Genomic DNA, 56,484 nt, shown 5'->3' on the forward strand with positions numbered 1-56,484 from the left:
GCGCCCAGGCCGATGTTGATGACCGAGGTATGGACGGTGTTGACCAGCGGCCCCGGATGGGCGGTCTTCATCACGCGGGCGATGATGGCGGGATTCATCGACATGCCGACCAGGCCCGTGACGACCAGCAGGGCAACGCTGATGGTCTTGTCGTGCGCGAAGACGGCGAACAGCGCCAGGCTGATGCCCAGGATGACCATGCCCCAGACCATGATGACAGTGGTGTAGCGGTCCGCATAACGGCCGACCACGCCATTGCCCACTACATTGGCGATGCCGTAGACGCCCAGCAGCCAGGGGATAGCGGACGCCGGAAAGCCGGTAACTTCCGTCAGGATGGCCGCGAAGTAGCTGAATGCCGCGAAAATCGCGCCGATGATGAGGCCGCTGCTGGCATACGCCGCCCACAGGTGGCGGTTGCGGAACTCTGCCAGTTCATTGCCGAGGCTGACGACTTCGGATGGCTTGGTGCGCGGCACCAGCACGGTGATGAGTGCCAGGCACATCAGCGCGAGCAGCACCACCAGCCAGAAGCTGGCGCGCCATCCCAGGTGCTGGTCGATGAGCGCGGCGACCGGCACGCCCACCACTGAAGCGAGCATGAGGCCGCCGATCACGACGGCGGCGGCGCGTCCGCGCGCGTTGGGGCTGACGATATCGGCGCAGATCGCCAGGGACAGGCCAAAGCAGGTGGCGGCGGCCACGCCCGTGACCACCCGCGCGACGGCCAGGATGTCATAGCTGGTGGCGGAAGCGGCGACGGATTGGGCCAGGACATAAAACCCCAGCAGCCACAGCAGCCCCTGCTTGTTCGGCACGCGCAGCTTGAGCAGGACGATGGTGCTCAGCGGCCCGCCGATGACCATGCCCATGGCGTAGAGGGAGATCAGATAGCCGATCCGTGTCACCGGTTCGTCCATGGCCAGGGCCAGTGACGGCATCATGCCCGCCACCATGAATTCGGATGTGGTTAACGAAAAGATCGTCAACCCCAGAATGTAAACAACCAGCGGCATAGCAATATCCTTCGAGAGTAATAACAAAAACACTAGCCAGGGATGGCGCGCGCCCCGGCCGCATGCGGCCCTGGCGCGCGCCATACCCTGGTCAGGTGTTGCAAGACGTAAAGATGCTGTCCGGAATGTCGCCGACAGACAGATTGGGAAAGTCGCGTACCGAACGGTGCTGCGGGTCGTTGCCGGTGACCATGCGCAGCAGACGGTTGCCATCGGCCTCCAGGTAAAACACCGATGGCGGCTTGCCCGCTGGCTTGACTACCCAGGCATCCGTTTCCCGGCCCAGCACGCTATGGCGGCCATCGTGACGGGCGCCGCCGTCCAGCAGCACCGCTTGCGGCAGGAACAGCGCCTGAAACGGCGTCACCTCGTCGGCCAGCGCCGTTCCCTGCAGCTGTGCGCCAGTTGCCTGCGCCTGCCGTGCATAAGCCACTTTCTGCTTGCGGCTTTGTTCACGCCGGGCGTCGCCGATTTCCGACATCCACAGCAGGTGCCCATGTTCCTTTTCCGGCCAGGGGTTGAACAGGCCATCGATGCGGCAGATGTTGCGCGCATAGTCGAACCAGCAATAGCCGGACGTGATCTGGTCGTCCTCCTGCATCGGCGTCCAGTAGGAAACATAGGCGCTGCTCCATTGCATCGGCAGCAGCGGCGGGGAGACGTGTGTCGGCATGGTATCTCCCTAGCGGCCCAGCGCGTAGCCAAGGCTGGCCATCAGCGCTTCCTGCAGCGATGGCAAGTCCTTGCGGCGGGCGTCGAAGCTGTCGGTCAGCTCTGCATTGCTCAGGTCGATACGCTCGCCCACGGTTTCAAACCACAGGCGGCTGGCGTTGGCGTGGTCCTTGAACAATTGCATCAGAGGCAAGGCGCGGGCGTTGAAGCTGTCCAGGGCGGCGGCCGTGCCGGCTTCGGTATTGAGGATTTTGACCAGCAGCAGGGCCGCCACCACCGCCATGGTGGTGCCATGGCCGATGGAAAAATGCCCCGATTGCAGCGCATCGCCGAGCAGGACGAACTTGCCGTCGCAGGCCCGGTCGCGGCTGAGGGTCATGAAGTTGCGCCAGCCCTGGCCCGGTTGGCTCTGCAGCCCATGTTCGCCGAGCTCGGCTTTGAACGTCTTGGCGACATACGCGGCGGCGTCGCGCTCGGACAGCGCTTCCAGGCCGGCCCTGGCGTACGTCTCTTCGCTGCATTCGACGATAAAGGTGCTCATCGTGTCCGAGTATTTGTAGGCATGGCCGATGAAAATGCCTTGCTCATTGCTGCGGAACACCAGGTTCATCTGGTCGAACAGCTGGGTGGTACCGTACCAGATGTATTTGTTGCGGCCGAAATCGATGTGCGGCGCCAACGCTGGCGGCAACTCCAGCGATTTGTAATTGACGCCATTCGCTACCACGACCAGGTCGTACTCGGCTTCCAGCTGCGCCCGGGGCGCCGGCGGCATTTCATAGCTGATCGCGATGCCGGCCGCCACGCACTTGGCGCGCAGCGCTTGCACCAGGGCCTGGCGTCCCACGCCGCACAGGGTCACGCCGGTGCTCATCAGATTGGGTTGGTCGTGGTGCACGAGCTTGAATTCTTCCAGGAACTGCGGATTGAGCCGTTCCGGCTGCTCCAGATAGGAGAGCGGATTGGCGGGATGGCGCGGCGGGCGTCCCGGCAGCACCACGCCCCAGCCCAGCACTTCTTCCGGGGTATTTTTTTCCGTGATGCTGATATTCCAGCCGGGCTGGGCTTGTTTCATTTGACTGGCGAAGAGCAGTCCTGCGGGGCCTGCGCCGATAACGAGAATGTTCATTAATTTACCCTTCCAAGTTTGTACCAAACGTTTTGTTTCTTCTGGATTTGCTGCAATTCATCGTAAGGAACCGATGTGAAGTACAGTTTCTCCGCCATGTCTGGCGGATAAACACGGGGGAATTTCTTGTGCATGTAGCGCGTATAGCGCGTCTGCAGGAAGAAAATCAGATTCGGATTGCTCAGCGCTTCATAGTTGGCGATCGCCATGTCCTGCATGGCGTCCGCCTGCACCTTGCGCCGCTGCGTGAACTCGGACAGGGCAGGGCCCAGGGCATTGCCATGCTTTTCCAGCAGGGAAACGAAGACGTGGACGTCTTCCAGCGCCATGTTCATGCCTTGTCCGAGGAAGGGGGCGGTGGCATGCGCCGCATCGCCGATCAGCAGGATATTGGCCTTGTAGTGGAAGGTGCTGGAACGGACATTGATGAGGTCGTTGCTGGGCAGCGCCATGAACTGGTCGAGCATTTCCTTGCGGCGCTCCGGCGGCAGGTTGCCGAAGTAGCGGCTGAAGAAGTCGGCCATGGCTTCGCGGTTGAGCGTGCCCAGGCTGGGCGTGCCCGTATAGGGCAGGCATAGGGCAAAGCTGATGCTGCCGTCCGGAATGGTGGCCGCGCGGCCGGCAAACAGGCCCTTGGAATCCATGCCAAAGAAATACAGCAAATCCTTCCGGAAACCCAGATCCGCCGCGTTCGGCAAGACCAGCGTCTTGTAGCCGTGGCGGAAGTAACTCTGTTTGAACTCGAAACGGCGCATGCCGCTTTGCATGGCGCGTCGCACGGCCGAGTGGGCGCCGTCGGCGCCAATGACCAGGTCGCCATGCAGCTGCTGCAAGGCACCGTCCGGGCCCTGGATCAGCACGATCTTTCTTTCCAGGTCGACATCCAGGCATTTATGCTCAAAGTAATACTTCACTTCGTGCAGGGCGGCATGCCGGTTCAGCAGACGCTGGAAGGCGGTGCGGTCCAGCGACAGGGGAAACAGGCCTTCGAGCGGGGTCAGCTCGCGTATGCGGTGCCGGCCGCCCACGCAAAATGCCATGCCGACGATGGGTTCGCCGCACTGGTCGAGCTCCTGCTTGCTGATGCCCGCCGCCAGGACGGCCTTGATGCCGCGTACCGTCATGCTCACGCCGATGGCGCGCGAGTTGACCGGGTCCGCGTTTGCAGCATTCTCCAGCAGCGGATCGTCGCGTTTTTCGATAACGTGGACATCGTGTCCCCGTTGCGCCAGATAAATGGCGCTGAGGCTACCTGCCAGGCCTCCGCCGACGATGATGATTTTATGCATTTCAAGCCTCTCTTGACATTTTTCCCCGAGATAAATCGGTAAGTTGCTGATTAAAAAACTCCAACATCTCTATCGGCGCCATGCCGATGACATCGCTCTCAAGGCCGCGCGCGTACTGCGCCAGCGCCTGGCATTTCTGCGCCAGCATGTTGCAGCCCAGGCTGAAGTCGCTGCTGATCAGGCTGCTGACCGGCTCTGGCACGGGCGGTCCCGCATGGCGGCCGGGCACGCCGGACGGCATGTTCATCAGGGCGGCCGACAGGGGACGCAACAGGCCGGTCATGATGTCGATGGACGCATTCATCAGGCGCGAGCGGCGCAGGCTGCCCAGCGGCCGCTGCGCGAAATGGTGCGCCATCATCAGGACGGTCAGTTCGTAGCAGCCTTGATACAGCTGCATCAGCGCGCGCGCCTTCCGGTCGGTCACCACGGTGCAGTCCGCACGCGCTTCCAGCACGGGATTCTTCAACGCCGGCAGCGCCGGCTCGAACGGTTTGTCGCAGGCTGAAAACTTGCCGGCCACGGCGCGCAGCCGCTGGAAGTGCGACGAGGCGAAATGCGGCGAATCGACGGCCACGCCTTCCCCCTGTTCGGTGACGAAGTCGATGGCAAACAGCGCGCTGTCGCGGTCCGACACTTCCAGCTGGTAGCCGGGATAGGCGCGGTTGGTCAGTTCTTTCAGGAACAGGTGGTGTTCGCCGCCGCGCTTGCCGCCGCCGCTTTCGAACAGGCCGGGCAATTCGGCAACGGCCTGGCGGATCGCGATATAGAAGGTGGCAATGGATTTGCCCGGCGTGGGAATGTAGTCGGGCCATTCGAAACGCACGAAGCGGGCCAGCACGTGTTCGGAAAATGGTTCGAATGCAAATTCCGTGTCCAGGCCGAAACGCTTGCGCGCCAACTGGCCCAGCACCGGGGTGCCGCTATAAAACGGTTCGCCAAGCGCCATCAACACATTGTTGACCAATAAATAGTGAATCATTTCTTCATGGGCGATCTCCAGCAGCGCGCCACGCGTGCCGCTGTTGCGGCGCCGGTCTTCGGCGCCGCAGGCCAGCTCCAGTTCGGCCGGCAGCCAGCGGCCGGCCTGCACCAGCGCCGCCCCTTGCGCATAATTGGGAATCGAATACGCGGCATACAGGTACTGCAGCATCAGCGACAGTTCCAGGTCGATGGCCTTTTTCAGTTCCTCGATCAGCTCGGCCCTGCTGCCGATGACAGGCGGCACCGCCGCTTCCGGCACCGCCACCTTGGCCTTTGCCTCGACCTGCGTCAGGTATGTCAGGAACAGGCGCGACTTTGGCCGCGACAGTTCGCGGGTGCTGGGCATGTAGTAGCTCTTGTCGCGGTTCTGCGGATCGCACATCTGCCACATCAGGCGCGAATACGTTTCGCACTTGCACTGGTCCGCCAGGCTGAAGACCTTGTCCGACATGAATGGATACACGAGCTCGTAATAGCTCATCACATGTCGGTAGAGGAAGGCGTAGTCGACCTGTTCGGCCGGTACGTCGTCGAGGTCCCAGTCGTCGGGCAGCACGCGCACGCCGAGGTATTGTTTATGCTTGTCCGCTCCCAGCACGATCCTGGTCGCGCCCGGCTGGCGCCCCGTCAGGGTCAGCGCCGTGTAGCCATGTCCGAGCGGCGATGGCTGCCGCTCCACCGCCAGCAGCGCGCCGTCCTCGGCCTGCGCCGGCAGGGACGCAGGCGCCGCCAGTTCGCCGCGGAAGCGGCTTTGCACGGTGATCGTCTGAGGAAATTGCTCATGCTTGTTGCGGTTCGGCGCTTCCAGGTACAGCTGGTTGCTGTCCGATTGCAGTACCCAGTCGGTTTCTTCCCACTGCGCCTGCGCGCTGCCCAGGCTGAGCGAACCCGTGGCCGCGCCGGCGTGCTGCAGCGGCACGTCGAAGACGCCGTGATGGCGCCAGTAGTCGCGGTACAACTGCTCGGGTATTCGCGCCAGCAGGTTGCCGGCGCCGTCCTGCAGCAGCAGGTCGCCGAGCGCCTGCTTGTCGCCCAGGGCATGCGTGGGATGCTGTTCCGAGACGGCGCGCGGGTCGCGCGTGGTGAAGGGAATGGCCGTCGGCATGTTGAACGCGACGCGGTCCGCATGCATTTTCACCAGCACCGGTCCCAGGCTGCCCTGGCGCGGCTGCAGCAGGCGGCCGGCCGGATAGGTTGCCAGCTCGTCGCGCCGCCACAGGCCGATGCTGCCGGCCAGGTCGTAGAACACGGGGGAATCGGGTTTTAGCGGCGTCGACATATTGAACAGCGCATATTGCACCGTCAGGCCCAGCACCGCGTCGTCGGCAAGGGCTTGCCGCAAGGCCTGCATGCTGGCCGGCAGCGGCAGATCCCCATTGAACAGGAAATGCGGATCTTGCTTGGACACGGAAAACTGGAACAGCCTGGAGCGGCCGAATTCCTCGTCCAGGAAATGCCCGCTGCGTTCCGTGACATGGCCGCTGCCGAGCCAGCGCACCGAGTGCGCCTGCGCGATATCGGCTGTGAACAAGGTGGGCGTGTTGGGCGTGGCCAGCTTGTCGCTCAAGGTGAACTGACCGGCGTAGATCAGCGTGGTGTCCGGCTGTGCCGGGTTGTTGTCGATCCACCTGGCGCGGTTGAACGTCGTGCGCAGGTACTCGTTGTAGTGCCCCCACAGGGCCAGCTTGGCGCCCACCAGCGCGTCCTGCGTATCGACCTCGCCATCGCGCAGCTGGACGCCCGTGATCCGCGCATTTTCCCACGAGAAATGATTGTTGCCGCAAAAATTGTAGCCTGCCGCCTGGCTGAAGACGCCGTCCGGATCGGGCTTGCCCTCTGCATTGAAGCGGGGGGCAAGCTGTTTCAGGTGCGCATGGAATTCGGCCGGCGGCCGACTCAGGTCGACGGCCTCGCCCGCCATCGATACCGCATTCGTGGCGATATCGATGTTGCCGTGCGTATTGCGATTCCCCGTCGGCACATTGGCGCGGGCAAAACCCCGAAAATGCAGGCGGGGGAAGTCAAGTAGGCTCATGCGCGCTCGGTCGAGGAAGTGATGAAGGTATCATTGGCGGCCGCGACCTCGTCCAGTTGAGCTAGCCGTTGCAGCAACAGACCGCTGGCTTGCTGGGCGCTGATCAGGCTGCCTTCCATCCAGCCGCAATGCCCGGTATAGGCATCCGAGCAGGAAATGATGCCGTCCCGGTGCAGCAGGAAGGCCGGATGCTCGGCTTCCGGTTCCACGCAAAACTCGACGCCATGCGGCCAGAACTTGTGGAAGTGCGCCTTGATCCGCGGCAGCGGCCGGCCATCGAGCGGCAGGACTTCTTCCAGGTGGCTGCGGACACGCTCCAGGTACACGTCTTCACCGAGTTCCAGGCTGTCGCGCCAGTAGCCGGCACTTTTGCTGTCGGTGTAGAACAGCACATACTTGTCGCTCTTGAAGTAGATCTTGCGCAGGGGATTTGCCGCCATCAGCACCTTGTCCGTCAGCCCCAGCGCGTCCCACCAGGCCGTGTCGAACGTAAGGAAACCCTTGAACAGGGGCAGCGAGTCGTACTGGAACGGGCTCCATGCGGCCGGGAAATCCAGGTTCAGGCGCGGCATGGCGGATGGCGGGATCGCCATCACCAGATGACGTGTGCGGTGCATCTGGGTGTCGCCGTGGTGGCTGAAGGCGAGCACATGGTCGGCGCCCGATTTTTCAACGGACAGCAAGCGATGTTCGAGCTGGAATTCCACGCCGGCGACCTGGGCCTGGTGCTGCAACTGGCACAGCAGCGCGTGGTAGCCATCGGTGGCATAGTGCCACTGGTTGGTGGCGTTTTCCGTGAAGTGCTGCGTTTCCGGGTGTTTCTTGATGATGTCGTAGGCCATGGCCGCCGACACCATCGGCAGCAGCAAGGCGTCATAGCCGGTCGCCTTGATGATGTGGCTGGCCTTGGCGGCGCCCAGGTAATGGCTGACGAAATCGAGGAAGGAGAGGTTCGGATGCTCTGCCAGCCTCGGGCTCAGCTCATCCAGCGTCGCCTTCAGCTCGTCCAGCACGCTATCGTGGGAGATGACCTCGGTGAACGGGTAGACCGCATGCGGCAGACCGCTGCCCTGCATCAGTTGCTGGAAATGCGGATGCAGCTGCGGCGAATAGCGGGCGGCGCCGAGTTCGGCGATTTCCTCGCCATCTATTTTCCGCGACTGGATGCGGCCGCCGACGGTGGCATTCAAGTCGAATACCCGGATGCGCAGCTTCCTGCTGGCGGCGGCGTCGATCAGGCGGCTGGCGCAAGTCAAGCCGCCTATGCCGGCGCCCACGATGCAAATGTCAGAATACGTGCTCATACGAAATTCCTTTTTAACGTTCATTAATCAAAAAGCTGCAAAATCACTAGCAAAAGTTCCCCCTGCACGTGTAGGCAAGGGACGGGGACGCTGCGTGTTACGGCACTTGGCGAGCGTTATCAGCTGGGGAATGAAGAGCCTGGCGAGAACTGGCGTTGTGTCTGGAATGGTTGAGTCTTGGCAGCAGAGTTTCTGTTTCAAATCAAAGATGGCCCGACAGTAGCCCAGGGATTGGGCTGTCAATTTGATAAATATCAATGTAGTTGCCGTCTGCCAAGCGTGCGCTGATATCGCGGAAATGTTGCTACGCTCTTCGCAAACGGGAGGCGCCATGTCCGACATCATCGAATTGTTGCAATGGCCCGCCATGGCCGCTTCGCTGCTGGCGGCCTGGCTCGTGGGTTCGCGCGCGGCCGCGCGGCGCTTTGCCGGCTTCTGGGTTTTCCTGTTCAGCAATGTGCTGTGGGTCTGCTGGGGTTGGCATGACGGGGCCTGGGCCTTGATCATCCTGAACGTCTGCCTGGCGTTGACGAACGTGCGCGGCATCGTCAAAAACGAGTGAGCGCGAGACGATTCGCTCAAATATATTTCTGTTTACATATTTGTTTCCGTTGGAGCATACATGGCTTGCCGGCCCGCGCGCACCTATTTCCCGGCGGAAAACCGCCATATTCTCCCGTCTGCTTCAGATATTTGCTGTCTTATATAAGATTCGACGCCATCGGATACACAAACAGCGGCAGGACAGTCTAAAATACGTGGTGGGCAAGCACGGCGTCACCGCCGGCACACTAGCCGTCCAAAGCAAGGCTAACCGTCCTGTGTTTGGAATGAAGAAAGTTAACCACCAGGCATCACCGCATACAAGGGAATGAACATGGCAACACAAAAATCCAAAATCATCTACACGCTGACTGACGAGGCGCCGCTGCTCGCGACGTATTCCCTGCTGCCAATCATCAAAAAATTCACCGCGCCGGCCGGCGTGGACGTGGTGTCCAGCGATATTTCGGTGGCGGCACGTGTACTGGCCGAATTTCCAGAATTCCTGACGGACGCGCAAAAAGTCCCGAATACCCTGGCTGAACTGGGCAAATTGACCCAGAATCCGGACACCAACATCATCAAGCTGCCGAACATCAGCGCGTCCCAAGGTCAGCTGATCGCTTGCGTGCGCGAATTGCAAGGCCGTGGCTACAAGCTGCCTGACTACCCGGAAGACGCGAAGACGGACGAAGAAAAAGCCTTGAAGGCCCGCTACGGCAAGTGCATCGGCAGCTCGGTCAACCCGGTCCTGCGTGAAGGCAATTCCGACCGCCGCGCACCGAAGGCCGTCAAAGAGTACGCGCGCAAGCACCCGCACTCGATGGGCGAGTGGAGCCAATCGTCGCAAACGCACGTGTCGCACATGCACCATGGCGACTTCTACCATGGCGAAAAATCGCTGACCCTGGAAAAGGCGCGCGACGTCAAGATGGAACTGGTCACGGCCTCGGGCAAGACCATCGTGCTGAAACCGAAGGTTTCCCTGCAAGCGGGCGAAATCATCGACAGCATGTTCATGAGCAAGAAAGCGCTGCTGGAGTTCTACGAGAAGGAAATCGACGATGCGTTCAAGACGGGCGTGATGTTCTCGCTGCACGTCAAGGCCACCATGATGAAGGTGTCGCACCCGATCGTCTTCGGCCACTGCGTGCGCATTTTCTACAAGGACGCGTTCGCCAAGCACGCCGAGCTGTTCGACAAGCTGGGCGTGAATGTCAACAATGGCATGAGCAACCTGTACGACAAGATCGACACCCTGCCAGCGTCGCAAAAGGATGAAATCCTCAAGGACCTGCACGCCTGCCACGCCCACCGTCCGGAACTGGCCATGGTCGATTCGGCCAAGGGCATCACCAACTTCCATTCGCCGAACGACATCATCGTCGACGCGTCGATGCCGGCCATGATCCGTATCGGCGGCAAGATGTGGGGCGCCGATGGCCGTCCGAAAGACGTCAAGGCAGTCATGCCGGAATCGACTTTCGCACGCATCTACCAGGAAATGATTGGCTTCTGCAAATGGCATGGCAACTTCGATCCGAAGACCATGGGCACCGTGCCGAACGTGGGCCTGATGGCGCAGCAAGCGGAAGAATACGGTTCGCACGACAAGACGTTTGAAGTGCCTGAAGGCGGCATCGCCAACATCACCGACCTGGAAACGGGCGAAGTGCTGCTGACGCAAACGGTGGAAGAGGGCGATATCTGGCGCATGTGCCAGGTCAAGGACGCGCCGATCCGCGACTGGGTCAAGCTGGCCGTCACGCGCGCGCGCAACTCGGGCATGCCTGCCGTGTTCTGGCTCGATTCCTACCGTCCGCACGAAAACGAAGTCATCAAGAAGGTACAGGTTTACCTGAAGGATCACGACACCAAGGGCCTGGACATCCAGATCATGTCGCAAACGCGCGCCATGCGTTACACCTTGGAACGCGCCTTCCGTGGTCTGGACACCATCTCGGTGACCGGCAACATTCTGCGCGACTACCTGACCGATCTGTTCCCGATCCTGGAACTGGGCACGTCCGCCAAGATGCTGTCGATCGTGCCTTTGATGGCCGGTGGCGGCATGTACGAAACGGGCGCCGGCGGTTCGGCTCCTAAGCACGTCAAGCAGCTGGTGGAAGAAAACCATCTGCGCTGGGATTCGCTGGGCGAGTTCCTGGCCCTGGCCGTGTCGCTGGAAGACATGGGCATCAAGACGGGCAATGCGAAGGCCAAAATCCTCGCGAAAACCCTCGATGAAGCCACGGGCAAGCTGCTGGACAACAACAAGTCGCCATCGCCACGTACCGGCGAGCTGGACAACCGCGGCAGCCATTTCTACCTGGCCATGTACTGGGCGCAAGCCCTGGCAGCGCAGAAGGACGATGCGGAACTGGCAGCGCATTTTGCGCCAGTGGCCAAAGCCCTGGCCGACAACGAAGAAAAGATCGTTGCCGAGTTGAAGGCAGTACAAGGCAAGGAAACGGATATCGGCGGCTACTACCTGCCAGATCCAGCGAAGACGGAAGCGGTCATGCGTCCTAGCGCCAGCCTGAATGCGGTATTGGACAGCATCTGATGCAGCTCTGACAGGCGGTAGGTTCTTTACTGCTGCCTGATAAAAACGCCGCCGGAAGCGATTCCGGCGGCGTTTTTCATTTCTCCTCAGTGTCTATTTGTAGTGCTTGTAGACCTCGGTGCTGCCATTGCTTTTGACCAGCAAGACGTCATACGCATCCTTGCGCGGTCCTTCCATGCCTGGCGAGCCCATCGGCATTGCCGGCACGGTCAGGCCTTTCGCCTTGGGTTTCTCGCGCAGCAGCTGCTTGATCTCGCTGGCCGGCACATGGCCTTCGATGGCGTAGCCGTTGACGAGGCCCGTATGGCAGGAGCCGAGCGCGTCGGGAATGCCTGCCAGCTTGCGGTATTGCGCCGGCATCTCGACATTTTTCGCGCGCACCGTAAAGCCGTTCGTTTCCAGGTGCTTGATCCATTCGGAACAGCAGCCGCACGAGGCGCTCTTGTAGACTTCAATGACGGGCAGGGCCGCCATGGCGAACGTGGGCAGGCCCAGCATGGCGACGAAAGCGCCGCGCACTAATAAATGTTTGATCATGTGTTGCTTTCAGACGAAGTAGGTCTATCGTGGCCACCTGAGTGGCCTGCTTGGGACGAGCTTGGAATTTAAGCGGAAAGCGGTCGCGGCGGCCGGCGCAAGCCGTCGGGAATGAATCCTGTCAGCAGGGTGGCATTGGCTACGGCGGCGTGTTGCGCGCCGTTGAGCACGGCGGCAGGCAGGGGGAAACAGGGCGGCATCAGCGCGCCCAGGCAAAAGCTGGAACAGGCGCCGCACGCGGGGTGCTTGGCAGGGGACTTGCTGTCTTCTGGCGTGCTGGCGCTGTCCGGGACGGTGGATGATTGCGCATCGTGATGCTGGCAGGCGGCCGTCATGGCGGCGGCAGACGAGGCAGCGAGCGGCGCGCACAGCCGCGTGGCGCCCGCAGCGGCCGCTTGCAGCGGCACCGCCGTGATCAACAGCAGGATCAGCCATGTTTTGAAGAGTCTGAGCATCGCGGGAAAGTATAGCATGGGGGCACTGTCGCCAGGAGCGGCATCCGCTAGCGCGAGGCGGCGGCCAGCACCTTCGACGCGTACATGGCCCGGTCCGCATGGCGCAGCAGCAGTGGCATGGTATCGCCGTCTTCCGGATAGTGGGCCACGCCGATGCTGACGGCGATCTGCAATTGCTGTCCGTTGCCCAGCTGCAGCGGCGCGGCCAGGGTCGCGTGGATCTTTTGCTCGATCAGCTTGACGTCGATCGGCGTGACGTTGCTTTCCAGAAGCACGACGAATTCATCGCCACCCATCCTGGCCAGGGTATCGGTTTCGCGCATGCAGTCGCGCAGGCGGTTCGCCACCGTTTGCAGCAGCAGGTCGCCACAGGCATGGCCGTGGTCGTCGTTGACGCGCTTGAAATTGTTCAAGTCCAGGAACATCAGCGACAAACGGCCTTCCTGGCGGTGCGCGCGGGCGAATGCCGTGTGCAGGCGGTCGTGGAACAGGCGGCGGTTCGGCAGGCGGGTCAGCTCATCGTGCATGGCCATGAATTGCATTTGCGTCTGCAATTGCCGGCGCTCGATGGCAGTGGCAAGCTGCTTGGCGACAAATTGCAGCAAATCCTGGTCTTGCTCCGTGCCGATGGCGGCGTCCTGGCCGCCTTGCAAGGCCAGTGCGCCGATGCTGCCCATGGAGCAATACAGCGGCACGGCAAGCCAGTACGAGGACAGGGCGCCGGCTGCCGTTTGCAGCGCCGCCGGCAGGCCGGCCAGTTGTCCCGCCTGCAGCAGCAGGGGGCGGCCGCTGCGCAGCACTTCATCGCACAGCAGGCTGGCCAGCGAAGACGCCGGCTGCGGCGCGCTGTCGCCGGCATGGCAGGTTATCAAAGGCTGGGCGCCGTGTTCGTCATGCAGCAGCAAGGTCAGGCTGCGCGTGGGCAAGTGTTCGCCGATGATGTGCTGGATGCGGTGCAGCAAGGCGGGCAAGTCTTGCGTCGCCTGCATGGCTTCGGAGATGGCGTACAGCGCGGCCTGCTTTGCCTGCGTCTGTTTCAGCAGGGTGATGTCGCGCGCCACCGCCACGCGCAGCTGGTCGGCGGCGGACCAGCGGGCCGTCCACATGATGTGCGCCAGGCTGCCATCCTTGCGCAGGTAGCGGTTTTCAAAATGCGTCTGCGCATGGCCATCCATGATGGCGCGTGCGGCGGCCAGGGTGCGGGCGCGGTCGGCGGGAGCGACCAGGTCGAGCATCTGCTTGCCGACCATTTCCTGCTGCGTGTAGCCGAAGATGCGTTCGCAGGCGGCGCTGACGAAGACGAAGCGCCCGTCCACGTCCACCATGCACACGGCGTCGAGCAGCAAATCGGTGAAACTGGCGACCGGCGCGCTAATCAGATGTTTCATATGCCCACATTCTAGTGGACATTGCCGGTCGATATTGAAATTGTTGTTTTTAGAAAACAAAGAGCATTGATCATGGCTTGCCGGGCCGGCAGCGGCGGCATGCTGATGCTTGTCGATGCGGGGGAGGTATCCGGTCAAAAAGTCGCCTTCAGACGCAGGAGCGCAGCCTGGGGCAGGCGATGGCCAGGCGCTTACAACACCTAACAAAACCGTAGCGAGCGGAAGGAAGTTGCGGTTGAGAAGCGCAACTGTACGAAGGTACAGCGAGCATCGCAGACCGCAAATTACGACGCGCAGCAGGTTTTGATAGGTGTTCTTAGTCGCTGACGACAAACGCGCCCTGGTCGAGTTGATCCAGCGTGACGATGGTGCTGCTGCCCAGCGCGCCGCTGGCCTGGCTGAGCCGTGCATGCAGCTGGGCCAGATAGTCGGCGCGGCAGCGGCGCAGCACGTAATCGCGGAAGTTATCCTGTTCCAGGGCATGCCAGGCGCGTTCGCGTCCTTGCGCCGAGCGCATGCCGGCCAGCTCGATCAGCGCCGGCGTGATGTTGACGTCGCCGCGGCTCAGGCGCGCGTAGCCGTAGCGGTCCATATACGGGCCGGTGAGCGTTTCGATGAGGTTGATGTCATCGTCCGACAGTTGCCGCCTGAATTTGTCGATGTTGGTCGCGATCGGCGCATAACAGTTGGCCGACCAGAGCGATGACAGCTGCGCGATTTGCCGCGCCTCCGCCGACGCGGCCACGTCCAGCATTTGCGGCAGGAAAGCGATGCCGAGAAAGTCACATACCGTTTCCAGCGTCTCTTGTTGCCGCGACAGGAAATCTTCATAGCGTATCGTCAGCACGCGCCGGGGATAGCGTTGCACGACATGGTCGACTGCCGCATGGGCGGCCAGCCAGGTCCTGGCATTGAGCAGCGTGTCGAAATCGTGGATGATGGCGCGGTTCATCGACGCCACTTGCGCGCGCGGATCGCGCACCACGTTCAGGAACAGCATGTCCGGATATAGCCGCACGATGTCGTCGGCGTAGTGCACGCTGTCGAGCGACTTGTCCATCACCACCTGCGCCTGGCGGCGTTCGCCCGCGCGCAGCAGCAGCTCCCATGCCACGCGGTGGATGCTGCGCGGCTGGCCGCGCAGCGTCTCGAACACTTCCACCGGATCGAAGACGATCCCCGGCCACTTGACCATGCTGGCCGCCGCCAGGCCCACCACATCGACCACCAGGCGAAAGTAGGCGCGGTCGTCGCGCAAGTCGCCGTACAGGGGCAGCAGCGGCATCATATCGACCAGGTGCAGTGGATACGGTGAATAAAATTGCGGCGACAGGTTCAGGCGCAGGCGCAGGGCATGGCTGCCGCAGCGGCGCAAGGGGATCATCATGACGGGGCGCGGGCGCGCGCCGTGGCCGGGATGGTGGTTGCTGCTCATCTCATCATTCCTCAAAAAAGGTGGCCGCGCGGTATCAGATGAAGCGCGGGCACAGTTGCTGGAACAGCCGCTCGCAGGCTTGTTCCAGCGACAGCACGCCCGTGTCCAGCATAAGCGCCGGCGCCAGCGGTGCCTCGTAGGGCGCGGAGACGCCCGTAAAAGCAGGGATCAGTCCGGCTCGCGCTTTTTTGTACAGTCCCTTGGGGTCGCGTTCCTCGCATAGCGCGCTCGGCGTACTGATGTAGGCTTCGATAAAATTGTCGCTGCCGATGATCTGGCGCGCCATCTCGCGGTCGCTGCGCAGCGGCGAGATGAAGGCGCAGATGACCATCATGCTGGCATCGTTCATCAGCCTGGCCACGACGGCGCTGCGGCGGATGTTTTCCTGGCGATCGCGGGGAGAGAAGCCCAGGTCTCCATTCAGGTGGTGCCGCATATTGTCGCCGTCGAGCACGCAGCTCAGGTGGCCCTTTGCCAGCAGCCGCCTTTCCAGCGCGTACGCCAGCGTCGACTTGCCTGCGCCGCTCAGGCCGGTCAGCCACAGCGTCGCGCCTTGCTGGCCGGCCAGCAGGCCCCGTTGTTCCTTGCCGATATGGCTTGCATGGGGGAAGATGTGCTTCGCCACCACGTCGCCCGCAGCGGCGATCTGTTCCAGTTTACCCACGTGTGCCACTCCCCCGTTGCCGGCTCAAAACTGTTCCCATTCGATTTCGCTGGGCTTGGCGATGGCCGGACGGGCCGGCTTTGCCGTGGCGGGCGTGCGCCGCACCGCCAGCGGCGGTGGCGGACGGCTGACCACGCGCAGCCCCGCATCGCGGCCGCCAGCGATGTTGCCCACGCGGAAGACGCTGACCACATCGTTCAGGCTGTTGACCTGTTCCTGCATCGCTTGCGCCGCGGCGGCGGCTTCTTCGACCAGTGCCGCATTTTGCTGCGTCACATTGTCCATTTGCGTCACGGCCATATTGATTTGCTCGATGCCAGCTGATTGTTCCTGGCTGGCGGACATCATTTCAGACATGATGCCGGTGACGCGCTTGACGCTGGCGACCACCTCGTGCATGGTCGATCCTGCCTGTTCGACCAGCCGGTTGCCGGCCTGGACCTTGTCGACCGAGTCGCCGATCAGGTCCTTGATTTCCTTGGCCGCGGCGGCCGAGCGCTGCGCCAGATTGCGCACCTCGGTGGCCACCACGGCAAAGCCGCGCCCCTGTTCCCCGGCACGGGCCGCCTCGACCGCCGCGTTCAGCGCCAGGATATTCGTCTGAAAGGCGATGCCGTCGATGACGGCGATGATGTCGACGATCTTGCGCGCCGAGACATCGATGGCCGCCATGGTGTCGACCACCTGCGCCACCACGGCGCCGCCCTTGGTGGCGACATCGGAGGCCGATTCGACCAGCCCGTTGGCCTGGCGCGCATGGTCGGTGTTGATGCGCACGGTGCTGGTTAGTTCTTCCATGGATGAAGCGGTTTGCTCCAGCGTACTGGCCTGCTGTTCCGTGCGCGAAGACAAGTCCAAGTTGCCCATGGCGATCTGGCTTGCCGCCGTGGCGATGGTCTCGGTGCTGGCGTGAACTTGCTGGACGATCTGCGCCAAGCTGTCGCGCATCGATTGCATGGCGTACAGCAGGCTGTGCGTATCGCCGGGGCGGGTATGGATGGGCACGGCCAAGTTGCCGCTGGCAATCTGCCCGGCGATCGCCGCCGCTTCGTCGGGCTCGCAACCGAGTTGGCGCGTCACGCTGCGCGTGATCAGCACGGCGGCCAGCAGGCTGGTGATCAGGGCCAGCGAGCCGATGCTCAGCATCACCAGGCGGGCATGGCTGTAGGCCGCCTCGGCGACGTTGGAAGCCTCGTTATTCTGCTTTTCCTCGACGGCGATCAAGGTGCGCAGCAATTCCCACCAGCGCTTTTGCACGGGGCGGAATTCATAGCGCAGCAGCTTGTAGGCATCGTCCTGCTTCTGGTCCAGCGCCAGCGCGGCGGCCCGCTGAATGAAGGGGGCCGCCAGTTCGCTTTGTATGCGGATTTGTTCGAGCAAGCTTTTTTCTTCGCTCGAGGTGCCTTCCCGCCTGGCGAACATGGCCCCCAGCTTTTGCTGGGCGGCGGTGTATTTCCTTTCCTGCTCCGCGATGCGCGCGACCTCGATCTGGACTTCCTTCTGATCTTTCAGCAAAATCAGATTGCGCAGCGCCAGCGCCCGCTCGGTGACCGTCAAATCCATGGTTTGTGCCAAGCTGGTTTCGACGTTGTTGACCTTGGTGGTCTCATCCATGCGACCCTGGATTTGCCGCATGCTGGTCAGCCCCAGCGTGATGACCAGCAACAGGAACATGGCGACCAGGCCGAAGCCCAGGCCGAGCCGCTTGGCTATGGTTAAGTTCATAAATTTCATACTGCCTCCTTAAGGCCATGCTTCCTGTTCCGAATAAGCAAATGCGGATTTATCACGAAGCACTCAGCGATCATAGAGATTGCTGGTAGGTGAAAAGTCACACATAGTCACTTTCATCATTTGAGCAACAGTATGAATTTACTTGCGACAACAGTTCTAATTGCACCCTCGCTGGCGCCGCCGCTGGGGCGGAGCGTGATTTGCATCAAGAATGAAAAATTTTCATGCCCCATTGTGCTCATGATTTCACATTTCACGTCGTTATAGCTGTGTCTGCCTGGCACCTGAAGCGGCGTGTATCCCACGTCTGGCTGAAAGTGGGCTAGCTTGACGGTTGATTGTTATCAAAAACTGAAAGTTATGAATATCTCACCCATACACCACTACTCGTTTAGCAAGGCATAACGACCATGACCTCCGTCTCCCCGATCCCGAGCTGGAATCCAAGCCCGTCCCGCGCGCCTGCCGCTACGGCAAGCAGGACGGACACGCCCTCATCGCCAGCGCCGACCCCTTCCGCCATCGTCGCCTTCGGCGGCCCGCCGGCCGTGTCATCTCTCGTGCCTTCGCCGATGGTGTGGGAAAGCGCGACGCGCGACAAGGTCAGCGAGGCGATGACGAAGAGTTTTTCGTCGTACGCGTTTGGCGGCCGCTTCAGCGGCCTGGGCGCGGCCATGCTGGGACAGGCCAAGCTGGGAAACTACAATTTCTCGCAGGCGATGCGGCAGCCGCCGCCAAGCACCACGCCGAATATCTATGGAGCGTCCGGCATCGCGCCCGGCAGCTTGCATGGCAATGGCGAAGACAGGGTGTCCCTCAGCATCACGACCAGGAGCGGCGTGGAAGTCAAGCTGTCGCTCGACAGCCAGGGGGACGGGCTGGCCGTGAGCATGACGACCAGTGGCGACCTCAGCGACGCTGAGGCGAGCGCCCTGGGTGATCTGGCGAAGGGCTTCCAGGAAGCCATCGACGGCATGGGGCAAAGTACGCCGAAAATCAAGCTGGAAGGCTTGATGCAATTCGACCAGCAGCAGCTGGCGTCGGTGAAACTGCATGCGGAAGTCAAGGTGCGCGGCGAGCCGGAAAGTATTCAAACCCTGGATTTCCAGGCCGATGGCGCGCAGCGCAAGGTCAGCTTCAGCGGCGAGGCCGGCAGCCTGGAGCTGAAGGTCGATGCCAGTCAGCTCAATACCCTGGGCAGCAAGGAAAAGCAGGCGAAGGCGCTGGGCAGCTATATGAAGCAGTTCGACCAGGCGGCGTCGCGCGGCCATGGCGACGCGGGCCTGGTGGCCATGCTCAAGGATAGCTTTACAGCCTTGCACAGCAATACCGCCGCGCCGCAGGTGGCCACGGACACGCCCGAGACGGGCAAGTGGCGCCTGGCGGCCGAAGACAAATCCATCCTGACGGGGCTGGCCGATTTCAGCGCCTCCGTGTCGCAGACCGTGAAATTCAGTAATCCCATGCGCAGTTCGGAAAAGGATGGCTTCAATTATGACGTGTCGCAAAAGACGCAGCAGGCCGGCGGCAGCCAGGATGAGCGTTCGGTCAGGCAGCAGCAGCAATCGAAGCTGAGCGCCAGTTTCCATGAGACGCTCGTCCCCGGCGTGCCGCTGCGCTTGCTGGACAATACGGAATCGCAGAACTATACCTACCACCAGATCGAAGATACGGCCAGCAGCGACGCGCAGGTGGCCTACAAGGATGGCAAGATGGTCAAGGCGAGCTTGCGGCAGGAGGGCAACCAGTCCGAGCATGTCATGAAGTATTTCCTGGGCAAGCTGGAATCGGACAAGACCACGCCAGGTAACTATTCCGTGCTGCGCGACCTGCTGCCTGTGCTGGGTCCGTACAAGACGGGCGAGCTGGGCATGACTCCCGAGAAAAAGGCGGAGCAGCGCCAGCAGGCGATGCTGACCTTGAGCGACGACGTACTGCTGCAATCGTATGCGGGCCAGACCGTCAGCATGTGGCGAACCGATGTGCAATCGGACGAGGGCGGGGCCGCCGCCGCTTAGCAATAGCGCGCGCCGAATGCAAAAAGCCCATCTGCGAAGATGGGCTTTTTGCTTGCTGATTGCAGAATACAGCGCAAGCCTATGCCTTGGCCTTGTTTTGCTTGATCCAGTAGCCGATGCCCAGCGCGGCGAGCCACACGGGGATCAGGTAGACGGAGATGCGCAGGCCCGGCGTCAAATACATGATCACGAGGATGCCGGCCAGGAAGACCAGGCACAGGTAGTTGGTGAACGGGTAGCCCAGGCTCTGGAACAGGGTCGTCTTGCCCTCGGCCTTCTTCTGCGCGCGGAAACGCAAATGGATCCAGCTGATCATGGCCCAGTTGATGATCAGCGCCGACACCACGAGGCCCATCAGCACTTCGAACGCTTCGCCCGGCATGAAGTAATTGACCACCACGCAGGCGCCCGTGGCCAGCGCGGACACGCCCAGTGCCACCAGCGGCACGCCGCGGCGGTTCAGGTGCAGCAGCGCGCGCGGCGCATTGCCTTGCTTGGCCAGGCCGAACAGCATGCGCGTGTTGCAGTACACGCCGCTGTTATACACGGACAGGGCGGCCGTCAGCACCACCACATTCAGGGCCGTGGCCACGAGGTTGCTGTCTAGCGCATGGAAGATCAGGACAAACGGACTGCCGCCGGTGACGACGTTTTGCCATGGGTACAGCGACAGCAAAATGCCCAGCGCGCCGATGTAGAAAATCAGGATGCGGTAGATGGCCTGGTTGGTGGCGCGTGGAATCGTCGTGCTCGGGTCATCCGCCTCGGCCGCCGTGATGCCGACCAGTTCCAGGCCGCCGAACGAGAACATGATGACGGCCATGGCCATCACCAGGCCCTGCCAGCCATTCGGGAAGAAGCCGCCGTGCTGCCACAAGTTGGCTACCGACGCCTGCGGGCCCGCGTCGCCGGAAGCGAGCAGGTAAGCGCCGAAGACGATCATGCCGATGATGGCGACCACCTTGATGATGGCGAACCAGAACTCCATCTCGCCGAAGGCCTTCACATTGAGCAGGCTGATGGCGTTGATGGCGCAAAAGAAGATGAGGGCCGAAACCCAGGTGGGCACGCCCGGCCACCAGTACTGTACGTAGATGCCGACGGCCGTCAGTTCGGCCATGCTGACGAGCACATACAGCACCCAGTAATTCCAGCCCGACAAAAAGCCGGGCAGGTGGCCGCAGTATTTGTCGGCGAAATAGCTGAAAGAGCCGGCGACGGGTTCGTCGACCACCATCTCGCCCAGCTGGCGCATGATCATGAAGGCGATGACGCCGGCGATGCCATAGCCGAGCAGCACGGAAGGTCCGGCCATCTTGATGGTTTGCGCGATGCCCAGAAACAGGCCGGTGCCGATGGCGCCGCCCAGGGCGATGAGCTGGATGTGGCGGCTTTTCAGGCCGCGCTTGAGCTCTTGTGGTTCGGTATTCCCGACTGCCGTCATATGTTTTATCCTGTTTTTACGGGGCTGAGGTCGCTGATTCTAAAGCATGGACGGGCAAAGCAGGAGCGAAATGCATGTTGCACTGCGGGGGCGCAAGAAAAGCCCCGCATCTTCGCCGAACGGCGCGCAAAACGGTGGCCTAGTCGTCTGCGTGCAGCGCGCCGGCCGCGACGATGGCCGGTTCGTACACGGCCAAAAACTCGGGCGGCAGGCGGCGCGCGCGGCCGCTGCTCAATTCGATGCAGATCAAGTCCCAGCGTCCGCGCACGACGGTGGCGCCGTCGCTGTCGCGCACCAGCTGGAAGCGCCGTTCCATGCTGGAGCGGCCATCGCTGGCGCACAGCCAGGTGGCCAGGGTCAGCGCTTCGCCGGCCCGCGTCGGCAGCAGGTAATCGTATTCGCCGCGGCGTATCGCCATGGCCCGGTCCAGGCGCCGGTAATCGTCGAGGTCCAGCCCCAGGGTGGCCGAGTGGTGCCAGGCGATATGCTCGCACCAGCGCACGTAGACGGCGTTGTTCGTGTGCTGCAAGCCGTCGATGTCGCCCGGTTCCGGCGTGACGGGCAGGGCGTGGGCGTGCGGATAATCCCAGTTCAAGTGCGTTCCTTTCGAGTCGGTGGCGGCTGATTGTACGTGCTTGCGCTGCGTCCTGTCTGCGGCGCACGCATGGAAAAACACCGTTTTATCCGTTGATGTATGATGCATCATAATTTTTCGAATCAGAAAACCACTATGAATCATCCCCTGGACAGCCTGGTGCACGTCAATCTGGGCAAGTCCGTGTATGCGACGCTGCGCGATGCGCTGGCGGCCGGACGCTTCCAGCCGAACGACCGGCTGCGCATCCGCGAACTCGCGCTGCAGCTGGGCACGAGCGTGACGCCCGTGCGCGACGCCATGCTGCAACTGGTGCAGGAAGAGGCGCTGGTGCTGCGCTCGCCGCGCGACTTCCGCGTGCCCGTGCTGAGCGTGGCACGCTACCTGGAAATCCGCGCGCTGCGCCTGGAACTGGAAGGCTTGGGCGCGTTCGAGGCGGCGCAGCGCATCGACGACGCCACCCTGGCCGACCTCGAGCGCCTGCTGCAGGCGAACGAAGAGGCCATCGCGCGCCACGACTTGCCGGCGGCCCTGCAGTGCAACCAGGTGTTTCACCTGGGCCTGGCGCAAGCCGCCGGCATGCCGACATTGAAACGCTTCGTCGACCATTTGTGGATGCAGACGGCGCCGCTGATCGCCGCCGGCTACGCGAGCTTTTCGCCCGACATGCGGGTGGGCCACCACCACGCCATCATCAGCGCGCTGCGCCAGCGCGACGGCGCGGCCGCGCGGCGCGCGATCGAACAGGACATTCTCGACGGCGGGACACAGATGCTCGCGTATGTGATGCGGCAGGAGCGCATGCACGCCGGGGCAACACAGAAAGAAAAGGACGAGGAAGAACATGACGAACATGAAGCACACGACTGAACAGAAAACCGCCATTGTCACCGGCGCCAGCCGCGGTATCGGCCATGCGGTGGCCGAACGCTTCCGCAGCTTGGGCTGGAGGGTCATCACCGTCTCGCGCAGCCCGATTCCCGGCGGCTGCCCGCGCAGCCAGGAGCACAACACGCATGTATGCATGGATTTGTCGGACCTGAGCCAGATCGGGCAGATGGTCGACACCCTGCGCCCCATGCTGGGCGACTCCAAATTGCATGCGCTGGTAAACAATGCGGGCGTGTCGCCGAAAGGGCCGGGCGGCTCGCGCGTCAATTCGCTGACCACCGACATGCAGACGTGGCAGGAAATGTACAACACGAATTTCTTTGCGCCGCTGGCCCTGACGCGCGGCTTTGCGCAGGAATTGTCGAACGCGCATGGCTCCGTCGTTAACCTGTGCTCGATCGCCGGCTACCGCGTGCACCCGTTTGCCGGTTCCGCCTACGCCAGTTCGAAGGCGGCGCTGGCGTCGCTGACGCGCGAAATGGCCAACGACATGGCGCCGCTGAACGTGCGCGTGAACGCCATTGCGCCGGGCGAGATCGACACGGCCATTCTGTCGCCCGGTACTTCGCATATCGTCGACACGCAAATCCCGTTGCGCCGCCTGGGCACGACGGCCGAAGTGGCGGATTTGGTGGAGTTCCTGTGCAGCGAGCGCGCCTCGTACATTACGGGCGCGGAAATTCCCATCGACGGCGGCCAGCGCATTTAATCAAGGAGGACGAGCATGAGCAAACATATCGGCATCGTCGGCTGTTCGGCCGAAGGCGCGGCCCTGTGCTACCGCACGATCTGCGAAGAGGGCGCGCATGCGCTGGGCGCGTATGAACACCCGGAAGTATCGATGCACACGCCGCCGCTGGCGCGCTACGTGGATTGCCTGAACGGGGGCGACCTGGCCGGCGTGGCCGAGCTGATGCTGGCGTCGGCGCACAAGCTGCACGCGGCCGGCGCCGAGTTCCTGATCTGCCCCGACAATACCATCCACCAGGCGTTCGAACTGATGGCGCCCCGTTCGCCGCTGCCGTGGCTGCATATCGCCAACGTCGTCGCCGCTGAAGCGGCCGCGCGTGGCTTCCAGAAAGTGGGTTTGACGGGCACGCGCTGGCTGGTCGACAGCGCCGTGTATCCGGACAAGCTGGCCGCGCGCGGCATCACGTGCGTGCGGCCCGGCGAGGATGAGCGCAGCGAAATCAACCGCATCATCATGGAAGAACTGGTGCCGGGTGTGCTCAAGCCGGATAGCGTGGCGCGCTTCCAGGCCGTCATCGCCGGCTTGCGCGAGCAGGGCTGCGACGCCGTCATCCTCGGCTGCACGGAAATCCCGCTGATCATCAGCGACGCCAATTCGCCGCTGCCGACCCTCGATTCCACAAGGCTGCTGGCGCGCGCCGCCTTGCGCCGGGCGCTGGAAACCTAGCGTTCCAGCTGCGCCTGCAGCGCGGCCACCACGAGCGCGTGGTCGTCGGCCTGCGCCAGGCCGGAAACGGTCACCGTTCCCACCAGTCCCACGCCGTGTATCAGCAGGGGGAAAGCGCCGCCGTGGCCCGCGTACTCGATGTCGTCGAGGTATTTCACGTCTTCGAAGGTGCTGCCCCGGCTTTTATACGAAATGCCCATGTAGTAGGAGCTGCGGCAAAAGCGCTGAACCGTGTTGTTCTTGCGGCGGATCCAATCCGCCTGGTCGGCCGTGGCGCCCGTCATGGCGTGGTGGAACAGCACTTGGCCATTGCGCGTGATGTTGACGGTGACGGCCTTGCCCCGCTTGCGCACTTCTTCGACGATCCACAGGCCCACGGCCAGCGCGGCATCGTTGTCGAAGCGTTCGAATTGCAGGGATTCTTCCTGTTGCGCCAGGGTTTGCAGCAAATCGGCGTAATGATCCATCGTGAAAGAGGGCGGTAGTGGCTGGAAGCGCTACTGTAGCGCACCACGGGACAGCCGCGCGCGCTTTTTGTGTGGCGCGGCTAAAATAGGCAACATGAATCTGTCCCTGTTCGCCGATGAAGAGCAAGTCCCGGCCGGCCCCGCGCCGCTGGTGCCGGGCTCGTCCGCGTCCATCCTGCTGCGCGGTTTTGCGCTGCCTTACTTGGGCGAAGTGCTGCCGGCGCTGGACGCCATCGTGCTGGCCGCGCCCCTGCGCCACATGGCCACGCCGGGCGGCTTGCGCATGTCGGTCGCCATGAGCAATTGCGGCCCTCTTGGCTGGGTCACGGATGGACGCGGCTACCGCTATGCGCGCCTCGATCCGGCCAGCGGTTTGCCTTGGCCGCCGATGCCGCCCGTGTTTCTGCGCCTCGCGCAAGAGGCGGCGCTGGCCGCCGGCTATCCGGGCTTTGTTCCCGACGCCTGTCTGGTCAACCGCTATGCGCCCGGTGCGCGCATGGCCTTGCACCAGGACCGCGATGAATGCGATTTCAACGCGCCCATCGTTTCCGTCTCGCTGGGCTTGCCCGCCACCTTCCTGTTCGGCGGCGCCGAGCGGGCCGACAAGGCGGCGCGCATCGTCCTGCTGCATGGCGACGTGGTGGTGTGGGGCGGCGCCGACCGCCTGCGCTTCCACGGCGTGGCGCCGCTGAAGGAGGGCGAACACGCGGTACTGGGCGCGCAGCGCATCAATTTGACGTTTCGCAAGGCCAGCTGACCCGTCAATATGCCTCATTAATGCAAGTTGCTTGCAAATATGGCGGCGTTTCTCCATGATATGCAACTTGTTTGCATATGAATCCATCACCATGAAGCGCGAATCGATTTCCCCGCCCCTGCCCGACGTGGCGGCCGGCCCCCACCTGGGCAGCCCCTTGGCGCTCGAGTGGGTCGGCATGCAGGGCATCGCCCTGCCGCTGTGGCTGGAAGAGGGCGGGCAGGCGCAGCAAGTGCATGCCTGTGCCGACGTGCACGTCGATTTGCCCGATCCCACAGTCAAGGGGATCCACATGTCACGCCTGTATCTGCTGCGGCGCATGGTGGACAGCCACGCCGATTGCGGCAGCACGCAGGCGCGCCTGGCGCTGGCGTTTCCCGTGCTGCGGCGCCAGCCGGCGCTGCTGACGGCGGGGCTGTCGGGCTGGAAATCGTATCCCGTGCGGTTGCATGCCAGCTGCTCGCCGCAGGGCTTTGCCCTGTCCTTGACGGTGGAGATCGGCTACTCGTCGACCTGCCCATGCTCGGCGGCGCTGGCGCGCCAACTGCTTGCCGATGCGTTTGCGGCGCAGTTCGGCGCGGGCGGCATCGACGGCACAGCCGCGCGCACCTGGCTGCGGGAACACGCGAGCCTGGCCACGCCGCACAGCCAGCGCGGCACGGCGACGGTCACCGTGCCGTTGACGGAGCAGGCGGAACTGGACCTGTTTCCCCTGATCGACCTGGTGGAAGCGGCGTTGGCGACGCCGCTGCAGACGGCCGTGAAACGGGCGGACGAGCAGGCGTTCGCGCGCTTGAATGGTGCTAATCTGATGTATGTGGAAGACGCGGCCCGCCGCGTGCAGGCGGCATTGGCGCCACGGCAGGAGCAGGCGCGTGTTACCGTACGGCATATGGAAAGCCTGCATCCGCACGATGCCGTGGCGCAGGCGGGCAGCACGGCCTGCGTTTTTTAGTCGAGTACCCTGGGGAGGACAATATGCCGGAGAAAATCGAACGCGACGCCAGCGATGACAGCCTGGAACAGGAATTGGCGCGGGAGCGGCGCGAACATGCATTGATTGACGAGGAAAAGTTGGGTATGGATGAACTGGAGGAAGAGCACTTGAAGCGTGAACCCTTGCAGCCTGAACGCGAGCTGGCGAGCCGCTAGCTTCCGGCCGGGATGCATCAGTGCTGGCATCGCGCCGTACTGCCCAGTACAATTTCGCTTTGCCATTCTCTCCCCAATCCCCGGAGGCCCATGAAATATCGCGCATTCTTCCAGTTCATCCTCGGCCTGACAGGCGCCGTACTGGCCGCCACGCAAGCCCATTCCGCCACCATTTGCACCGCCATGGCGGACGCCAAAACGGGCGCCGTCCTGCTGCAGGAGGGTAATTGCCTCGACAGAGTCACGCCCGCATCCACGTTCAAGATCGCGCTTAGCCTGATGGGTTATGACGCCGGCTTCCTCAAGGACGAGCACAAACCCAGCTTGCCTTACCGCCAGGGTTATGTGGACTGGGGTGGCGACGCCTGGCGCCAGGATACGGATCCGTCGCGCTGGATGCAGTATTCCGTCGTCTGGTATTCGCAGCAGATCACGCAGGCGCTGGGCGCCGAGCGCTTTCAGAAATACGCGAAGGCTTTGCGCTATGGCAATGCGGACGTGTCGGGCGACAAGGGCAAGGACAACAGCCTGGAACGCTCGTGGATCAGCTCTTCCCTGAAAATCTCGCCGCTCGAGCAGCTGGGCTTCCTGCGCAAGCTGGTCAACGATCAATTGCCCGTGTCCAGACAGGCCATGGAGCAGACGCGGCGTCTGACGCGCCTGGCCGACGTGGATGGCTGGCAAGTCCATGGCAAGACGGGCGCGGCCTTCCCGCGCAAGACCGACGGCAGCTTCGACGAAGCGCATGGCTACGGCTGGTTCGTGGGCTGGGCCAGCAAGGGCGAGCGCAGCATCGTCTTTGCGCGCCTGGTGCAGGACGAGCAGAAAGGCCAGCCATCGGCGGGCCTGCGCACGCGTGAGGCCATGCTGAAAGAATTGCCGGCCCTGCTGGAACAGGCGCAGAAGTGACGGCCAGCATCGTCGCCGCCACCTTTATCGCCTCCGAAGGCGAGTACCTGGAAGCCATCATCGAAGTGGATGGCCAGCGCCTGCACGTGATGGACGAGTTCGGCGGCGGGAAGATGCCTGCCGGCGCGCAAGTCCAGCTCCAACTGTGGCCCATGCCTAGCGCGATGAACGACTGGGACGCCATCTTCCGCGCCAATCCCGGCCAGGAGCAGGGCTTGCGCCCGCTGGACGGTTGGCGCTACCTGGCGTTGGGCGTCGTGACCCAGGTCGATCCCGTCATCTGCGACTGCGGCCTGGTGCAACTGGAAAACCCGTTTACGACGCATGACGCGCGCTGTGTGGGCGCCTATGTCGGCGTCATCCTGGCGCGCCTGGATGCCTGCCTGGCGTAGCACCGGGCCGCTTTCCTTGGTGTACACCTGATCTGCCCTATATACTTGCTGAAACGGATTTTCCGGCATCAGACAAGGTTACAAGCATGGCATCAGGCATGGAGCAGTTTCAGGAAAAACCACGGCAGGCATGGATATGGGCGCGCGCGCAGGCATTGCGCGTGGCGGGAGCGGCGTGGGTGAGGGCGGTGGCCTTGTATCGGCGTGGCCACGCGCACTTGATGACGTTGCCGCCCGTGCGGCGCGCACTGGTGCTGGGCTTGTGGTCATTCCTGGCCGTGCTGGCGCTGCTGACCTTCTACATGCTGCTGCTGATCCCCCTGACGCCAAGCATCCACGACTTGCGCCAGGCGCGCGCGGCCGCACCGAGCACCATGGTCAGCGCCGACGGCAAGGAACTGGCCCGCTTCGACCAGGGCTTGCAGGAACGGGTCACGTTAAAACAGATTTCGCCGAACGTGATCAGCGCGCTGATCTCGACGGAAGACCACCGTTTCTACGACCACCACGGCGTCGATTTCACGCGCACGGCGGGCGCCATCTTGCATACTGCGGGAGGCAACCCCCAGGGAGGCTCCACCATCACGCAGCAGCTGGCGCGCAATATGTTCCCCGAGGAAATCGGCCGCTCGCGTAACCTGAACCGCAAGCTGAAGGAACTGATCACGGCCCTCAAGATCGAGGCCACCTACAGCAAGACGGAAATCCTGGAAGCCTACCTGAACACGGTGCCTTTCCTGTACAACACCTACGGCATCGAAATGGCGGCCCGCACCTACTTCGACAAGCCGGCGTCGCGCCTCGATATCCTGGAAAGCGCCACCCTGGTCGGCATGCTCAAGGGCACGAATTACTACAATCCCGTCGGCAATCCGGAACGCTCCCTGCAGCGCCGCAATGTGGTGCTGGGGCAGATGCGCAAGCACGACGTCATCGACGAAGCGCGCTACCGGCAATTGATAAAACGTCCGCTGCGCCTGCATTTCGAGCGCCAGAGCGAGCGGGCGCAGTCGGACAGCCATTTCACGGCCTATGTGCGCAAGTGGCTGATCGAGTGGGCCGACGAAAATGACTATAACCTGGAACTCGATGCCCTGGTGGTGCACACCACGCTCGATTACGATTTGCAGCAGGCGGCCGAGCGCGCGGTCGAACGCCAGGCGAATGCCTTGCAGGCGATTGCCGACGTGGAATGGAGCCGCGCCGGCGTGCCGTCGTCTACCTCGACCGGCATGTACGCTGGCATGCAGGGCGGCAGCGTGCCGTTCGATTATTTCTGGAAATCGCATCCGGTCCTGCTCGACGCTTTCGTGCGCGAGTCGGGCGACTACCGCAAGCTGACGGCCGCCGGCGGCACGCCCGAGGCAGCGCTGGCGCAATTGAAGGGCGACCGCGCCTTCATGACCGCACTGCGCAAGTCGAAGACGCGCCTGGAAGCGGGCTTTACGGCCATGGACCCGGCCACGGGCGCCGTGCGCGCCTGGGTGGGCAGCCGCGACTTTGCGCGCGAACAGTTCGACCACGTATCGCAGGCGGCACGCCAGCCCGGTTCCACCTTCAAACCCGTCGTGTATGGCGCGGCGCTGGAAAAGGGTCTCAGTCCTGAGCACGTCTACCGCGACGCCGTGATGGATATCAAGGCGGCCGACGGCACGAAATGGCGCCCGACGGATATGAGCGGCACGACGGGGCGCGACATGACCATGCGCGACGGCCTCGTGTATTCGAAAAACACGATCACGGCGCAAGTGATGCAGGACGTCGGCTTGCCGCCGATCATCAAACTGGCGCGCGCGCTGGGCATCCGCGACAGCAAACTGGAAAAAGTGCCGTCGCTGGCGCTGGGCACCAGTCCCGTCACCTTGCTGGAAATGGTCAACGCCTACGCCAGCATCGCCGCCCAGGGCGAGGCGCGCCTGCCGTTTGTCGTCACGCACATCACGGACCGCGAAGGCAAGGTCATCGCCCGTTTCGGCGAAGACAAGCCCAAGCGCGCCATGCAGGCCGAATCGGCCGCCACCCTGACGGACATGATGCGCGGCGTGATCGACCGCGGCACGGGCACGGCCATCCGCAGCCGCTTCGGCATCCGCTCCGACGTGGCCGGCAAGAGCGGCACCACGCAAAACAATGCGGACGGCTGGTTTATCCTGATGCATCCGGAACTGGTGGGCGGCGCCTGGGTCGGATTCAACGACGCGCGCGTCACCATGCGCAGCAACTACTGGGGCCAGGGCGGCCACAACGCCGTGCTGGTGGTGGGCGACTTCTTCAAGACGGCGCTCGACACGGGCAAGCTGTCGCGCGACGCCATCTTTCCCGGCGGCAAGCCACCACCGCCGCTGCGCCACGTGGAACCGGTCGAGGAACCAGAGGACGAACCGGTGGAAGAGCCGGGTGACTTGCTGCAGGAAGGTGTGCCGCCGGCGCCGCTGGCCATGCCGGCCGAAGGCGATGGCGGGCAGGAGTCGCATGGCAAGGCGGTACAGGAGCCTGCTCCCGTTCCCGTACCGCAGCCGGTGCCGACACCGCAAGGATAAGCGCCGTATCCATGGCGAATTCAACCATTGAAAAGAATAACCATGACTTCACCGAAGCCCACATTGCGCCTGATACTCGGTGACCAGCTCAATGCACAGCATCGCTGGTTCACCGAAGTCGATGACGCCACCATCTATGTCTTGATGGAAGTGCGGCAAGAAACGGATTATGTGCTGCATCATGCGCAGAAAATCCTGGCGATCTTCGCTGCCATGCGTGATCTGGCGCGCCAGCTGCGCCAGATCGGCCACACCGTGCATTACATCGCCATCGACGAGGTGGAAAGCACGCGGTCGATACCGGAGAATATCGAAGCGCTGATACGCCATTATGACGCCGGCGCCTTCGAATACCAGGCGCCCGACGAATGGCGCCTCGACCAGCAGTTGTACCAGGCCGGGCGACGCTCGAGCATTCCCTGGCTGATGGTCGACAGCGATCATTTCTATACGGCCCGCCACGAGGCAGCCGATATTTTCGCCGGACGCAAGCAATGGCTGATGGAGTTTTTCTACCGCCAGATGCGCAGCGCGCACCAGGTATTGATGGAAGACGCGAAAAAGCCTGTCGGCGGCCAGTGGAACTTTGACCACGATAACCGCAAGCCCTGGCGCGGCACGCCCGCAGAGCCGCAGGATACACGCACCGTACACGACCATTCTTCACTATGGCGTAGCATCGTCGACGCCGGAGTGAAGAGCTTTGGCGCGCCGCATGCCGACCGGCTGGCGTGGGCGCTGAACCGGGATGAGGCGCTGCAGCAGCTCGATGCCTTCATCGAGCGGGCCCTGCCGCACTTTGGCGATTTCCAGGATGCGATGAGCGTCAAGGCGTGGCGCCTGTTTCATTCCCTGCTGTCGTTCGCGCTGAACGTGAAAATGCTCAATCCGCGCGAAGTCGTCGCCAGGGCGCAAGCGGCTTATCACGCCGGCCATGCCCCCTTGGCTGCGGTCGAGGGTTTTATACGCCAGATACTGGGTTGGCGCGAATATGTGCGCGGCGTTTACTGGGCCCATATGCCCGGCTATGCCGAGAAGAATTTCTTTGGCCATACGCGCCCGCTGCCGGCATGGTTCTGGGATGGCAAGACGAAGATGCATTGCCTGTCGCAGGCCATTACCCAGTCACTGGAACAGGCGCATGCGCATCACATCCAGCGCCTGATGGTGATCGGCAATTTCTCGCTGCTGGCCGGCCTCGATCCGGCCAAGGTGCATGGCTGGTACCTGGGCATCTACATCGATGCCTTCGAGTGGGTGGAATTGCCCAACACCGTCGGCATGAGCCAGTTCGCCGATGGCGGGCTGCTGGCCACCAAGCCGTATGTCTCCAGCGCCGCGTATATCGACCGCATGGGCGATTATTGCAAAGGCTGCCATTACGATAAAAAGGCGCGCATCGGCGAGCGCGCCTGTCCCTTCAATGCCCTGTACTGGGATTTTTTCCATCGCAACGCGGACACACTGGAACGCAATCCCCGCATCGGCATGGCGTACCGCCAGCTGGAGAAAATGGACGAGGCGACAATTGCGGCTTTCCGGCAGCAGGCGGCCACGATGCTGGCCAGGATCGATTCCCTGTAACGCCAGGCAATATGGCCTGCGACGTGCTCGGAGGGTATTGCGCCCGACCCCGCTTTCAGCAGGGTGGCATGAAGAAACTGTAGCGGAGAAGGTTGGAAAAAGTGCCGCGTCGCGCCGGCAGCCTGGCTACCATTTGGGTTGACGTGACCAGCGCAGCACTGTGGCAAGCCTGATTCTCACCGTATACTCATCTCCCGTTTCATGCTCCAGCCACAGGATGCCGTCTTCGATGCTGACCCAGGCATCGACTATCCGCGTGTCGAACGGCATCGCCGTGTCTTTGATATCAATCTTCATTCGTCCGGACTCCACATCGAGCGACCGTAATACCCGCGTCGTTCGCTGCGTAAACTCGATGACGTATGAAGTGCTTGTTTTTTTTTGTCATCAGGAATGCTCACCCAAAATGCTTTGAATATTTTTTTCAATATTACTACATAAAAATTTACCCTTGCGCACGAAGGTAAACACGTCAATAAGCTATTTTTTCAAAAATTACTATATGGAAATATTTATTACTTCAATAAATTAAAATTTAGCGGAACACTGTTATTTTTGCGTGCATAAAAAACATTTCCTGGTCAATTATTTCTTGATGGAATATGTATTTATTTTTTTATAATATTAAATATCGTGTATTGCTTGTATTGATATAAATCAATGTTCCTTTTGGTGATAACTTGAGGATATATTCTTGCTGCTAGGATATGAGATCAACCTTGGCTACAGTGAGTGACGCATGTCCGATGGAAATAAAGATTTCTCAGTAGAAATTAATTATGTGAATACTGCATCGGCATTTCATGCGCTGTATGTCAGATATCGTATCCGCATAAGAAATTTGGTAAGTCAATCCATTCATCGCGAGGAAGATATTGATGACATGGTTCAGCTTATATTCCTCAATATTTTTCTATGGTTTAAAAGCGGATGTGGGTATTCGATGTTTTATCCGAAGTTATATTCAATGGCCATGCGCAGTATAAGGTCTGATTATTGTGGTGACGCGGAAGTTGAATTAAGTTCGGTTGATTTGATTAGTGGCGCAGATAATGTCGTTGATGCATTGGACTTGGTTGATGAAGATAGTCCGGAAGAGATATGCCGTGCAATGGAAACGGGAATGGAAATTATTCGATTAATCGCCAATTTTCCGCCTCCCTTGAAAAAGGCATTATTGTTGCGTGAGGATGAAGGTATGCGCTATGACGAGATTGCAGTAAGGATGGGATGCCCGATGGGAACAGTGCGAAGCCGTATCCACAGAGTAAGGGCAGAGATACGCAAGATACTGGAAAAGGATCAATGAATGCCGCCTGCCGCATTGCGGTAGTCCGCAGCGGGAGGATACGGTGCTTGTCCCATACTCGACATGAATTCATATGGTAAATAAAAATTACATCGGTGGCCTCGTGCAAGTGGAGCTTGATCATCCCAGGCGGATCGATGCATTGACAGCACAAAAAATAGATGTGGCGATTATTTTCCAGGAAATGCTTGGCACCGCTGTGGCGGCAAAATACTTGCACACAAATGGCGTGTCGCTCTCTGTCGCATTGCGCGTATTGGTATGCGAGCGCAGAAAAGATCCATCGCCGCCCAAAATGATCGGAATTGAAAAACGGTAGGCCCATTGTCGCCCCCCCCAGGCTCACTGCGTGCCAGACCGTATCGTGCCTCAAGCCCGACCGGGCGCGCCATCACGGCACCGTCACGTCCTGGCGCTGGAATTCGATGCGGTTTTCCTGGTAGTCCCACTTGGTGTAAGGGCCGAACACGCGCCGGTTTTCCTTGCTGTCGGCATTCGACAGCTCGCGTTTCATGCGCCGCACGAGGGCGGGGTCCGTGAGCGGCGCGGTGGTGGCGGCGAACACGTCGTGCCGCACGCTCTGTTTCGCGTCGGCGCCGCGCGAAATGATGGTGAGCTTGCGCGAGGCGGGATCGAAATACAGGCGCATGGCGAAGGTATTCATGTCCTGCAGATACAGGCCTTCGTCGCGCTGCTGGGCATAGAAATAATCGCCGCAGACGGCTTTCGGTTCGCGTTTCCACTCGCAGGACAGGGCGATCAGCAGATGCCGCTCATCGAGTTGCTTGACCAAAATGCGTCCCTTGGAATAGCCCCAGGTGCTGGCCGGCACGGTCGCCGACGAGGCAAGATTGTATTCGCCCACCAGCTTGGCCAGGGGAAGGGGAGCTTGCGCCGAGGCGCTGATGCAGAGTGTCAAGGCGGCGGCCGCAAGGGCGCCTTGTATTTTGGAAAATGGAGTCATGATGGCCATAAAGAAAAGTTGCCATATTATAGATGGCAACTTTCTAATACGGCCACGCGCTAGCGCGGCGCGCCGGCCTTACTTCAGCTTGCTCAATTCCGCGATGTCGATCTTGACGACCTTGTCGCCCACGGCGGCGACCAGCGTCTTGAAGTGCGGCGTCGCTTCATGCGCCGTGTGGCCTGCCTTGTCGGTCCATTCTTCCAGCATGATGAAGCGCGTGGGAATCTTGTTGTCGAGGTGCAGTTCGTAGCGCAGGCAGGTGCTTTCCGCACGGCTCGGTGCTACGACGGCTTCTAGGGCGGCGCGCACGGCGTCGATATGTTGGGCTTGGGCATCGATGGTGGCGACGATGATCAGGGTCATGGTGGTCCTTGTGGTTGGGGTTCCGCAGCTTAGCGCATCTGGCGCTTCCTTGCCGGCCGGCCACCATGGGCTGCGCCGCAACGGCGTGCGGCGCAGTTGGCACTCATTAGGCCGCCTGCAGCGCCCCGATCTGCTCAAACGCGGCGCTCAAGGCTTGCGCCCTGGCTTCTTCGCTCACTTTCACGCCTTCGGCGCGCACGATCTCGATCTGTATGACGCCGAGGAAGCCGAGGAAGCTGCGCAGATGGCTTTCCTGGTGTTCCAGGCTGGCCATCGGCGTGTCGGCGCCGTAGTAGCCGCCGCGCGTCGAGGCGATGATTACGCGCTTGCTGCCCAGCAAACCTTCGGGACCATTGGCGCCATACTGGAAAGTTTTGCCGGGCACGGCCAGCGCGTCGAGCCACGATTTGAGCTGGCTGGGGATGGCGAAGTTGTACATGGGCGCGCCGATGACGATGACGTCGGCGGCCAGCACCTGCTCCAGCGCGCCGGCCAGCGCCACGCCGTCGGCGTCGCTGGGGGCGGCCGTAAATTGCGGCAACGGTTGCGCGGCCAGGTCGCGGTACTGGACGGTGGCGCCCGGCGCGGCCGCTTGCAGGCGGGCCACGATGGCGGTGGACAATTGGCGGCTGATGGAATGCTCGCCGAGGACGCTGGAATCGATGTGCAGGATGTTCATATGGGGCCTTCTTGGGTGGTATGATCGGGTGGTATGTTTTTGTAACCGAGGTAAATATAGTGACTATCAAATGAACGCACAAGAAGGCACTTTTTCCACACTGGGGCACACGGATGTGACTATTGGCGACGCCGCCGCGCAAGGGGCTGAGCTGGAACGGCGCATGCGCGACGAAGGTGGCCATGCGGGCGTGGCCGCTTCCTGCCGTCCCATCACGGACATCCTCACGCGCGTGGGCGACAAATGGAGCGTGATGGTGGTGATCTTGCTGGGCAATGGCACCAAGCGCTTCAACGAGATGCGCCGCCTGATCGGCGGCATTTCGCAGCGCATGCTGACGTTGACCCTGCGCGGGCTCGAGCGCGACGGCCTCGTGACGCGCACCGTGTTTCCCACCGTGCCGCCACGCGTCGACTACGCGCTGACGGACCTGGGACGTTCGCTGCTGATTCCCATCAGCGCGCTGGGCGCCTGGGCCCATGGCCACCGCGACGCCGTCGATGCGGCGCGGCTGGCGTTCGATGCCAGGGCCGATGCGAACGCGGCGCCAGACAGTCAGGCCAGCTGAATCACGGCCAGCATGTCGTTGCCATCGGCATCCATGCCTTTTTCCACGAAGCCCATGCTGGCATAGAATTTTTTAGCGTTGGCATTGCCGGGCTTGTAGCAAATCTCCATGCTGCGCGCATCCGGTCGGGCGCGGATTTCCGCCAGCGCCAGGGCGAGCGCGGCCCTCCCATGGCCTTGCCCCTGGCGCCGGTGGTCGACCATGAAGCGCCAGATCTGGTAGTGGCCGGGCGGATCTTCGGCATCGGGCGAGACGAACATGAGGAAACCGATCACCTCCTCGGCGCAATACACGGCGCGCGTATGCATGGTGGCGGGGTAAAAGCTGGCCTGCGCGATGGAATAGTCATTGCTGGCCAGATAGTCGCGCTGCTGGGGCAGCAGGGGCAGTTCGCTGATGATGTCGAAATTGTCGGCTGTGACGGGACGCAGGCTGATGGTCATGGTTGATAGTGGGATGCAAGGGCAAGGCCAGGCAGTATGGGGAAAAATTACTCAATTGGCAATGCTGTTCCACCGCTCGCGCCAAGCAGCGGTGAAACAATGAGGGCAGGGCTGCCATCGGCATTTACCTGGCTGCCACGGCCTCCGTCCCCGCCTGCGGCGCCTGCCAGCCGCCGCCCAGCGCCCGGTAGGTGGCGACGGCGGCGCGCGCCGATGCCGTTTGCGCCTGCGCGCGCGCGTCCGCTGCGTGCAGCAGCCGGGAGTCGGCCTGCAGCACGTCAAGGCGGCTGACCACGCCTTTCTCGTAGGCGGCCAGCGAGGCGGCGCGGGCGCGCTCTAGCGATTCCACGCTTTGCTCCAGTAAAGTAGCTTGCTCTTCGTGGCGCAGCAGGGCCGAGCCGGCGTTTTCCACGTCTTCGGCGGCGTGCAGCGCGGCGAGCCGGTAGGCCGCCAGCAGCTCGGCTTCCCGGCCGCGGGAAGCTTCGATCTGCGCGTCGATGCGGCCGAAATCGAACAGACGCCAGCGCAGGCCCAGCATGCCGGCGGCCTGGCCGGAGCCGCTGCCGAACAGGGTGCCGCCGGCCGTGGCGCTGCCCAGCAGGGCACCCAGGCTCAGTTTCGGGTAGTACTCGGCGACGGCCGCGCCGGTGCGCGCGCTGGCGGCGGCCAGGCGCCGTTCGGCGGCGATCAGGTCGGGCCTGCGCCGCAGCAGTTCGCTCGGCGAGCCGCCGGCCGTGATGCGCGGCGCGCGCGCCATCGCGCCGGCGGCGGCCATGTCATCGCCGTAGGTGCCGGGCGCCGCGCCCAGCATCACGTCGAGCGCATGCAGCGCCACCTCGCGCGCCGTATCCAGGCCGGGTACGACGGCGCGCGCCTGCGCCAGCGACGCTTCGGCCTGCCGCAGCGCCGGCTCGTTCGCCAATCCCTTGCCATACAACAGCGTGGCCAGTTCCAGCAGCGCCGCGTCCGTGCCGACCTGCCGGCGCGCCAGCTCGAGCCGTGCCTGCAGCCCCTGGATCGTCAGGTACAGGTCGGCCGTTTGCGCGGCCACGGCCAGCCGCGTCGCGGCCCATCCCGCTTCGCTGGCTGCGTAATCGGCGCGCGCCGCTTCGCGTTCGCGGCGCAGGCCGCCAAACAGGTCGAGTTCCCACGACGCCTGCAAATTCAATTCGCGCGCGCTGCCGGCGCGGTCATAGCCTGGCGTGGCGTTCAAGACCTGACCCAGCGGCGTTTGCACGGACTGGTAGGCGCGCGCCGCCTGGCCGCCAAGGCTGGCCGACGGCAGCAGCGCGGCGTCGGCCGCACCGATGGCCGCGCGCGCCTGGCTGACCCTGGCCTGCGCTTGCGCCAGGTCGAGGTTTTGCGCCAGCGCCACCGTCACCAGGCGGGTCAGGCGCGGGTCGCCGAAGGCCGTCCACCACTGCCGCAGTTCGGCAGAGTCAGCGTCCTGGCGCGCGCCGAGCGCAGCCTGGTGCAGATACTGAGCCGCTTGCGGCAGCTCGGGCCGGTGGTAATCGTTGCCGACGGTGCAGCCGGTGGCGGCCAGGCCGGCGGCGATCAGCAAAAAGGGGAGGCGCAGGCGTGGCAGTGGCATGGTGGTCTTCCAGTTCAAAAAGAGAATAATGTGTGACTATAATACAGTTTGGTCACTTATTGTGCATTCCGGCGCGGCGCGTTAAGCTGTCGCCATGAATTCCACCACACCCGACACTCCAAGCCCAGCACGCGGCCCCGCCGGCCACGACGTGCGCGACCAGATCGTTGCCGCCGCCACCGATTACTTCAGCCGCTACGGCTATGAAAAGACGACCGTCTCCGACCTGGCCAGGGCGATCGGCTTTTCCAAGGCCTATATCTACAAGTTCTTCGAATCGAAGCAAGCCATCGGCGAGCATATCTGCGGCAACTGCCTGCACCAGATCGAGACCGAGGTGAAGGTGGCCGTTGAGGCGGCCGGGCGGCCGCCAGAGCAGCTGCGGCGCATGTTCAAGGCCAGCGTCGAGGCTAGCTTGCGGCTGTTTTTCCAGGACCGCAAGCTGTACGACATCGCCGCCTCGGCCGCCACCGAACGCTGGCCAGCCGTGCAGGCCTACGAGCTGGCGATGGGCGCCTTGCTGCAGGATATCTTGCAGCAGGGGCGCAAGACAGGCGACTTCGAACGCAAGACGCCGCTCGACGAAACGGCCAGCGCGATCTATCTGGTGATGCGCCCCTACGTCAATCCCTTGCTGCTGCAACACGGCGTCGACAGCAGCGAAACGGCCGTGGTGCAGCTGTCCAGTCTGGTGTTGCGCAGTTTGTCGCCGTAAGTGCTTCAATGATAAGTGACGATTGACTTAATTGGTCACTAGTACCAGAATGAGCGCTCTGATCACTCATTCATGGAATTCCTATGCGCTGGCGCCGCCTCGCTTCATCTGTTGTCATTTCAACTTTACCCCTGGTGTTGAGCGCCTGCGCCGACAAGGCGCAGGCCGATCCGCGCACCGCCACGCCGCTGGTGCGCGCCGTCACGGTGCAGGGCGCCGAAACGGACACGCGCAGCTTCACGGGCGTGGTCGCGCCGCGCGTGCAGAGCGATCTCGGTTTTCGCGTGGCCGGCAAGGTGCGCGAACGGCTGGTCGACGCCGGCCAGGCCGTGCGCCGTGGCCAGCCATTGATGCGCCTCGACGCCGACGACTTGCAACTGCTGGCGCAGGCGCGCCACGAAACCGTCATCGCCGACCGCGCCCGCGCGCGCCAGGCGGCGGACGAAGAGGCGCGCTACCGCGACTTGCGCGGCACGGGCGTCATCTCGGCATCCAACTACGACCAGGTGAAGGCGGCGGCTGACGCGGCCGGCGCCCAGCTCAAGGCGTCCGAAGCCCAGGCCGGCGTGGCGCGCAATGCGCTGCAGTACGCGGTGCTGCTGGCCGACGCCGACGGCGTCGTGATGGACACCCTGGCCGAACCGGGCCAGGTGGTCGCGCCCGGGCAGGTGGTGGTGCGGCTGGCCCATGACGGCCGGCGCGAAGCGGCGATCCAGCTGCCGGAAACCCTGCGCCCAGCGCTCGGCTCCACGGGCCAGGCCACTCTGTTCGGCAGGCCGGGCGCCAGCGTGCCGGCCACCTTGCGCCAGTTGTCGCAGACGGCGGACCGGCAAACGCGCACCTTCGAGGCGCGCTATGTGCTCGATGCAGCGCTGTCAAGCGCGCCTTTGGGCGCCACCGTCACCTTGCGCCTGCCCGGCGCGCAAGCGGCCGGCGGCACCGTGCAAGTGCCGCTGGCGGCCCTGCATGATGCGGGCAAGGGGCAGGGCGTGTGGGTGATTGCCGGTGCGCCGGCCCAAGTGAGCTGGCGGCCCGTGAAGGTGCAAGGTCTGCACGATGACGGCGCCGATGTGAATGGCCTGAAGGCGGGCGAACGCATCGTCGCGCTGGGTGCCCATCTGCTGCACCAGGGAGAGCAGGTCAGGGTCGAACAGGCGCCAGCGACCGCCGCCGCGGGAGCGCATCCATGAGCGCGGCCCGCTTCAACCTGTCCGCGCTGGCCGTGCGCGAACGTTCCGTCACCCTGTTCCTGATCTGCCTCATTTCGCTGGCTGGTCTGCTGTCGTTCTTCAAGCTGGGGCGCGCGGAAGACCCGGCGTTCACGGTCAAGGTGATGACCATCGTCACCGCCTGGCCCGGCGCCAGCGCGCGCGAAATGCAGGACCAGGTGGCCGAGAAGATCGAAAAGCGCCTGCAGGAGCTGCGCTGGTACGAACGGGCCGAGACCTATACCACGCCCGGCCTGGCTTTCACCACACTGACCCTGCTCGACGGCACGCCGCCCGACCAGGTACAGGCCGAGTTTTACCAGGCGCGCAAGAAGGCGGGCGACGAGGCGGCCAATTTGCCGGCCGGCGTGATCGGTCCCATGATCAATGACGAATACGCCGACGTCACCTTTGCCCTGTATGCGTTGAAGGCCAAGGGCGAGCCGCAGCGCCTGCTGGTGCGCGAGGCGGAAACCCTGCGCCAGCGGCTGCTGCACGTGCCTGGCGTGAAAAAGGTCAATATCATCGGCGAGCAGGCCGAACGCATCTACGTGGAGTTTTCGCAGGAGCGCCTGGCCACCCTGGGCGTGCGGGCGCAGGACGTGTTCGCCGCGCTGAACGGCCAGAATGCCTTGAGCCCGGCCGGTTCGGTCGAGACGCGCGGGCCGCAAGTATTCATCCGCCTCGACGGCGCGCTCGACGCGCTGCAAAAGATCCGCGATACGCCTGTGGCGGCGCAGGGGCGCACCTTGACGCTGTCCGATATCGCCACCGTGCGCCGTGGTCAGGAAGACCCGGCCAGTTTCATGGTGCGCAATGGCGGCGAGCCCGCGCTGCTCTTGGGCGTGGTCATGCGCGACGGCTGGAACGGGCTGGACCTGGGCAAGGCACTGGACGGGGAAGTGACGGCCATCGGCGCCGCCATGCCGCTGGGGATGAGCCTGGCCAAGGTCACCGACCAGGCAGTCAATATCGGCGCGGCCGTCGACGAATTCATGCTCAAGTTCCTCGCCGCATTGCTGGTGGTGATGCTGGTGTGCTTTATCAGCATGGGCTGGCGGGTCGGCATCGTAGTGGCCGCCGCTGTGCCATTGACGTTGGCCGTGGTGTTCATCGTGATGGCGGCCACTGGCAAGAACTTCGACCGCATCACCTTGGGTTCATTGATCCTGGGCCTGGGCCTGCTGGTGGATGACGCGATCATCGCCATCGAAATGATGGTGGTGAAAATGGAAGAGGGCTACAGCCGCATCGCCGCCTCCGCCTATGCCTGGAGCCACACGGCCGCGCCCATGCTGGCCGGCACCCTGGTGACGGCCGTGGGCTTCATGCCGAACGGCTTTGCGCGTTCGAGCGCCGGCGAATACACGAGCAATATGTTCTGGATCGTCGGCATCGCCCTGATCGCCTCGTGGGTGGTGGCGGTGGTGTTCACTCCCTACCTGGGCGTAAAGCTGCTGCCTGAACTCAAACACGTCGCCGGCGGCCATGATGCGCTGTACGACACGCCGCGCTACCACCGTTTTCGCCGGCTGCTGGGGCGCGTGATCGCCCGCAAATGGCTGGTGTTCTGCACCGTGATCGGCCTGTTCGTGCTGGCCGTGCTGGGCATGGCCATCGTCAAGAAGCAGTTTTTTCCGATTTCGGACCGCCCTGAAGTGCTGATCGAAGTGCAGCTGCCCTACGGCAGCGCGATCGGGCAGACCAGCGGCGCGGCGGCCAAGGTGGAAGCATGGCTGGCGCGCCAGAGCGAGGCGAAGATCGTCACGGCCTATGTGGGCCAGGGCGCGCCGCGCTTTTACCTGGCGATGGGACCGGAATTGCCCGATCCCTCGTTTGCCAAGATCGTCGTGCGCACCGACAGCCAGCAGGCGCGCGACGCGTTGAAGCAGCGCTTGCGCGTGGCCGTCGCCGCGGGGCTGGCGCCCGAGGCCAGGGTGCGCGTCACGCAACTGGTGTTCGGCCCGTATTCGCCGTTCCCCGTCGCCTACCGGGTCAGCGGGCCCGATCCCGAGGTGTTGCGCGGCATCGCCGGCCAGGTGCGGCAGGTGATGCAGGCCAGCCCCTTGATGCGTACCGTGAACACGGACTGGGGCACGCGCACGCCGACCCTGCATTTCAGCCTGCAGCAGGACCGCTTGCAGGCGATGGGCCTGACGTCGGCCGCGGTGGCGCAGCAGCTGCAGTTTTTGCTCAGCGGCGTGCCCGTCACGGCCGTGCGCGAGGATATCCGCACGGTGCAGGTGGTGGCGCGCGCGGCCGGCGACGTGCGGCTCGACCCGGCGCGCATCGCCGACCTGACCCTGGCCGGCGCGAATGGCGAACGCATCGCGCTGTCGCAGGTGGGCAGCGTCGAGGTGCGCTCGGAAGAACCGGTGATGCGCCGACGCGACCGCCAGCCGACGATTACCGTACGCGGCGACATCGCCGACGGCATGCAGCCGCCCGACGTCTCGGGCGCCATCACGGCGCAGCTGCAAACGGTCATCGACAAGCTGCCGGCCGGCTACCGCATCGAGCAGGCCGGCTCCATCGAGGAATCGGCCAAGGCCACGCAAGCGATGCTGCCGCTGTTCCCCATCATGCTGGCATTGACCTTGCTGATGATTATCCTGCAGGTGCGTTCGATCTCGGCGATGGTGATGGTATTCCTGACCAGCCCATTGGGCCTGATCGGCGTGGTGCCCACCTTGCTGCTGTTCCAGCAGCCGTTCGGCATCAATGCGCTGGTCGGCCTGATCGCGCTGTCGGGCATTTTGATGCGCAATACCCTGATACTGATCGGCCAGATCCACCAGAACGAGGCGGCCGGCCTGGCGCCGTTCGACGCCGTGGTCGAAGCGACCGTGCAGCGCGCGCGTCCCGTGATCCTCACGGCGCTGGCGGCCATCCTGGCGTTTATTCCGCTGACCCATTCGGTCTTCTGGGGTACCTTGGCCTATACCCTGATCGGCGGCACGTTTGCCGGCACGGTGCTGACCCTGGTGTTCTTGCCCGCCATGTATGCGATCTGGTTCCGGATACGGGGGCAGGCAACGGTGGCGGAGATTGAAAACGGCGGGCCGGAGACGCGGGCCTGAGAAAATGCCGATGGCGGCGTTGCAGCTTCCTTGCCGTACTTGCGTACTGTCTGCGTCGCTGCGCCTTGCCCTCGACATTTTTCAGGCTCGCTTGGCCCAGGGGGGGCCTGTCTCCTTGACTTGGGCCGTTTCGTGGTTTGGCGGCTTGCTTATTGCTTGTTTCTTGTCTCTTTCTCTAGGCTCCGGCGGCATCCTGCCGGTAGCGCGCCGGCGGCAGTTCGAACTGGTTCTTGAAGAAGCGGGTGAACGCGCTTTGCGAGGAAAAGCCCAGGCGGTCGCCGATTTCCGCCACGCTCAGGCTTGTTTCGCGCAGCAAACGGCGCGATTCGCGGCTCTTGGCGCGCAGTTCCAGTGCACGGAACGAGGTCTGCTCCTGCTGCAGCTGGCGCTGCAGGGTCCAGCGGTTCATCGCCAGGCCATCGCACAGGGCCGGCAGCAGCGAGGCGCTATCGGCATCGCCCGCGCCTTGCCGGCCCAGCAAATCGATGATGGCTTGCTCCACGCGGGCCGAAAACAACTGCGCTCCCTGCAACTGCTGCAATTGCCCCTGCGCGTGCCGCAGCGCGTGGGGCGCCAGCATGGCGTTGAACTGGGCGAAGGGCCGGTCCAGCGCCGGTGCGTCAAATGTCAAGGTATTGCGCGCCTGGCCAAAGGTGACGGGGGCGCCGAAGCACTCGGAAATGGCTGGTGCGAACCATGGCGCCTTGCCCTGGAAGCCGGCACGGAAGGCGGTGGGTGCGCCATCGTCGTAGGCGCGCGCCACCAGAGACAGCATGCGGAAATTAGCCAGCGCCTGCATGGCGCCGCCCGACGGGCAGAATTCGGACAGGTATTCGATCTCGATGCGCGTACCATTTTCGCTCATCAGCATGAAATCGAATTCGCCGATCAGGCCCCGCAAGTGCAGCAGCTCGTGCAGCGCGCTGCGCAGGGTGGGGCGGTTGAAGCAGACGTGGGCGATGCCCGAGTAATGCGCGAACCAGTGTGTCACGTCGAGGTCGAGCAAGCCGCGGTGCTGCGGCAGTTGCTGGGCGTAGGCCGTCATGCGGCGGTGCCGCTCGGCGTTGATGCGGCCGCCCGGCTCGTCCAGCTGCGCCGGCGTGATGCCCGTGCGCTGAAAAAACTCGGCGGGGTCGTGGCCATCGGCCTGCATGGCGCGCGCGCATTGCTGCGCGATCCGGTTCGAAACCGTGCGCGTGTCGGGTTTGTGCAAGGCTGTCTCCTGCTTATTGTGCTTGTTGTAGTAATTTTTCACAAATATTAGCACTTTGTAAGAGATTGTTGGTTGTTGTGTCATCTAACCAAAAATTGTTCTCGCAGGTATAAAACGCGTGCTGCGCGGTCAAGAAACTCACGCATTCTCACGCTATATTGTTTTCGGCCGGCCTTGCTGCCGCGCCTTGATACCTACAAAAACAGTCTTGGAGATAATGATGAATTGCACTTTGAAACCGATGGCCCGTATGGTCGCCGGCTGCGTCGCCACGCTTGCCCTGGCCGCCTGCGGCAATAACGGCAGCGTGGAATACAAGCAGCCCGTGTTCGGCGCCACCACCTACAGCCAGATCCAGGTCGACGGCTATGCCTTCAAGGATATGAACCGCAACGGCAAGATCGATCGATACGAAGACTGGCGCCTGCCGGCCGAGGTGCGCGCCGACGATCTGCTGTCGCGCATGAGCCTCGATGAAAAAGCGGGCCTGATGATGCACGGCACGGCGCCCACCGTGGCCGACCCCACCGGCATCGGCCAGGGCGGCGCGTACGATTTGACGGCCCTGCAGGACCTGATCGTCAAGCAGTACGTCAACACCTTCATCACCCGCATGGCGGGCGACACGGCCAATATGGCGACCCAGTACAACAAGGTGCAAGCCTTGAGCGAAACGTCGCGCCACGGCATCCCGGTGTCCATCAGCACGGACCCGCGCCACCATTTCCAGTACACGGTGGGCGCCAGCGCCGGCACCAAGGGTTTCTCGCAATGGCCTGAAACCCTGGGCCTGGCCGCCATCGGCGACGATGCGCTGGTGCGCCGCTTCGGCGACATCGCGCGCCAGGAATACCTGGCCGTCGGCATCACGCAGGCCCTGTCGCCGCAGGCCGACCTGGCCACCGAGCCGCGCTGGTCGCGCATCAACGGCACCTTTGGCGAAGACGCGGACCTGGCCAAGCGCATGGTGCAGCACTATATCGAGGGCTTCCAGGACGGGAACACGGGCCTGCATGACGGCAGCGTGGTGGCCGTCGTCAAGCACTGGGTCGGCTACGGCGCCACGAAAGAGGGCTACGACGGCCACAATTACTATGGCCGTTACATGACTTACCCGGGCAACAACTTCGCCTACCACGTGAAACCGTTCGAAGGCGCCTTCACGGCCAAGGCGGCTTCCGTCATGCCCACCTACGCTCTGCCGGACGGCAATATCACGATCGACGGCATCACCCTGGAACAGGTGGCGGCCGGCTTCAGCAAGACCATGCTGACGGATCTGCTGCGCGGCAAGTACGGCTTCGAAGGCGTGATCCTGTCCGACTGGGGCATCACCTCCGACTGCGACGCCAACTGCCGCAACGGCACGGCGCCTGGCGTCGCGCCTTCCTTCATGGGCTTTGGCACGCCGTGGGGCATGGAAGACGCCACTAAGGCCGAGCGCTACGTGAAGGCCGTGACGGCGGGGATGGACCAGTTTGGCGGCGTGACGGAAGCGCCGTACCTGACGCAAGCCGTGCAGCGTGGCCAGTTGACGGAGGAGCGCATCAACGCGTCGGCGCGGCGCATCCTGATCCAGAAATTCAAGCAGGGCCTGTTCGAGCATCCGTTCGTCGATGCGGCCAATGCGGCCACGACGGTGGGCAAGGCGGACTTCATCGAGGCAGGCCTGGACGCGCAGCGCCGCTCGCTGGTCCTGCTGGAAAACAAGGACAAAGTCTTGCCGCTGGCGGCCACCGTCAAGAAGGTCTACCTGTACGGCATCGATGCGGCCGTGGCCAAGCAATATGGCTACACGGTGGTCGCCACGCCGCAGGAAGCGGACGTGGCCCTGCTGCGCGTGGCCGCGCCGTATGAAATCCTGCACCCGAACTACATCTTCGGCAGCATGCAGCATGAAGGGCGCCTGAACTATGTCGACGGCGACGCCGACTACGAGGCGATCAAGAACGCGGCCAAATACGCGCCGAAGACGGTGGTCACCGTGTACCTGGACCGCCCGGCCATCCTCGGCAACGTGCAGGACAAGGCCAGCGCCATACTCGCCAACTTCGGTGTCAGCGACGGCGCGCTGTTCGATGTCCTGACGGGCAAGGCCAAGCCGCAAGGCAAGCTGCCGTTCGAGCTGCCATCGTCGATGGCCGAAGTGCAAGTGCAGAAATCGGACGTGCCGTATGACACGGCCCATCCGCTGTACAAGTTCGGTTACGGACTGGCCTACTAAATGCCGTTCAACGTACGGTAATCCAGGTGCGCTCCTGAGCGGAGCGCAGCGCGGCGGCTATCAGCCGGTCCACCTCGTAGCCGTCGCGGAAAGTGGGCCAGACCGGCTGGCCGCCGGCGATGGCCTGCAAAAAGTCGCGCGCTTCGATGACGATCTGCTCGTTGTAACCGGTGCCGTGCCCGGCGCCCTGGCTGAACGCCAGGTAGTCGGGGTGGGCGGGGCCCATCAGCAGGCGCTGGAAACCCTGGCGCTGCGCGGGGCGGCCGGCGTCGTACAGCCATAATTCGTTCTGGTTTTCCTGGTCGAAGGCGAGCGCGCCTTTCGTCCCCGTGATGCGGTAGGTGTAACCCATCTTGCGTCCGGCCGCCACGCGGCTGAAGGTCAGGGCGCCCAGCGCGCCGCTGGCAAAACGCAGCATCGCATTTCCCTGGTCGTCATTCTCCACCGCTTCCATGCCAGTGGGCCCTTGCCGCTGCGCGTGCACGGTATGCATGTCGGCCACCAGCGAGTCGACGGGGCCGCCCAGGCGCAGGGCCAGGTTGAGCAGGTGCGAGCCCACGTCGGCCAGCGCGCCGGCACGCGTTGCCGTCGCTTCGCGCGTGCGCCACGAGGCAGGCGCGCGCGGGTCGTGCAAATAGTCTTCCACGTGTTCGGCGGCGACGTGGATGATCTCGCCGATTTCGCCCGATTCGATGATCTGCCGCGCCAGCTGGCTGGCCGGCGTGCGGATGTAGTTGTAGCCGACCATGTTGGCCACGTCCGCCGCTTCCGCCGCCTGCGCCAGCTGCAAGGATTCGGCGGCCGTCATGCCCAGCGGCTTTTCGCAAAACACGGGTTTGCCCAGGGCCAGCGCGGCCAGCACGATGTCCTTGTGCGTGGCCGGCGGCGTGGCGACGATGATGGCGTCGATGGCGCGATCATTGACCAGCGCGCGCCAGTCGCCCGTGGAGCGGTTCCAGCCCAGTTCCTGCGCGCTGCGGGCGGCGCCTTCCGCACTGCCGGTGCTGATGCATTCGCATACGGGGTTCAAGGCCGTGTGAAAAATGCTGCGCACGGCCTTGTAGGCGATGGTGTGGGCCTTGCCCATGTAGCCGGCGCCGATCAGGCCGATGTTGATGTCTTGCATAGGGAGTCTCCGAGGATGTCGCGGTATGGGATTCAGGCTTGCTGGCGCCAGGCCTGGCTGTCCAGCGCGTCGAGGAAGCGGGCGGCGGGCCAGTCTTGCGCCAGCGCTTCGTGCATGAGCTGCTGCTGCGTGGGCGGCGCCATGCCGGCTATGGGCTGGTCCCGATCGAGGTTGCTGGGGAAGGCATAGCCTTCGGCGCAGGCGGCAATCGCGTGAGCAATGCCGTCGGCGGGCAGGGCGCCCTGCGCGCGCAAGGTCAGCAGCGCCGGATACAGCGCTGCGCTCATGGCGCGGCGGTCCAGCGCTTCCATCGCGCGCCCGAACGGCGACGACACTTGCAGCAGATTCGCCATGCGGCGGATATCGGACGAACGGTTATGGCCCGCCGCATGGAACAGGGCGGGGTTGAAGAAGACGGCGTCGCCTTGTGACAGCGGCAGTTGCACGCAATGCTGCGCGAAATAATCGCGGAAGGGTGCCTGCTGCCAGGCGAGGAAACCCGCCAGGTAGCGCTGCGAATACGGCAGGTACAGGGTGGGACCGGATTCGACCGGCATGTCGCAATGGGCGACGGCGCCCTGCAAGGTCAAAAGGGCGGACATCTGGTGCACGGGCGCCGGGTAGGCGGTGCAGGCGGCGGCGCTCTGGAATCCCAGGTGATAGTCGCGGTGCGGCGCCTGGGCCGCGCCGCCCGGGTTGACGACGTTCACTTGCGCCGTCATCTGGTAGGCGGATCCCAGCCACGCCTCGGCTATCCACGCAAACACGGGATTGGCGTAGTAGCGCGCGAACGCTTCGGGCGCGCGCAGACACAGTTTTTGCTGGGCGTTCCAGATGCGGTCATTCGCGCCCGGTCTGGCGAAATGGTCGCCGCCCGCCTGGCCGCTCGCATGCTGTTCGGCGATCAGCGCGCGAAAGACGCTGCTCACCTGTTCCAGGGTCGCCGTGTCGTCGACGACGTGCCGGAGCACGATGACGCCGGGGCCATCCATCAGCGCCTTGCCCCATTCGGCCTGCAGCGCGCGCAGCGACGCGGTACTGGTGGCCAGCGCACGCACCTGGTCGCAGTCATAGACGAGAATATTGTCTTCCACCGCAGCGGCGTGGGGATAGTCGGCCAGCGCCGTGCATTGGCTGACGGTGCGGATGAACTCATCTAGCCGGCAATCTTGCTGCGACAGCCAGAATGGGGCGGGCGGCGCGGCGTCTTGGGTGATCATGCTGTGTCTCCATTGTTTAAGTTGTAGAATCAGTATAGGGATGAAAATCCGCATTTTTCATCAGGAAATCCATCAAAAAACCATCAATGGAATGGGCATGGCATGACGCATCCGTTTCCCGTCAAGGTCGTGGCGCTGCAGGCCGGCGTCAGCGTGGCGACCGTCGACCGCGTGATCAAGCTGCGCGGGGGCGTGCACGCCAATACCGTGCGCCGCGTGATGCAGGCGCTCGATGAACTGGCGCGGCAAAGCACGCAGGTGGGCCTGGCCGGCAGGAAGTTCATGCTCGACGTGCTGATGGTGGCGCCGCGCCGCTTTACGGACGCCGTGCGCGCCGCACTGGAAGCGGAACTGCCGTCGCTGCACCCGGCCGTGCTGCGCTCGCGCTTTCACCTGCATGAAACCCTGGAAGTGGACGGCATCGTCGACCAGCTGGAGCGCATCCGCAAGAACGGCAGCCACGGCGTGCTGCTGAAGGCGCCGGACTTGCCGCCGGTGGTCGAGGCGGTGAGCCGGCTGGCGGCGGCCGGCATTCCCGTGGTGACCCTGGTGACGGACTTGCCAGCGTCCGCGCGCCGCAGCTACGTGGGCATGGATAACCGCGCGGCGGGCGAGACGGCCGCGTGTCTGATCGGCCAGTGGCTGGGCGCGGGCCAGCGGCCCAGGAAGCAGCAAGTGCTGGTCACCCTGAGCAGCAATCGTTTTCATGGCGAGGAAGAGCGCGAGATCGGCTTTCGCCGCGCGCTGCGCGAACGGCACCGCCATTTATGCATCGTCGAAGTGAGCGAAGGCCACGGCATTGACGGCGCCACGGGGGCGCTGGTGCGTGAAGCACTGGCTACGCATCCAGGCATCGCCGCCGTATATTCGATCGGCGGCGGCAATGCCGCCGTCGTGCAGGCATTCGCGCAGGCGGGCCGGCCGTGCCAGGTTTTCATCGGCCACGACCTCGATGCGGACAACGTGGCGCTGCTCAAGTCGGGCGCCATCCAGGCCGTGCTGCACCATGACCTGGGCCAGGACATGCGCCGCGCCTGCCAAGAGATACTGCGGGCGCAGGGCGCGCTGCCTGCCCTGGCACACGCGTTGCCCTTGTCCGCGATCCAGATCGTCACGCCGTGGAACCTGCCCGCGCTGACCGGGCTGAATTGACAGGCATGCGAGGCTGGCCGATACTCGCCGCTTCGCTCATCGTTCACCTCAGGAAGGAATCCCCCGATGTCCGTCACTCCGCAATTGTGCAAGACCGTGCTGGTAGCCGCACTCTCCATCGCGTTTACCATGCCCGCCATGGCCGCCGTCCCTGCAACTGTCGGCGCTTCATCGGCCTGGGTTGAAGCGAGCAACCGCAACGCGGCCATCGTGCTGGCGGCGCAGGCGCAGTTTTCGCCCGAAGACGCCTCCGACACGGGCCTGGCCCAGTACGACGGCCTGGCCGCCGACCTGGGGCCGAACATCACCGAGCGCCATGTGGCGGCCATGCAGAAGGCGCGCGCGCAATTGCAGCAAAAGCTGGAACTGGAACGCGACGAGCGCATACGCCAGGACCTGGAAATCCTGATCGGCGCCGTCGACCAGGAGATCATGGGCACGCAGCTGGAAGCCAAATACACCCTGCCGTGGGTCGATGTGCCGCAAATGGTCTTTGGCAGCATGCAAAGCCTGCTGCAGGAGCAGCGTCCGGCCGCGCGCCGCGCCAAGGCGCTCGAACGCCTGCAACGCTACGTGGGCCAGTTCCCGGGCAGCACGCCGATCACGGCGCAGGCCAAGGCGCGCTTCACGGAAAAAATCGGCCAGCCTGGCCTGGCGGGACCCGTGCGCCTGCAGGTGGAGCAGTCGCTGGAAAACGTGCCGACGTATATCGCCGGCATCCGCAAGCTGTTCGCCGACATGAAAATCACTGGCGCCGAAGCTGCGCTGGCGGCCATGGAGCAGCAGTTGAACGAGTATGCGGCGTGGGAAAAGCAAGTGGTGCTGCCCCTGTCGCGCACGGATTTCCGCATTGCGCCCGAGCTGTATGCGTTTCGCCTGAAACAGGTGGGTATCGACATCGAGCCGCGCGCGCTGGTCGAACGGGCGCAGGTGGCTTACCTGGAAACGCGCGCAGCCATGCAGGCGCTGGCGCCCGTGGTGGCGGCCAAGCTGGCGCTGAAGGGCGTCGACGGCGCGGACTACCGCCAGGTGCTGCGCGCGCTGAAGGCCGACTCCATCCCCAATGAGCAGCTCGAAGCGCACTACAAGGGCGTCAATACGCAGCTGGAACAGCGCATCGCCCGGCAGCGCGTGGTCGATATTCCTGCGCGCGCCATGACCATGCGCCTGGCGTCCGCCGCCGAATCGGCGGCCCAGCCGGCGCCGCATATGCGTCCGCCTCCGCTGATCGGCAATACGGGAGAACACGGCCAGTTCGTCCTCCCCGTCAGCAATCCGGCCGCCAGCGGCAAGGGCGAGGCGTATGACGACTTCAATTTCGCGGGCGCCGCCTGGACCCTGAGCGCGCACGAAGGCCGCCCCGGCCACGAGCTGCAGTTCAGCGCCATGGTGGAGCGGGGTGTGTCGCAGGCGCGCAGCCTGTACGCGTTCAACAGCGTCAACGTGGAAGGCTGGGCGCTGTACGCGGAAGCGGAGATGATTCCGTACGAGCCGGCCGAGGGCCAGTTCATCGCGCTGCAGTTCCGCATGCTGCGCGCGGCGCGCGCCATGCTCGACCCGATGCTGAACCTGGGGCAGGTCACGCGCGAGGAAGCGGGGCGCATCCTGACGGATGAAGTGATGCTGTCGAAACCGATGGCGGGCCAGGAGCTGGACCGCTATACCTTCAACATGCCGGGCCAGGCGGGCAGCTATTTCTATGGCTATACGCGCATCCTGCAGCTGCGCGCGGAAACGGAGCTGGCGCTGGGCGAGAAATTCGACCGCCTGGCGTTCAACAACTTCCTGCTGGGGCAGGGCTTGCTGCCACCGGAGCTGCTGGCCAAGGCCGTGCGCGAACACTTCATCCCCGAGCAGAGAAAAGCCAAAAGCTGACGCCATGGCACGGGAGCGGCAGGGAAGGGGAATTTTGCCGCTATTGTCCCCGGGCCAGTCGTATAATGACGCTCATTGTGCTGGCCCACCCTGGAGTTCCACTTGCAGCTACCGATCCGTTATCCGAACATGCCGCAACTGCTGCTGAAGGCCCGCGACAGCCTGCTCCAGCATTTCCGCCCCATCCTCAATCACTTCGGCGTGACGGAGCAGCAGTGGCGCATCATGCGCGCGCTGAATGAAAGCCCGACCCTGGAGCCGCGCGAGCTGTGCGAGATCTGCCAGATTTCGAGCCCCAGCATGAGCGGCATCCTGGCGCGCATGGAAGAGATCGGCCTGATCGGGCGCAGCAAGTTCGAAGGCGACCAGCGTCGCCGCAAGGTGCACCTGTCCGAAGCGGGCGCCAGTTTGCTGATGCAGATGGGGAAGCTGATCGACCTGCAATATGCGCACCTGGAAGCGGCTTACGGCAAGCAAGTGTTCGAAGACATGCGCCGTGCGCTGGAAGCGTTTATTGCTCTTGAAACCCTGCCGGTGGCGCCCGCCATCCTGCGCTGAGCGGCAACGCCACTCCCATCTTTTCCTTCCGTACGGCCATCGGGCGCGTGTTTTTCAACATGCGCCGCCGCTGCTTTGCCCATGCCTGTCCCTGTGATTTCCCCGTGCCGCGGGGCGTGCGCCCGCACGCCTGCCGGATTTGCTATAAGACGCAAGAAGTTTTGCTATAAGACTAAGCCTTATAGTTAATCACTTACATGTTAGTAAATAAGCGTATAATTTGCTTCACTTGATCCAAATCAAGAAGAACAGCGGACGCTCCTCTCGCGGGAGGGGACTGCAACGCGGCGCCACGCCCGTATTTCGCCAGATAAAACAGGAAAGTCAGGAAAAAAATGAACACACCATGCATGCGCGCTGCGGCGCTGGCCGTCTCCACGCTCATCGGCGCAAACGTTTGCGCCCAGAGCAATGTCACCATTTACGGCGTGGTCGACGCGGCCACCGCGTACGCGAGCAACCAGGGCGGCAATTCAAATACCTATATGCGCAGCGGCAGCTTGTCCGCCAGCAAGATCGGTTTCCAGGGCGTGGAAGACCTGGGCGGCGACCTGAAGGCGCTGTTCCTGCTGGAAAACGGCTTTGAAAGCGACACGGGCGCGCAAAGTTCGGCCAGCGCCCTGTTCAACCGCCAGGCCTATGTGGGCTTGCAATCGGCAGCCTACGGCACCGTGACGGCGGGCCGCCAGTACACGCCGTACTACCTGCTCGTGGGCTCGCTGGCATCGAGCAACGTCTTGACGGGCGCGACCGGCGCCCACCCGGGCGACATCGACGGCCTCGATACGACCGTGCGCATCAGCAATTCCGTCACCTACAGCATGCCCGCCTGGCGCGGCTTGCAGGCCAGCGCGCAATACGGTTTTGGCGAAGCGGCCGACGGCAATGCCGTGGGCAGCAGCTTCAGCGCCGCCGTCAAGTACAGCACGTCGCCAGCCGAATTCGCGCTCGGCTACCTGAAACTGAAAAATGGACAGAACGGCGCCGGCTGGAGCGACAATGCTTCGGGCAACTTCGGCATTTCCGCCCTCAACCAGGGCTACGCCTCGGCTGAAAGCATAGCATTCATCGCCGCCAGCGCGCGCTACACCCTGGGCAAGTGGATGGTGGGCGCCAATGCCAGCAACGTGCAGTACCAGGCTGGCAGCCGCTCGGCCTTCCGCGACACGGCCATCTTCAACACGGCCGGCCTGATCTCGAGCTACCAGTTGACGCCGCAATGGTTCCTGTCCGCCGGCTACAGCGACACCTTCGCCAGCCACGCCAACGGCATCGCCGACCGCGCGCGCTATCGCCAGCTGTCGTTCGAGCAGACTTACGCGCTGTCGAAGCGCACGGCGATCTACCTGATCGAAGCGCGCCAGTTGGCGCGCGGCCAGACCCTGGGGCAGGACGGCGCCATCGTCAACGCCGTCGCCTCGGTCGGCGATTCGCAAAACGGCACGCCGTCGTCGAACGGCGGGCAGACGGTGGTGATGGTCGGTCTCAAGCATTCTTTCTGAACGGTTGCTGAACTCACGGGAGCTTCAATTGGACGCTACACATAATAAGGAGGGCCGTGGCCCTCTGAATCCCGGCCGCCGCATGGTGCTGGCCGGCTTGCTGTCGGCTTCGGCCGCGGCGCTGATTCCCTGGGCGCTGGCCGAACCGGTCGCCAATGCGGAGCAGGGCGCCTTCCTCGGCGTGTCGGCCATGCTGGTGGGACGGCAAGTGCTCGACCCCGTGCTGGCCACACGCCTGTATGACGCGCTGGTGGCGCAGGACGCTGCCTTCCCCGCGAAGGTGCGTGCGCTGCTGGCGCTGATCAATGCGCAGGGTTTGCAGGCTGCCGGCCTGCAGGAAGCGCTCGACGCGCTGGACCCGGCCCAGTCGCCGCTGGCGGCCTTGCCGCGCCAGATCGCCAGCGCCTGGTACCTGGGCATCGTCGGAACGGGCGAGGCGGCCGTCTGCGTCGCCTACGAGCAGGCCTTGAACGCGGCCGTCGTCGCCGACGTGCTCAAACCTCCCACGTATTCCTACGGCGCCTACGGCAGCTGGGCCAGAAAACCAATTTAAGGAGCCATCATGGCTGAAGAACTCTCCGCCGATTACCTTGTGATCGGCTCCGGCATCATCGGTTCCCTGGCCGCGCGCAAGCTCGCGCTGGCCGGCGCCTCGGTGCTGATACTGGAAGCGGGTCCGCGCGTGTCGCGCGGCGAAATCGTCGCCCGTTTCCGCAACACGACGCGCCGCAGCGACTGGATGTCGCCGTATCCATCGGTGGCCACGGCACCGCACCCGATCTACCAGCCGAAGGACAACGGCTACCTGGTGCAGGCCGGCCCGTATCCATACCCGGCCGAATACATCCGCCAGTTCGGCGGCACTTCGTGGCACTGGGCCGCGCAAGCATGGCGCAACGTGCCGAACGATTTCCGCATCCATACCCTGTATGGCGTGGGTGTCGACTGGCCGATCAGCTATGAAGACCTGGAACCGTTCTACCAGGAAGCGGAAGAAATCATGGGCGTCTCGGGTGCCGAGAACACGGGTTCGCCGCGCAAGCAGGCCTTCCCGATGGGCTCCGTGACGGAGCCGTACGCCATGCGCCGCATCCGCGAGCGCCTCGACCCCTCGTTCAAGGTGGTTGGCAACACGGTGGCGCGCAACAGCGTCAGCTACGATGGCCGCCCGGCCTGCTGCGGCAACAACAGCTGCCAGCCTATCTGTCCCATCGACGCGCAATACCATGGCGGCATCGCCGCGCTGCAGGCGGAAGCGGCGGGCGTCAAGATCGTCTGCAACGCCAACGTCTACAAGCTGGAACACGATGCGCAGGGCCGCATCACGGCCGCCCTGTACTACGACGTCGACAAGAACAGCCACCGGGTCACGGCCAAGACCTTTATTCTGGCCGCCAACGGCATCGAAAGCCCCCGCTTGCTGCTCGTTTCCGCTTCGGACAAATACCCGAACGGCCTGGCCAACAGCAGCGACATGGTGGGCCGCAACCTGATGGACCACCCGAGCACCTCGATCACCTTCGACGCCGATGAAGACCTGTGGCTGGGCAGGGGCCCGCAAAGCCCCAATTCCATCAACACCATGCGCGACGGCGACTTCCGCAGCCAGCATTCGCCGTACCGCCTGGATTTCACGAACATCTCGAGAGTCGATGGCGCCACCAGGGAGTTGATCGGCAAGGGTGTGTTTGGCGAAGCATTCGAACAGCAGCTGCGTTTCCGCTCGGCGCGTGAAATGAGCCTGAAAAACGTGCTGGAAGTGCTGCCGAACCGGGAAAACCGCATTGCCCTCAGCAGCGAGAAAGATGCCATGGGCATTCCCAAGCCGCAGGCGCATTACGCAATCGACGAGTACACGAAGCGTGGCCACGAGCGTTCGAAGCAGGATTTCGAGCGCATCGCAAAACTGATGGGCGGCACCAACCTGCGCCACAGCAAGGAAGGCGTGTTCGCCAACAACCAGCACATCTGCGGCACCCTGTCGATGGGTTCCGACCCGGCCAAGGCCGTGTGCGACCAGTGGGGCCGTACTTTCGATCACGCCAACCTGTTCCTGTGCAGCACGGGCGTGCTGCCCACGTCCGGCACCTGCAATTCGACGGAAAACGGCCTGGCCGTGGCCCTGCGCACCGTCAAGCATATCCTCGACGAACAACAGGGAGGCACGGCATGATGGCGATCTTCAGACTGGCGGCCGGCGCCGCCTTGCTGTCCCTGGCCTTGCCCGTGCTGGCGGCGCAAGCGCCGGGCGCGGACGTGCAGGCGATCGAACGTGGCCGCTACCTGGCCACGGCCGGCGACTGCATCGCCTGCCACAGCGTGCCTGGCGGGAAGCCGATGGCGGGCGGCCTGGCCCTGGCCACGCCGCTGGGTCCCATCGTCGCCACCAACATCACGCCGTCGACAACGCATGGCATCGGCAACTACACGCTGGCGCAGTTTTCCGCCGCCGTGCGTCATGGCGTGCGGGCCGATGGCGCCAATCTGTACCCGGCCATGCCCTATACGGCCTACGCCAAGGTAACGGATGACGACACGGCCGCCCTGTACGCCTATTTCATGCATGGCGTGGCGGCGGTGGACACGGCGCCGGCGCAAAAGACGGACTTGCCGTTTCCGTTCAATATCCGTTTGTCGATGGCGGGCTGGAACCTGCTCTTCCTCGATAAAAAACCGTTCGTGGCCGATGCGTCGAAAAGCCTGGAGTGGAACCGCGGCGCCTACCTGGCGCAAGGCCTGGCCCACTGCACCACGTGCCACACGCCGCGCAA

Annotated in this window: 51 protein-coding genes (2 of these 51 only partly in view); 27 read left to right on the forward strand and 24 right to left on the reverse strand. The window is 63.4% G+C overall.

Annotated features, from left to right (window positions below; genetic code table 11):
- The 6 genes from ACQ4WO_RS10860 to vioA form a co-directional block, all read right to left on the reverse strand.
- Positions 1-1,016, reverse strand: partial view of an MFS transporter gene (locus ACQ4WO_RS10860; RefSeq protein ID WP_436481412.1) — the 5' portion only. The gene continues 148 nt to the left of window position 1, outside the view; 1,016 of the gene's 1,164 nt are visible here — the first part of the coding sequence; it begins with the start codon at positions 1,014-1,016; the stop codon falls past the left edge of the window.
- Between the two features lie 91 nt (positions 1,017-1,107).
- On the reverse strand, positions 1,108-1,689 hold the full coding sequence (gene vioE / locus ACQ4WO_RS10865; RefSeq protein ID WP_436481414.1) for a violacein biosynthesis enzyme VioE: 582 nt from the start codon (positions 1,687-1,689) through the stop codon (positions 1,108-1,110).
- 9 nt (positions 1,690-1,698) lie between these two features.
- Entirely contained in the window at positions 1,699-2,817 is a 1,119-nt protein-coding gene (gene vioD, locus ACQ4WO_RS10870; protein WP_495542769.1) for a flavin-dependent violacein biosynthesis monooxygenase VioD, read from the reverse strand.
- Positions 2,817-4,106, reverse strand: coding sequence for an NADP-dependent violacein biosynthesis oxygenase VioC (gene vioC, locus ACQ4WO_RS10875; RefSeq protein ID WP_436481416.1), 1,290 nt, complete (start codon positions 4,104-4,106; stop codon positions 2,817-2,819). The genes vioD and vioC overlap by 1 nt, the downstream gene beginning before the upstream one ends.
- A 1-nt stretch (position 4,107) precedes the next feature.
- Entirely contained in the window at positions 4,108-7,125 is a 3,018-nt protein-coding gene (gene vioB, locus ACQ4WO_RS10880; protein ID WP_436481417.1) for an iminophenyl-pyruvate dimer synthase VioB, read from the reverse strand.
- Positions 7,122-8,429, reverse strand: coding sequence for a flavin-dependent violacein biosynthesis tryptophan-2 monooxygenase VioA (vioA, locus tag ACQ4WO_RS10885; protein WP_436481418.1), 1,308 nt, complete (start codon positions 8,427-8,429; stop codon positions 7,122-7,124). The genes vioB and vioA overlap by 4 nt, the downstream gene beginning before the upstream one ends.
- A 331-nt stretch (positions 8,430-8,760) precedes the next feature.
- Between vioA and ACQ4WO_RS10890 the strand changes: the two genes are divergently transcribed.
- Entirely contained in the window at positions 8,761-8,991 is a 231-nt protein-coding gene (locus tag ACQ4WO_RS10890) for a hypothetical protein (protein ID WP_436481419.1), read from the forward strand.
- 315 nt (positions 8,992-9,306) lie between these two features.
- Positions 9,307-11,538 (forward strand): NADP-dependent isocitrate dehydrogenase, encoded by a 2,232-nt coding sequence (locus tag ACQ4WO_RS10895; RefSeq protein ID WP_331776403.1) that lies wholly within the window; start codon positions 9,307-9,309, stop codon positions 11,536-11,538.
- A gap of 93 nt (positions 11,539-11,631) precedes the next feature.
- Here the strand turns inward: ACQ4WO_RS10895 and ACQ4WO_RS10900 are convergent, their stop codons facing one another.
- The 6 genes from ACQ4WO_RS10900 to ACQ4WO_RS10925 form a co-directional block, all read right to left on the reverse strand.
- The gene (locus ACQ4WO_RS10900) at positions 11,632-12,075 is read right to left on the reverse strand and encodes a DUF411 domain-containing protein (protein WP_436481420.1); all 444 of its coding nucleotides are present in this window, start codon (positions 12,073-12,075) and stop codon (positions 11,632-11,634) included.
- Between the two features lie 68 nt (positions 12,076-12,143).
- Positions 12,144-12,530, reverse strand: coding sequence for a hypothetical protein (locus ACQ4WO_RS10905; protein ID WP_436481422.1), 387 nt, complete (start codon positions 12,528-12,530; stop codon positions 12,144-12,146).
- Between the two features lie 47 nt (positions 12,531-12,577).
- The gene (locus ACQ4WO_RS10910) at positions 12,578-13,918 is read right to left on the reverse strand and encodes a sensor domain-containing protein (RefSeq protein WP_436481423.1); all 1,341 of its coding nucleotides are present in this window, start codon (positions 13,916-13,918) and stop codon (positions 12,578-12,580) included.
- Positions 13,919-14,234: 316 nt separating this feature from the next.
- The gene (locus ACQ4WO_RS10915; RefSeq protein ID WP_436481424.1) at positions 14,235-15,353 is read right to left on the reverse strand and encodes a sulfotransferase family protein; all 1,119 of its coding nucleotides are present in this window, start codon (positions 15,351-15,353) and stop codon (positions 14,235-14,237) included.
- 34 nt (positions 15,354-15,387) lie between these two features.
- Complete coding sequence (gene cysC / locus ACQ4WO_RS10920; protein ID WP_436481426.1) at positions 15,388-16,017, reverse strand: adenylyl-sulfate kinase; 630 nt, start codon at positions 16,015-16,017, stop codon at positions 15,388-15,390.
- A gap of 24 nt (positions 16,018-16,041) precedes the next feature.
- A complete protein-coding gene (locus ACQ4WO_RS10925) occupies positions 16,042-17,751 on the reverse strand; it encodes a methyl-accepting chemotaxis protein (RefSeq protein ID WP_436481427.1) in 1,710 nt (569 codons plus the stop codon).
- Between the two features lie 410 nt (positions 17,752-18,161).
- Between ACQ4WO_RS10925 and ACQ4WO_RS10930 the strand changes: the two genes are divergently transcribed.
- Positions 18,162-19,769, forward strand: coding sequence for a hypothetical protein (locus ACQ4WO_RS10930; protein ID WP_436481429.1), 1,608 nt, complete (start codon positions 18,162-18,164; stop codon positions 19,767-19,769).
- Positions 19,770-19,848: 79 nt separating this feature from the next.
- On the opposite strand, the gene ACQ4WO_RS10935 is transcribed toward ACQ4WO_RS10930, so the two are convergent.
- Entirely contained in the window at positions 19,849-21,213 is a 1,365-nt protein-coding gene (locus ACQ4WO_RS10935; protein ID WP_128143031.1) for an amino acid permease, read from the reverse strand.
- A 139-nt stretch (positions 21,214-21,352) separates the two neighbouring features.
- Positions 21,353-21,808, reverse strand: a complete 456-nt coding sequence (locus tag ACQ4WO_RS10940) for an acyl-CoA thioesterase (RefSeq protein WP_436481431.1) — start codon at positions 21,806-21,808, stop codon at positions 21,353-21,355.
- 135 nt (positions 21,809-21,943) lie between these two features.
- Between ACQ4WO_RS10940 and ACQ4WO_RS10945 the strand changes: the two genes are divergently transcribed.
- From ACQ4WO_RS10945 to ACQ4WO_RS10955, 3 genes are read left to right on the forward strand one after another with little or no spacing between them, the layout of a single operon-like run.
- Positions 21,944-22,678: a GntR family transcriptional regulator gene (locus ACQ4WO_RS10945; RefSeq protein ID WP_436481432.1), complete on the forward strand. Its 735-nt coding sequence runs from the start codon at positions 21,944-21,946 to the stop codon at positions 22,676-22,678.
- Positions 22,653-23,408: an SDR family NAD(P)-dependent oxidoreductase gene (locus tag ACQ4WO_RS10950; RefSeq protein WP_436481433.1), complete on the forward strand. Its 756-nt coding sequence runs from the start codon at positions 22,653-22,655 to the stop codon at positions 23,406-23,408. Before ACQ4WO_RS10945 ends, ACQ4WO_RS10950 begins: the two co-directional genes overlap by 26 nt.
- A gap of 15 nt (positions 23,409-23,423) precedes the next feature.
- A complete protein-coding gene (locus ACQ4WO_RS10955; RefSeq protein ID WP_436481434.1) occupies positions 23,424-24,116 on the forward strand; it encodes an aspartate/glutamate racemase family protein in 693 nt (230 codons plus the stop codon).
- On the opposite strand, the gene ACQ4WO_RS10960 is transcribed toward ACQ4WO_RS10955, so the two are convergent.
- Entirely contained in the window at positions 24,113-24,583 is a 471-nt protein-coding gene (locus tag ACQ4WO_RS10960; RefSeq protein WP_436481435.1) for a heme-degrading domain-containing protein, read from the reverse strand. The two genes, ACQ4WO_RS10955 and ACQ4WO_RS10960, sit on opposite strands and share 4 nt — an antisense overlap.
- 94 nt (positions 24,584-24,677) lie before the next feature.
- On the opposite strand from ACQ4WO_RS10960, the gene alkB reads away from it, so the two are divergent.
- From alkB to ACQ4WO_RS10995, 7 genes are all read left to right on the forward strand, one after another.
- Positions 24,678-25,340 carry a DNA oxidative demethylase AlkB gene (gene alkB, locus ACQ4WO_RS10965; protein ID WP_436481436.1) on the forward strand — a complete coding sequence of 221 codons (663 nt, stop codon included), beginning with the start codon at positions 24,678-24,680 and terminating at the stop codon, positions 25,338-25,340.
- A 91-nt stretch (positions 25,341-25,431) separates the two neighbouring features.
- Complete coding sequence (gene folE2, locus ACQ4WO_RS10970) at positions 25,432-26,295, forward strand: GTP cyclohydrolase FolE2 (RefSeq protein ID WP_436481689.1); 864 nt, start codon at positions 25,432-25,434, stop codon at positions 26,293-26,295.
- A gap of 23 nt (positions 26,296-26,318) precedes the next feature.
- Positions 26,319-26,492, forward strand: a complete 174-nt coding sequence (locus tag ACQ4WO_RS10975; protein ID WP_436481437.1) for a hypothetical protein — start codon at positions 26,319-26,321, stop codon at positions 26,490-26,492.
- A 90-nt stretch (positions 26,493-26,582) separates the two neighbouring features.
- A complete protein-coding gene (gene blaOXA / locus ACQ4WO_RS10980) occupies positions 26,583-27,401 on the forward strand; it encodes a class D beta-lactamase (RefSeq protein WP_436481438.1) in 819 nt (272 codons plus the stop codon).
- Positions 27,398-27,793, forward strand: a complete 396-nt coding sequence (locus ACQ4WO_RS10985; RefSeq protein ID WP_436481439.1) for a hypothetical protein — start codon at positions 27,398-27,400, stop codon at positions 27,791-27,793. The genes blaOXA and ACQ4WO_RS10985 overlap by 4 nt, the downstream gene beginning before the upstream one ends.
- Before the next feature lie 86 nt (positions 27,794-27,879).
- Positions 27,880-30,333, forward strand: coding sequence for a penicillin-binding protein 1A (locus tag ACQ4WO_RS10990; RefSeq protein ID WP_436481440.1), 2,454 nt, complete (start codon positions 27,880-27,882; stop codon positions 30,331-30,333).
- 42 nt (positions 30,334-30,375) lie between these two features.
- Positions 30,376-31,917 (forward strand): cryptochrome/photolyase family protein, encoded by a 1,542-nt coding sequence (locus tag ACQ4WO_RS10995; protein WP_436481441.1) that lies wholly within the window; start codon positions 30,376-30,378, stop codon positions 31,915-31,917.
- A 126-nt stretch (positions 31,918-32,043) separates the two neighbouring features.
- Here the strand turns inward: ACQ4WO_RS10995 and ACQ4WO_RS11000 are convergent, their stop codons facing one another.
- Positions 32,044-32,214 (reverse strand): hypothetical protein, encoded by a 171-nt coding sequence (locus ACQ4WO_RS11000; RefSeq protein ID WP_175444525.1) that lies wholly within the window; start codon positions 32,212-32,214, stop codon positions 32,044-32,046.
- A gap of 442 nt (positions 32,215-32,656) precedes the next feature.
- Between ACQ4WO_RS11000 and ACQ4WO_RS11005 the strand changes: the two genes are divergently transcribed.
- Both ACQ4WO_RS11005 and ACQ4WO_RS11010 read left to right on the forward strand, forming a co-directional pair.
- The gene (locus ACQ4WO_RS11005; RefSeq protein ID WP_436481442.1) at positions 32,657-33,226 is read left to right on the forward strand and encodes a sigma-70 family RNA polymerase sigma factor; all 570 of its coding nucleotides are present in this window, start codon (positions 32,657-32,659) and stop codon (positions 33,224-33,226) included.
- Between the two features lie 73 nt (positions 33,227-33,299).
- Positions 33,300-33,545, forward strand: coding sequence for a hypothetical protein (locus ACQ4WO_RS11010; protein ID WP_436481443.1), 246 nt, complete (start codon positions 33,300-33,302; stop codon positions 33,543-33,545).
- Between the two features lie 72 nt (positions 33,546-33,617).
- Here ACQ4WO_RS11010 and ACQ4WO_RS11015 read toward each other — a convergent pair whose 3' ends face one another.
- From ACQ4WO_RS11015 to ACQ4WO_RS11025, 3 genes are all read right to left on the reverse strand, one after another.
- Complete coding sequence (locus ACQ4WO_RS11015; protein WP_436481444.1) at positions 33,618-34,190, reverse strand: hypothetical protein; 573 nt, start codon at positions 34,188-34,190, stop codon at positions 33,618-33,620.
- 78 nt (positions 34,191-34,268) lie between these two features.
- Complete coding sequence (locus ACQ4WO_RS11020) at positions 34,269-34,556, reverse strand: putative quinol monooxygenase (RefSeq protein WP_436481445.1); 288 nt, start codon at positions 34,554-34,556, stop codon at positions 34,269-34,271.
- A 106-nt stretch (positions 34,557-34,662) separates the two neighbouring features.
- Entirely contained in the window at positions 34,663-35,235 is a 573-nt protein-coding gene (locus tag ACQ4WO_RS11025; protein ID WP_436481446.1) for an FMN-dependent NADH-azoreductase, read from the reverse strand.
- A 70-nt stretch (positions 35,236-35,305) separates the two neighbouring features.
- Here ACQ4WO_RS11025 and ACQ4WO_RS11030 point away from each other — a divergent pair, with 70 nt between their 5' ends.
- A complete protein-coding gene (locus tag ACQ4WO_RS11030; protein WP_436481447.1) occupies positions 35,306-35,803 on the forward strand; it encodes a winged helix-turn-helix transcriptional regulator in 498 nt (165 codons plus the stop codon).
- Here ACQ4WO_RS11030 and ACQ4WO_RS11035 read toward each other — a convergent pair.
- Positions 35,791-36,246 (reverse strand): GNAT family N-acetyltransferase, encoded by a 456-nt coding sequence (locus tag ACQ4WO_RS11035; protein ID WP_436481448.1) that lies wholly within the window; start codon positions 36,244-36,246, stop codon positions 35,791-35,793. The genes ACQ4WO_RS11030 and ACQ4WO_RS11035 overlap by 13 nt on opposite strands.
- A gap of 124 nt (positions 36,247-36,370) precedes the next feature.
- Positions 36,371-37,840 carry an efflux transporter outer membrane subunit gene (locus ACQ4WO_RS11040; RefSeq protein ID WP_436481449.1) on the reverse strand — a complete coding sequence of 490 codons (1,470 nt, stop codon included), beginning with the start codon at positions 37,838-37,840 and terminating at the stop codon, positions 36,371-36,373.
- A 94-nt stretch (positions 37,841-37,934) separates the two neighbouring features.
- Between ACQ4WO_RS11040 and ACQ4WO_RS11045 the strand changes: the two genes are divergently transcribed.
- From ACQ4WO_RS11045 to ACQ4WO_RS11055, 3 genes are all read left to right on the forward strand, one after another.
- A complete protein-coding gene (locus ACQ4WO_RS11045; RefSeq protein ID WP_436481451.1) occupies positions 37,935-38,555 on the forward strand; it encodes a TetR/AcrR family transcriptional regulator in 621 nt (206 codons plus the stop codon).
- A gap of 83 nt (positions 38,556-38,638) precedes the next feature.
- A complete protein-coding gene (locus ACQ4WO_RS11050) occupies positions 38,639-39,745 on the forward strand; it encodes an efflux RND transporter periplasmic adaptor subunit (protein ID WP_436481452.1) in 1,107 nt (368 codons plus the stop codon).
- Complete coding sequence (locus tag ACQ4WO_RS11055; RefSeq protein WP_436481453.1) at positions 39,742-42,843, forward strand: efflux RND transporter permease subunit; 3,102 nt, start codon at positions 39,742-39,744, stop codon at positions 42,841-42,843. Before ACQ4WO_RS11050 ends, ACQ4WO_RS11055 begins: the two co-directional genes overlap by 4 nt.
- 175 nt (positions 42,844-43,018) lie before the next feature.
- Here the strand turns inward: ACQ4WO_RS11055 and ACQ4WO_RS11060 are convergent, their stop codons facing one another.
- Positions 43,019-44,056 (reverse strand): helix-turn-helix transcriptional regulator, encoded by a 1,038-nt coding sequence (locus ACQ4WO_RS11060; RefSeq protein WP_436481454.1) that lies wholly within the window; start codon positions 44,054-44,056, stop codon positions 43,019-43,021.
- Positions 44,057-44,273: 217 nt separating this feature from the next.
- Here ACQ4WO_RS11060 and ACQ4WO_RS11065 point away from each other — a divergent pair, with 217 nt between their 5' ends.
- A complete protein-coding gene (locus tag ACQ4WO_RS11065) occupies positions 44,274-46,280 on the forward strand; it encodes a glycoside hydrolase family 3 protein (protein ID WP_436481455.1) in 2,007 nt (668 codons plus the stop codon).
- A 7-nt stretch (positions 46,281-46,287) separates the two neighbouring features.
- Here the strand turns inward: ACQ4WO_RS11065 and ACQ4WO_RS11070 are convergent, their stop codons facing one another.
- Positions 46,288-47,406, reverse strand: coding sequence for a Gfo/Idh/MocA family protein (locus tag ACQ4WO_RS11070; RefSeq protein ID WP_436481457.1), 1,119 nt, complete (start codon positions 47,404-47,406; stop codon positions 46,288-46,290).
- 32 nt (positions 47,407-47,438) lie between these two features.
- Positions 47,439-48,626, reverse strand: a complete 1,188-nt coding sequence (locus ACQ4WO_RS11075; protein WP_436481458.1) for a phytanoyl-CoA dioxygenase family protein — start codon at positions 48,624-48,626, stop codon at positions 47,439-47,441.
- Positions 48,627-48,728: 102 nt separating this feature from the next.
- On the opposite strand from ACQ4WO_RS11075, the gene ACQ4WO_RS11080 reads away from it, so the two are divergent.
- The 7 genes from ACQ4WO_RS11080 to ACQ4WO_RS11110 all read left to right on the forward strand — a co-directional run.
- Positions 48,729-49,778 (forward strand): LacI family DNA-binding transcriptional regulator, encoded by a 1,050-nt coding sequence (locus tag ACQ4WO_RS11080; protein WP_436481459.1) that lies wholly within the window; start codon positions 48,729-48,731, stop codon positions 49,776-49,778.
- 66 nt (positions 49,779-49,844) lie between these two features.
- Positions 49,845-51,653, forward strand: coding sequence for a DUF885 domain-containing protein (locus ACQ4WO_RS11085; protein WP_436481460.1), 1,809 nt, complete (start codon positions 49,845-49,847; stop codon positions 51,651-51,653).
- Positions 51,654-51,755: 102 nt separating this feature from the next.
- Positions 51,756-52,211 carry a homoprotocatechuate degradation operon regulator HpaR gene (gene hpaR, locus ACQ4WO_RS11090; protein WP_223278727.1) on the forward strand — a complete coding sequence of 152 codons (456 nt, stop codon included), beginning with the start codon at positions 51,756-51,758 and terminating at the stop codon, positions 52,209-52,211.
- Positions 52,212-52,546: 335 nt separating this feature from the next.
- Positions 52,547-53,713, forward strand: coding sequence for a porin (locus ACQ4WO_RS11095; RefSeq protein WP_436481461.1), 1,167 nt, complete (start codon positions 52,547-52,549; stop codon positions 53,711-53,713).
- 28 nt (positions 53,714-53,741) lie between these two features.
- The gene (locus ACQ4WO_RS11100; protein ID WP_331776424.1) at positions 53,742-54,266 is read left to right on the forward strand and encodes a sugar dehydrogenase complex small subunit; all 525 of its coding nucleotides are present in this window, start codon (positions 53,742-53,744) and stop codon (positions 54,264-54,266) included.
- 9 nt (positions 54,267-54,275) lie between these two features.
- On the forward strand, positions 54,276-55,886 hold the full coding sequence (locus tag ACQ4WO_RS11105) for a GMC family oxidoreductase (RefSeq protein ID WP_436481462.1): 1,611 nt from the start codon (positions 54,276-54,278) through the stop codon (positions 55,884-55,886).
- A protein-coding gene (locus ACQ4WO_RS11110) for a c-type cytochrome (RefSeq protein WP_436481463.1) crosses the window boundary here: on the forward strand, positions 55,883-56,484 show its start. 808 nt of this gene lie beyond the right edge of the window; 602 of the gene's 1,410 nt are visible here — the first part of the coding sequence; it begins with the start codon at positions 55,883-55,885; its stop codon lies off the right edge, out of view. Before ACQ4WO_RS11105 ends, ACQ4WO_RS11110 begins: the two co-directional genes overlap by 4 nt.

Source organism: Janthinobacterium aestuarii, from assembly GCF_051380835.1.
In the GTDB taxonomy this organism is placed as follows: Bacteria; Pseudomonadota; Gammaproteobacteria; order Burkholderiales; family Burkholderiaceae_D; genus Janthinobacterium; species Janthinobacterium aestuarii.

What these genes read in the sequence shown, in the direction of transcription:
- vioE (WP_436481414.1), bottom strand. Translation starts at nt 1,689, where the DNA reads ATGCCGACACACGTCTCCCCGCCGCTGCTGCCGATGCAATGGAGCAGC.
- vioD (WP_495542769.1), bottom strand. Translation starts at nt 2,817, where the DNA reads ATGAACATTCTCGTTATCGGCGCAGGCCCCGCAGGACTGCTCTTCGCC.
- vioC (WP_436481416.1), bottom strand. Translation starts at nt 4,106, where the DNA reads ATGCATAAAATCATCATCGTCGGCGGAGGCCTGGCAGGTAGCCTCAGC.
- vioB (WP_436481417.1), bottom strand. Translation starts at nt 7,125, where the DNA reads ATGAGCCTACTTGACTTCCCCCGCCTGCATTTTCGGGGTTTTGCCCGC.
- vioA (WP_436481418.1), bottom strand. Translation starts at nt 8,429, where the DNA reads ATGAGCACGTATTCTGACATTTGCATCGTGGGCGCCGGCATAGGCGGC.
- ACQ4WO_RS10890 (WP_436481419.1), top strand. Translation starts at nt 8,761, where the DNA reads ATGTCCGACATCATCGAATTGTTGCAATGGCCCGCCATGGCCGCTTCG.
- ACQ4WO_RS10895 (WP_331776403.1), top strand. Translation starts at nt 9,307, where the DNA reads ATGGCAACACAAAAATCCAAAATCATCTACACGCTGACTGACGAGGCG.
- ACQ4WO_RS10900 (WP_436481420.1), bottom strand. Translation starts at nt 12,075, where the DNA reads ATGATCAAACATTTATTAGTGCGCGGCGCTTTCGTCGCCATGCTGGGC.
- ACQ4WO_RS10905 (WP_436481422.1), bottom strand. Translation starts at nt 12,530, where the DNA reads ATGCTCAGACTCTTCAAAACATGGCTGATCCTGCTGTTGATCACGGCG.
- ACQ4WO_RS10910 (WP_436481423.1), bottom strand. Translation starts at nt 13,918, where the DNA reads ATGAAACATCTGATTAGCGCGCCGGTCGCCAGTTTCACCGATTTGCTG.
- ACQ4WO_RS10915 (WP_436481424.1), bottom strand. Translation starts at nt 15,353, where the DNA reads ATGAGCAGCAACCACCATCCCGGCCACGGCGCGCGCCCGCGCCCCGTC.
- ACQ4WO_RS10925 (WP_436481427.1), bottom strand. Translation starts at nt 17,751, where the DNA reads ATGAAATTTATGAACTTAACCATAGCCAAGCGGCTCGGCCTGGGCTTC.
- ACQ4WO_RS10930 (WP_436481429.1), top strand. Translation starts at nt 18,162, where the DNA reads ATGACCTCCGTCTCCCCGATCCCGAGCTGGAATCCAAGCCCGTCCCGC.
- ACQ4WO_RS10935 (WP_128143031.1), bottom strand. Translation starts at nt 21,213, where the DNA reads ATGACGGCAGTCGGGAATACCGAACCACAAGAGCTCAAGCGCGGCCTG.
- ACQ4WO_RS10945 (WP_436481432.1), top strand. Translation starts at nt 21,944, where the DNA reads ATGAATCATCCCCTGGACAGCCTGGTGCACGTCAATCTGGGCAAGTCC.
- ACQ4WO_RS10950 (WP_436481433.1), top strand. Translation starts at nt 22,653, where the DNA reads ATGACGAACATGAAGCACACGACTGAACAGAAAACCGCCATTGTCACC.
- ACQ4WO_RS10955 (WP_436481434.1), top strand. Translation starts at nt 23,424, where the DNA reads ATGAGCAAACATATCGGCATCGTCGGCTGTTCGGCCGAAGGCGCGGCC.
- ACQ4WO_RS10960 (WP_436481435.1), bottom strand. Translation starts at nt 24,583, where the DNA reads ATGGATCATTACGCCGATTTGCTGCAAACCCTGGCGCAACAGGAAGAA.
- alkB (WP_436481436.1), top strand. Translation starts at nt 24,678, where the DNA reads ATGAATCTGTCCCTGTTCGCCGATGAAGAGCAAGTCCCGGCCGGCCCC.
- folE2 (WP_436481689.1), top strand. Translation starts at nt 25,432, where the DNA reads ATGAAGCGCGAATCGATTTCCCCGCCCCTGCCCGACGTGGCGGCCGGC.
- ACQ4WO_RS10975 (WP_436481437.1), top strand. Translation starts at nt 26,319, where the DNA reads ATGCCGGAGAAAATCGAACGCGACGCCAGCGATGACAGCCTGGAACAG.
- blaOXA (WP_436481438.1), top strand. Translation starts at nt 26,583, where the DNA reads ATGAAATATCGCGCATTCTTCCAGTTCATCCTCGGCCTGACAGGCGCC.
- ACQ4WO_RS10990 (WP_436481440.1), top strand. Translation starts at nt 27,880, where the DNA reads ATGGCATCAGGCATGGAGCAGTTTCAGGAAAAACCACGGCAGGCATGG.
- ACQ4WO_RS10995 (WP_436481441.1), top strand. Translation starts at nt 30,376, where the DNA reads ATGACTTCACCGAAGCCCACATTGCGCCTGATACTCGGTGACCAGCTC.
- ACQ4WO_RS11000 (WP_175444525.1), bottom strand. Translation starts at nt 32,214, where the DNA reads ATGAAGATTGATATCAAAGACACGGCGATGCCGTTCGACACGCGGATA.
- ACQ4WO_RS11005 (WP_436481442.1), top strand. Translation starts at nt 32,657, where the DNA reads ATGTCCGATGGAAATAAAGATTTCTCAGTAGAAATTAATTATGTGAAT.
- ACQ4WO_RS11010 (WP_436481443.1), top strand. Translation starts at nt 33,300, where the DNA reads ATGGTAAATAAAAATTACATCGGTGGCCTCGTGCAAGTGGAGCTTGAT.
- ACQ4WO_RS11015 (WP_436481444.1), bottom strand. Translation starts at nt 34,190, where the DNA reads ATGACTCCATTTTCCAAAATACAAGGCGCCCTTGCGGCCGCCGCCTTG.
- ACQ4WO_RS11020 (WP_436481445.1), bottom strand. Translation starts at nt 34,556, where the DNA reads ATGACCCTGATCATCGTCGCCACCATCGATGCCCAAGCCCAACATATC.
- ACQ4WO_RS11025 (WP_436481446.1), bottom strand. Translation starts at nt 35,235, where the DNA reads ATGAACATCCTGCACATCGATTCCAGCGTCCTCGGCGAGCATTCCATC.
- ACQ4WO_RS11030 (WP_436481447.1), top strand. Translation starts at nt 35,306, where the DNA reads ATGAACGCACAAGAAGGCACTTTTTCCACACTGGGGCACACGGATGTG.
- ACQ4WO_RS11035 (WP_436481448.1), bottom strand. Translation starts at nt 36,246, where the DNA reads ATGACCATCAGCCTGCGTCCCGTCACAGCCGACAATTTCGACATCATC.
- ACQ4WO_RS11040 (WP_436481449.1), bottom strand. Translation starts at nt 37,840, where the DNA reads ATGCCACTGCCACGCCTGCGCCTCCCCTTTTTGCTGATCGCCGCCGGC.
- ACQ4WO_RS11045 (WP_436481451.1), top strand. Translation starts at nt 37,935, where the DNA reads ATGAATTCCACCACACCCGACACTCCAAGCCCAGCACGCGGCCCCGCC.
- ACQ4WO_RS11050 (WP_436481452.1), top strand. Translation starts at nt 38,639, where the DNA reads ATGCGCTGGCGCCGCCTCGCTTCATCTGTTGTCATTTCAACTTTACCC.
- ACQ4WO_RS11055 (WP_436481453.1), top strand. Translation starts at nt 39,742, where the DNA reads ATGAGCGCGGCCCGCTTCAACCTGTCCGCGCTGGCCGTGCGCGAACGT.
- ACQ4WO_RS11065 (WP_436481455.1), top strand. Translation starts at nt 44,274, where the DNA reads ATGATGAATTGCACTTTGAAACCGATGGCCCGTATGGTCGCCGGCTGC.
- ACQ4WO_RS11070 (WP_436481457.1), bottom strand. Translation starts at nt 47,406, where the DNA reads ATGCAAGACATCAACATCGGCCTGATCGGCGCCGGCTACATGGGCAAG.
- ACQ4WO_RS11075 (WP_436481458.1), bottom strand. Translation starts at nt 48,626, where the DNA reads ATGATCACCCAAGACGCCGCGCCGCCCGCCCCATTCTGGCTGTCGCAG.
- ACQ4WO_RS11080 (WP_436481459.1), top strand. Translation starts at nt 48,729, where the DNA reads ATGACGCATCCGTTTCCCGTCAAGGTCGTGGCGCTGCAGGCCGGCGTC.
- ACQ4WO_RS11085 (WP_436481460.1), top strand. Translation starts at nt 49,845, where the DNA reads ATGTCCGTCACTCCGCAATTGTGCAAGACCGTGCTGGTAGCCGCACTC.
- ACQ4WO_RS11095 (WP_436481461.1), top strand. Translation starts at nt 52,547, where the DNA reads ATGAACACACCATGCATGCGCGCTGCGGCGCTGGCCGTCTCCACGCTC.
- ACQ4WO_RS11105 (WP_436481462.1), top strand. Translation starts at nt 54,276, where the DNA reads ATGGCTGAAGAACTCTCCGCCGATTACCTTGTGATCGGCTCCGGCATC.